The organism is Klenkia sesuvii, from assembly GCF_037083825.1.
In the GTDB taxonomy this organism is placed as follows: Bacteria; Actinomycetota; Actinomycetes; order Mycobacteriales; family Geodermatophilaceae; genus Klenkia; species Klenkia sesuvii.
In genome coordinates this window covers 1-52161 of the sequence record NZ_JBAPLU010000026.1, presented here as the reverse complement: position 1 = coordinate 52161, position 52161 = coordinate 1, and the positions used below count along the sequence as shown (strand labels likewise).

38 protein-coding genes are annotated in these 52161 nt (G+C 74.2%); 12 read left to right on the top strand and 26 right to left on the bottom strand.

All coding sequences use genetic code 11. The annotated features are described in order from the left end of the window. Positions 1–41 precede the first annotated feature (41 nt). Entirely contained in the window at positions 42–1643 is a 1602-nt protein-coding gene (serA, locus tag TEK04_RS18925; RefSeq protein ID WP_336405914.1) for a phosphoglycerate dehydrogenase, read from the bottom strand. A gap of 119 nt (positions 1644–1762) precedes the next feature. Between serA and TEK04_RS18920 the strand changes: the two genes are divergently transcribed. Both TEK04_RS18920 and TEK04_RS18915 read left to right on the top strand, forming a co-directional pair. After that, complete coding sequence (locus tag TEK04_RS18920) at positions 1763–2626, top strand: hypothetical protein (RefSeq protein ID WP_336405913.1); 864 nt, start codon at positions 1763–1765, stop codon at positions 2624–2626. A gap of 47 nt (positions 2627–2673) precedes the next feature. Next, positions 2674–3027: a hypothetical protein gene (locus TEK04_RS18915; RefSeq protein ID WP_336405912.1), complete on the top strand. Its 354-nt coding sequence runs from the start codon at positions 2674–2676 to the stop codon at positions 3025–3027. Positions 3028–3111: 84 nt separating this feature from the next. Here the strand turns inward: TEK04_RS18915 and ilvC are convergent, their stop codons facing one another. The 5 genes from ilvC to ilvD all read right to left on the bottom strand — a co-directional run bounded on the left by ilvC (position 3112) and on the right by ilvD (position 11408). Then, positions 3112–4137, bottom strand: a complete 1026-nt coding sequence (gene ilvC / locus TEK04_RS18910; RefSeq protein ID WP_336405911.1) for a ketol-acid reductoisomerase — start codon at positions 4135–4137, stop codon at positions 3112–3114. 41 nt (positions 4138–4178) lie between these two features. Next, entirely contained in the window at positions 4179–4703 is a 525-nt protein-coding gene (gene ilvN / locus TEK04_RS18905) for an acetolactate synthase small subunit (protein WP_336405910.1), read from the bottom strand. Next, the gene (locus TEK04_RS18900) at positions 4703–6589 is read right to left on the bottom strand and encodes an acetolactate synthase large subunit (RefSeq protein WP_349257755.1); all 1887 of its coding nucleotides are present in this window, start codon (positions 6587–6589) and stop codon (positions 4703–4705) included. The genes ilvN and TEK04_RS18900 overlap by 1 nt, the downstream gene beginning before the upstream one ends. 241 nt (positions 6590–6830) lie before the next feature. Then, positions 6831–9590, bottom strand: coding sequence for a putative bifunctional diguanylate cyclase/phosphodiesterase (locus tag TEK04_RS18895; protein ID WP_336405909.1), 2760 nt, complete (start codon positions 9588–9590; stop codon positions 6831–6833). 75 nt (positions 9591–9665) lie between these two features. Beyond that, positions 9666–11408, bottom strand: coding sequence for a dihydroxy-acid dehydratase (gene ilvD / locus TEK04_RS18890; protein ID WP_336405908.1), 1743 nt, complete (start codon positions 11406–11408; stop codon positions 9666–9668). A 56-nt stretch (positions 11409–11464) separates the two neighbouring features. Between ilvD and TEK04_RS18885 the strand changes: the two genes are divergently transcribed. Further along, positions 11465–11842, top strand: coding sequence for a PH domain-containing protein (locus TEK04_RS18885; protein ID WP_336405907.1), 378 nt, complete (start codon positions 11465–11467; stop codon positions 11840–11842). A gap of 31 nt (positions 11843–11873) precedes the next feature. On the opposite strand, the gene TEK04_RS18880 is transcribed toward TEK04_RS18885, so the two are convergent. Next, on the bottom strand, positions 11874–12842 hold the full coding sequence (locus TEK04_RS18880) for an NAD(P)-dependent oxidoreductase (protein WP_336405906.1): 969 nt from the start codon (positions 12840–12842) through the stop codon (positions 11874–11876). A 93-nt stretch (positions 12843–12935) separates the two neighbouring features. Here TEK04_RS18880 and TEK04_RS18875 point away from each other — a divergent pair, with 93 nt between their 5' ends. After that, complete coding sequence (locus tag TEK04_RS18875) at positions 12936–14084, top strand: PQQ-dependent sugar dehydrogenase (protein WP_336405905.1); 1149 nt, start codon at positions 12936–12938, stop codon at positions 14082–14084. Between the two features lie 144 nt (positions 14085–14228). Here TEK04_RS18875 and gatB read toward each other — a convergent pair whose 3' ends face one another. The 4 genes from gatB to gatC are packed head-to-tail and all read right to left on the bottom strand — an operon-like array spanning position 14229 to position 17735. Then, complete coding sequence (gene gatB / locus TEK04_RS18870; protein WP_336405904.1) at positions 14229–15728, bottom strand: Asp-tRNA(Asn)/Glu-tRNA(Gln) amidotransferase subunit GatB; 1500 nt, start codon at positions 15726–15728, stop codon at positions 14229–14231. Then, positions 15725–15916, bottom strand: a complete 192-nt coding sequence (locus TEK04_RS18865; protein WP_336405903.1) for a hypothetical protein — start codon at positions 15914–15916, stop codon at positions 15725–15727. Before TEK04_RS18865 ends, gatB begins: the two co-directional genes overlap by 4 nt. Further along, positions 15913–17427: an Asp-tRNA(Asn)/Glu-tRNA(Gln) amidotransferase subunit GatA gene (gene gatA, locus TEK04_RS18860; RefSeq protein WP_336405902.1), complete on the bottom strand. Its 1515-nt coding sequence runs from the start codon at positions 17425–17427 to the stop codon at positions 15913–15915. Before gatA ends, TEK04_RS18865 begins: the two co-directional genes overlap by 4 nt. Next, on the bottom strand, positions 17424–17735 hold the full coding sequence (gene gatC / locus TEK04_RS18855) for an Asp-tRNA(Asn)/Glu-tRNA(Gln) amidotransferase subunit GatC (RefSeq protein WP_336405901.1): 312 nt from the start codon (positions 17733–17735) through the stop codon (positions 17424–17426). Before gatC ends, gatA begins: the two co-directional genes overlap by 4 nt. Before the next feature lie 217 nt (positions 17736–17952). Here gatC and TEK04_RS18850 point away from each other — a divergent pair, with 217 nt between their 5' ends. Further along, a complete protein-coding gene (locus TEK04_RS18850) occupies positions 17953–18603 on the top strand; it encodes an ACT domain-containing protein (protein WP_336405900.1) in 651 nt (216 codons plus the stop codon). Between the two features lie 22 nt (positions 18604–18625). On the opposite strand, the gene ligA is transcribed toward TEK04_RS18850, so the two are convergent. The 12 genes from ligA to TEK04_RS18790 all read right to left on the bottom strand — a co-directional run bounded on the left by ligA (position 18626) and on the right by TEK04_RS18790 (position 34420). Beyond that, positions 18626–20800, bottom strand: coding sequence for an NAD-dependent DNA ligase LigA (gene ligA / locus TEK04_RS18845; RefSeq protein WP_336405899.1), 2175 nt, complete (start codon positions 20798–20800; stop codon positions 18626–18628). Positions 20801–20837: 37 nt separating this feature from the next. After that, positions 20838–21881 (bottom strand): methionine synthase, encoded by a 1044-nt coding sequence (locus TEK04_RS18840; RefSeq protein ID WP_336405898.1) that lies wholly within the window; start codon positions 21879–21881, stop codon positions 20838–20840. After that, positions 21865–24123 (bottom strand): bifunctional metallophosphatase/5'-nucleotidase, encoded by a 2259-nt coding sequence (locus tag TEK04_RS18835; protein ID WP_336405897.1) that lies wholly within the window; start codon positions 24121–24123, stop codon positions 21865–21867. The genes TEK04_RS18840 and TEK04_RS18835 overlap by 17 nt, the downstream gene beginning before the upstream one ends. Positions 24124–24355: 232 nt before the next feature. Then, the gene (gene mnmA, locus TEK04_RS18830; protein WP_336405915.1) at positions 24356–25435 is read right to left on the bottom strand and encodes a tRNA 2-thiouridine(34) synthase MnmA; all 1080 of its coding nucleotides are present in this window, start codon (positions 25433–25435) and stop codon (positions 24356–24358) included. Positions 25436–25437: 2 nt separating this feature from the next. Then, the gene (locus TEK04_RS18825; RefSeq protein WP_336405896.1) at positions 25438–26634 is read right to left on the bottom strand and encodes a cysteine desulfurase family protein; all 1197 of its coding nucleotides are present in this window, start codon (positions 26632–26634) and stop codon (positions 25438–25440) included. Continuing rightward, positions 26631–28079, bottom strand: coding sequence for an MFS transporter (locus TEK04_RS18820; RefSeq protein ID WP_336405895.1), 1449 nt, complete (start codon positions 28077–28079; stop codon positions 26631–26633). Before TEK04_RS18820 ends, TEK04_RS18825 begins: the two co-directional genes overlap by 4 nt. Then, positions 28076–29638: an ATP-dependent DNA ligase gene (locus TEK04_RS18815; protein ID WP_336405894.1), complete on the bottom strand. Its 1563-nt coding sequence runs from the start codon at positions 29636–29638 to the stop codon at positions 28076–28078. Before TEK04_RS18815 ends, TEK04_RS18820 begins: the two co-directional genes overlap by 4 nt. Positions 29639–29727: 89 nt before the next feature. Beyond that, entirely contained in the window at positions 29728–30690 is a 963-nt protein-coding gene (locus tag TEK04_RS18810; protein WP_336405893.1) for an electron transfer flavoprotein subunit alpha/FixB family protein, read from the bottom strand. Between the two features lie 33 nt (positions 30691–30723). Continuing rightward, complete coding sequence (locus tag TEK04_RS18805; protein ID WP_432277357.1) at positions 30724–31485, bottom strand: electron transfer flavoprotein subunit beta/FixA family protein; 762 nt, start codon at positions 31483–31485, stop codon at positions 30724–30726. Positions 31486–31590: 105 nt separating this feature from the next. Then, positions 31591–32703 (bottom strand): L-cysteine desulfhydrase Cds1, encoded by a 1113-nt coding sequence (gene cds1, locus TEK04_RS18800; RefSeq protein ID WP_336405891.1) that lies wholly within the window; start codon positions 32701–32703, stop codon positions 31591–31593. Positions 32704–32713: 10 nt separating this feature from the next. Beyond that, positions 32714–33499: an enoyl-CoA hydratase/isomerase family protein gene (locus TEK04_RS18795; protein ID WP_336405890.1), complete on the bottom strand. Its 786-nt coding sequence runs from the start codon at positions 33497–33499 to the stop codon at positions 32714–32716. Between the two features lie 120 nt (positions 33500–33619). After that, positions 33620–34420 carry an ABC transporter ATP-binding protein gene (locus TEK04_RS18790; RefSeq protein ID WP_336405889.1) on the bottom strand — a complete coding sequence of 267 codons (801 nt, stop codon included), beginning with the start codon at positions 34418–34420 and terminating at the stop codon, positions 33620–33622. Between the two features lie 68 nt (positions 34421–34488). Between TEK04_RS18790 and glgX the strand changes: the two genes are divergently transcribed. Then, a complete protein-coding gene (glgX, locus tag TEK04_RS18785) occupies positions 34489–36630 on the top strand; it encodes a glycogen debranching protein GlgX (protein ID WP_336405888.1) in 2142 nt (713 codons plus the stop codon). A 199-nt stretch (positions 36631–36829) separates the two neighbouring features. Here glgX and TEK04_RS18780 read toward each other — a convergent pair whose 3' ends face one another. After that, positions 36830–37807, bottom strand: a complete 978-nt coding sequence (locus TEK04_RS18780; RefSeq protein WP_336405887.1) for an FHA domain-containing protein — start codon at positions 37805–37807, stop codon at positions 36830–36832. A 205-nt stretch (positions 37808–38012) separates the two neighbouring features. After that, positions 38013–40562: an alpha-glucan family phosphorylase gene (glgP, locus tag TEK04_RS18775; RefSeq protein WP_336405886.1), complete on the bottom strand. Its 2550-nt coding sequence runs from the start codon at positions 40560–40562 to the stop codon at positions 38013–38015. Positions 40563–40694: 132 nt separating this feature from the next. Here glgP and TEK04_RS18770 point away from each other — a divergent pair, with 132 nt between their 5' ends. From TEK04_RS18770 to TEK04_RS18750, 5 genes are all read left to right on the top strand, one after another. Beyond that, complete coding sequence (locus TEK04_RS18770; RefSeq protein WP_336405885.1) at positions 40695–42698, top strand: alpha-1,4-glucan--maltose-1-phosphate maltosyltransferase; 2004 nt, start codon at positions 40695–40697, stop codon at positions 42696–42698. Positions 42699–42736: 38 nt separating this feature from the next. After that, a complete protein-coding gene (treS, locus tag TEK04_RS18765) occupies positions 42737–44575 on the top strand; it encodes a maltose alpha-D-glucosyltransferase (protein ID WP_336405884.1) in 1839 nt (612 codons plus the stop codon). Then, positions 44572–45918 (top strand): maltokinase N-terminal cap-like domain-containing protein, encoded by a 1347-nt coding sequence (locus TEK04_RS18760; RefSeq protein ID WP_336405883.1) that lies wholly within the window; start codon positions 44572–44574, stop codon positions 45916–45918. The genes treS and TEK04_RS18760 overlap by 4 nt, the downstream gene beginning before the upstream one ends. Positions 45919–45971: 53 nt before the next feature. Then, the gene (glgB, locus tag TEK04_RS18755; protein ID WP_336405882.1) at positions 45972–48656 is read left to right on the top strand and encodes a 1,4-alpha-glucan branching protein GlgB; all 2685 of its coding nucleotides are present in this window, start codon (positions 45972–45974) and stop codon (positions 48654–48656) included. A 127-nt stretch (positions 48657–48783) separates the two neighbouring features. Next, positions 48784–50199, top strand: a complete 1416-nt coding sequence (locus TEK04_RS18750) for a neutral zinc metallopeptidase (RefSeq protein ID WP_432277356.1) — start codon at positions 48784–48786, stop codon at positions 50197–50199. A 22-nt stretch (positions 50200–50221) separates the two neighbouring features. Here the strand turns inward: TEK04_RS18750 and TEK04_RS18745 are convergent, their stop codons facing one another. After that, positions 50222–51202 (bottom strand): tetratricopeptide repeat protein, encoded by a 981-nt coding sequence (locus tag TEK04_RS18745; RefSeq protein ID WP_336405880.1) that lies wholly within the window; start codon positions 51200–51202, stop codon positions 50222–50224. 352 nt (positions 51203–51554) lie between these two features. Here TEK04_RS18745 and TEK04_RS18740 point away from each other — a divergent pair, with 352 nt between their 5' ends. Further along, positions 51555–52142, top strand: coding sequence for a C40 family peptidase (locus TEK04_RS18740; RefSeq protein ID WP_336405879.1), 588 nt, complete (start codon positions 51555–51557; stop codon positions 52140–52142). The last annotated feature ends 19 nt before the right edge of the window (positions 52143–52161 follow it).

Here is a 52161-nt window from a genome sequence, read left to right as displayed (position 1 = left end):
CCCGGGGGTCGGCGCCGCGTCGGTGGTGCCCGGTGCTGGGCTCAGAGGGGGTTGAGGTCGGCTGCCCGGGCCTCGCGCGCACCGATCTGCGTCGCGATGTCGGCCAGCAGCTCGCTGCTCACCTCGCTGTCGACGGTGACCGCCATGAGGGCGTCACCGCCGCGGGTGGTGCGGCTGACCTGGGCGCCGGCGATGTTGATGCCCGCGGCACCCAGGGCGGCGCCGACGGTGCCCACCACGCCGGGGCGGTCGGCGTAGACGAAGAAGAGCAGGTAGCCCTTGACCTCGAGGTCGACCTCGAAGCCACCCACCTCGGTCAGCTTGGGCACCTGGTTCTTGCCGTAGAGCGTGCCCGAGACGGTGACCTCGGTGCCGTCGGCCATCGCGCCCTGCACGGTGATGAGGTTGCGGTAGTGCGGGCTCTCGACGTCGGAGGCCAGCGAGACCTCCAGGCCCCGGGCCTCGGCCAGCAGCGGGGCGTTGACGTAGGTGACCTGCTCCTCGACGACGTCGGAGAACACGCCGCGCAGCACGGCCAGCTGCACCACCGACACGTCGAACTCGGCGATCTTGCCCAGCACGCGGACGGCGACCGACTGCGCCAGCCCGCCGGCCACCGCGGTGAACACCCGGCCCAGCTTCTCGGCCAGCGGCAGCCCCGGGCGGACGTCCTCGGCCACGACCCCGCCGGCCTGGACGTTCACCGCGTCGGGCACGAAGTCGCCCTGCAGCGCCAGCCGGACGCTGCGGGCCACGGCGGTGCCGGCCTTGTCCTGCGCCTCGGTGGTGGAGGCGCCCAGGTGCGGGGTCACCGCCACGTTCGGCAGCGCGAACAGCGGGCTGTCGGTGCAGGGCTCCTTGGCGTACACGTCGATGCCGGCGGCGCCCACCTGACCCGAGCGCAGGGCATCGGCCAGCGCGGCCTCGTCGACCAGCCCGCCACGGGCGGCGTTGACGATGATCACGCCCTGCTTGGTCGTGGCCAGCTCCTGCGCACCGATCATCCCGAGCGTCTCGGGGGTCTTGGGCAGGTGGATCGTGATGAAGTCCGACTCGCGGAGCAGCTCCTCGAGCGACACCAGCCGGACGCCGAGCTGCGCGGCCCGCCCCGGCTGGATGTAGGGGTCGTAGGCGATCAGGGTCACGCCGAAGGCGGCCAGGCGCTGGGCCACGAGGACGCCGATGCGCCCCAGACCCACCACGCCCACGGTCTTCTCGAAGACCTCGACCCCGCTGAACTTCGAGCGCTTCCAGGTGCCCTCGCGCAACGACGCGTCGGCCGCCGGGATGTGCCGGGCGGCGGCGAGCAGCAACGCGACGGCGTGCTCGGCGGCGCTGACGATGTTGGAGGTGGGTGCGTTGACCACCATGACCCCGCGGGCCGTGGCCGCCGGGACGTCGACGTTGTCCAGCCCGATGCCGGCGCGCGCGACCACCTTGAGGTTCGGCGCGGCCGCCAGGGCCTCGGCGTCGATGGTCGTCGCGCTGCGCACCATCACCGCCGCCGCGTCGGCGAGCGCGGGCAGCAGGGCGGCGCGGTCGGCACCGTCGACGTGCCGGATCTCGAACTCCGACCCGAGCACCTCGAGGGCGCTGGGGGCGAGTTCCTCCGCGATGAGGACGACGGGCGCAGGCGTGGTCACGGCTGCACAGCCTAGGACCCGCAGGTGGGGGCCTCCTTGCCCCTCCCCCCGACCGCCCGCCATCCTGGCTGTCCACGCCGGTGCGCACGAGCGCCGCCGGCCATGCGCCGAGGAGACCAGTGAGCGAGCACCAGGACGACCAGGGCCGGTCGGGGACGAGCCCCTACGGGCAGGCCTCGTCCGAGCCGACCTCCGCACCGACCTCCGAGCCGACCTCCGAGCCGACCTCGTGGGGCGGGCAGGACGCCCAGCAGTCCTCCTACGGCAGCCAGGGCGGATACCAGCAGGACGGCTACCAGCCGACGGCGTACCAGCAGAGCGGGTACGACCAGGCCGGGTACCCGACGGCGGCCTACCCGCAGGGCGGGTACCAGCCGACGGCCTACCAGCAGGGCGGCTACCAGCCGACGGCCTACCAGCAGGGCGGGTACCAGCAGGGCAGCTACCAGCAGGGCGGGTACGCCCAGCCCTACGGCTACGGCCCGGCCGCACCGGCCAAGCCCGGCGCCGTGATCACCTCCGCGGTGCTCGGCTTCGTCTTCGGCGCCTTCGGCGTGCTGGTGTCGGGCGCGCTGCTCATCTTCGTGGCGTTCGCCGTGGGTGCGGGGGCCCGCGCGTTCGACGACCTGGAGGACGTCGCGCCGGGGCTGGGCAGCGTCGTGGGCGCCGCGGCCGGCATCGGTCTGGTGGTGGCACTGCTGGCCCTGGCCTGGACCGTCATCACCATCTGGGGCTCGGTGCGGGCGCTGACCGGCCGCAGCCGGGTGATGCTCATCGTGGCCGGCTCGATCTCCATCGCCGTCACGGGCATCGGCCTGGTCGGCAACCTGTCCAACGTGGGCGACGAGTTCGGCTCCACCAGCGGGGGGGACGTCGTCCTCAGCCTGCTCTTCTTCGCCGCGGCCGTCGCGATCGTGGTGCTGCTGTGCCTGAAGCAGTCCGTGCAGTTCTTCGCCGCGCACCGCGCCCTCCGCGGCCGGTGACGACGCCGGCGCCCGCACCGCGCGGGCCCGGGCGGGTCCCGCCCCTGGTGGTCGCCGCGGTCGCCCTCGCCGGGCTGCAGGCGCTGTTCTGCCTGCTGCCCGGTCTCAACGGCCTCGGCCTCGGGCTGGCCGGCGGCAGCGTCGTGGCCTTCGTCGTCGGTGGGCTGTACCTGGTGCTGTCCGCGGCCGCCGTCCTGGGCTCGGTGCGCCTCTACCGCGGCCTCGACGGCCGGCTGCTCACCCTGGCCGCCGTGGCCCTCGTGGTCGTCTGGTCGGTCAACCTGGTGCTGGCCGTGGTGCTCGCCGGCACCGTCGACGTGCTGTCGGTCCTGCTGCTGGGACTGGCGGTCGGCGTCGTGGTGCTCACCCGCAAGCCCGAGGTGCGCACCTGGGCCGCCTGACCCGGACGCCGGACGGCCCCGCACCCGGTGGGTGCGGGGCCGTCCGGCATCAGGGGGTCAGGACCGCTGCACCTGACCCAGCGCTCAGCGCTGGGCGGTGCCGGTGTAGTCGTCCGAGGCCGAGACCCAGCTCATCAGCCCGCGCAGCTGGCGCCCGGTCTCCTCGATGGGGTGCGCCTCGGCGGCGGCCCGCTTGGCCTTGAAGTCCGGGGCGCCGGCGTCCTGGTCGGCGATGAACGCCGCGGCCCACGTGCCGTCCTGGATGTCCTTGAGGACCTGGCCCATCGTCTCCTTGACCCGGGCGTCGACCACGCGCGGACCGGAGGTGTAGTCGCCGTACTCGGCGGTGTCGGACACCGACCAGCGCTGCTTGGCGATGCCGCCCTCGTACATGAGGTCGACGATCAGCTTGAGCTCGTGCAGGCACTCGAAGTAGGCGATCTCGGGCTGGTAGCCGGCCTCGGTGAGGGTCTCGAACCCGGCCTGCACCAGCGCGGACATGCCGCCGCAGAGCACGGCCTGCTCGCCGAACAGGTCGGTCTCGGTCTCCTCGGCGAAGGTCGTCTTGATGACGCCGGCGCGGGCGCCGCCGATGGCCTTGGCGTAGGAGAGCGCGAGGGCCTGGGCCGAGCCGGAGGCGTCCTGCTCGACGGCGATCAGGCAGGGCACGCCCTTGCCGTCGCTGAACTCGCGGCGCACGAGGTGGCCGGGGCCCTTGGGGGCGACCATGGCGACGTCGACGCCGGCCGGGGGCTTGATGTAGCCGAACCGGATGTTGAAGCCGTGGCCGAAGAACAGGGCGTCGCCCTCCTGCAGGTTGGGCTCGATCGACTCGGTGTAGAGGGTGCGCTGCACGTGGTCGGGCGCCAGGATCATGATCAGGTCGGCCTCGGCTGCGGCCTCGGCGGGGGTGACGACCCGCAGGCCCTCGGCCTCGGCCTTGGCCCGGGACTTCGAGCCCTCGGGCAGGCCGACGCGCACGTCGACGCCGGAGTCGCGCAGCGACAGCGAGTGCGCGTGGCCCTGGCTGCCGTAGCCGATGACGGCGACGGTGCGCCCCTGGATGATCGAGAGGTCGGCGTCGTCGTCGTAGAAGATCTCGGCGGCCATGCGGTGGAGCTCCTTCGGTTGGTGTTGGGGTGGAACAGCTCTCAGGCGGAGCGCTCGACGGGGCGCAACGTACCGGCGCCGCTCATCGACCGTGGTCCCCGGGCCAGGGCGACGGTGCCCGACTGGGCCATCTCCTTGATCCCGTGGGGGGCGAGGACGGCCAGCAGCGCCTGCAGCTTGTCCGGGGTGCCGGTGGCCTCGACGGTCACCGTGTCGGTGTTGACGTCGATGACCTTGGCCCGGAACAGCTCGACGGTCTGCAGCACCTGGGCGCGGTCGGCCAGCGGTGCGCGCACCTTGACCAGGAGCAGCTCGCGCTGCACCGCGACGTCGTCCAGCTCCACGATCTTGATGACCTCGACCAGCTTGTTGAGCTGCTTGGTGATCTGCTCGAGCGGCGCGCTCTCGACGTCGACGACGATCGTCATGCGCGAGAGGTCGGGGTTCTCGGTGGGCCCGACGGCGAGGGACTCGATGTTGTAGCCGCGGCGGCTGAACAGCGCCGAGACCCGGACGAGGACACCGGACTTGTTCTCGACCAGCACCGACAGGGTGTGCCTGGGCATTACACAGGGCCTTCCGTGAACACCGGGCGGACGTCCCGCGCGGCGAGGATGTCGTCGTTGCTGGCGCCGGCGGCGACCATCGGCCAGACCTGGGCGTCGGAGCCGACCACGAAGTCGATGACGACGGGCCGGTCGGTGATCTCCATGGCCGCGGCGATGGTGGCGTCGACGTCCTCGGCGCGCTCGCAGCGCAGGCCGACGCACCCCAGCGCCTCCCCCAGCTTCACGAAGTCGGGGATGCGGATGGGCTCGATGTCGCCGCCACCGGACCCGCGGTTGTGCAGCCGGGTGTTGGAGTAGCGGCCCTCGTAGAAGAGGGTCTGCCACTGCCGCACCATGCCCAGGTTGCCGTTGTTGATGACGGCGACCTTGACCGGGATGCCCTCGATGGCGCAGGTGGCCAGCTCCTGGTTGGTCATCTGGAAGCACCCGTCGCCGTCGATGGCCCAGACGGTGGCCTCGGGCCGGCCCGCCTTGGCACCCATGGCGGCGGGGACCGCGTAGCCCATCGTGCCCAGGCCACCGCTGTTGAGCCAGGTGCCCGGCTTCTCGTACTTGACGAACTGCGCGGCCCACATCTGGTGCTGGCCGACGCCGGCGCAGTAGACCGCGTCGGGCCCGGCGATGGCCCCCAGCCGCTCGATCACGTACTGCGGCGACAGCGCGCCGTCCTCGGGCAGGTCGTAGCCCAGCGGGTAGGTCTGCCGCCAGCGGTCGAGCTGGGTCCACCAGCCGGCGAGGTCGGGCCGCCCCTGCTCCTCCTGCAGCGCGGTCAGCGCGGCGACCAGCTCGGTGATGGTCTCCTTCGCGTCACCCACGATCGGGACGTCGGCCTTGCGGTTCTTGCCGATCTCGGCCGGGTCGATGTCGGCGTGGACGACGGTGGCGCCGGGGGCGAAGCTGTCGAGCTTGCCGGTGACCCGGTCGTCGAAGCGGGCACCGAGGGCGACCAGCACGTCGGCCTTCTGCAGCGCCGCGACGGCGGTGACGGTGCCGTGCATGCCGGGCATGCCCAGGTGCTGGGGGTGGCTGTCGGGGAAGGCGCCGCGGGCCATGAGCGTGGTGACGACGGGCGCGCCGGTCAGCTCGGCCAGCTGGTGCAGCACCTCGCTGGCGCCGGCCTTGAGCACACCACCGCCGACGTAGAGCACCGGCTGCTGCGCGGCCTGGATGACCGCGGCGGCCTCGCGGACCTGCTTGCCGTGCGGGCGCGTGGTCGGCTTGTAGCCGGGCAGGTCGGTGCGCGGCGGCCAGACGAAGTCGGTGGTGGCCTGCAGGACGTCCTTGGGGACGTCGACCAGCACCGGGCCCGGCCGCCCCGTGGAGGCCAGGTGGAAGGCCTCGGCGATGCGCTGCGGGATCTCGGCGGGGTCGGTGACCAGGAAGTTGTGCTTGGTGATCGGCATCGTGATGCCGCGGATGTCGGCCTCCTGGAAGGCGTCGGTCCCGATGAACCCGCTGGCGACCTGGCCGGTGATGGCGACCAGCGGCACCGAGTCCATGTAGGCGTCGGCCAGCGGCGTGACCAGGTTGGTCGCACCCGGGCCCGACGTGGCCATGCAGACCCCGACCCGGCCGGTGGCCTGGGCGTACCCGGTGGCGGCGTGCCCGGCGCCCTGCTCGTGGCGGACCAGGACGTGCCGGACCGAGGAGTCGAACAGCGGGTCGTACAGCGGGAGGATCGCCCCGCCGGGGAGCCCGAAGACCAGGTCGACGCCCACGGCCTCGAGCGAGCGCACGAGGCTCTGCGCCCCGGTGATGCCGTGGCTGGCGCGGGTGGGGTCCAGCACCGAGCCCTCGGTCGTCTCGACGCCGACGGTGGCCTCGGCGGCCACCTGGCTGGGGGTCTCGGGAGCGCTGACGGGGGCGCTGGCGGTGGTGCTCATCTGGTGCGGGTCTCCCTGGACGAGGGGGTGGGTGTGCGGCGGTGGGCGCCGGCGCGGGCCGGTGCCGGCCCTGCCCGGCCAACAAAAAACCCCTCGTGCCAGCAGGCACGGAGGGGTGAGCGCGACGGTCGGTGGACCGGCGCGCTAGTCGATGACTACGAGGAGGGCAGGACGCTGCACGCCGACACTGTGCGCCGCGGCGGTGTTCGGCGTCAACCACGCCGTCCCATTGGGTGGGACGTCAGGTGGGAAGCCCCCGGGAGGCCGAGCCCGCGACGGCCTCGACGCGGCCGATGCGGCCCGGCCACAGGTGGCCGGCGCCGGCGTCCAGCAGCGCGACCAGCGCCGGCAGGGTGAGCGGGCGGGACAGCAGGAACCCCTGCGCGTACGCGCAGCCCATGGCCCGCAGGGCCGTCAGCTGGCTGGGGGTCTCCACGCCCTCGGCCACCACGTCGATGCCCAGGTCGCGGCCCAGGCCGATCACCGCGGCGCACAGGGCGCGGGTCTGCCGGTCCTTGTCCACCCGGGCGAGGAAGGTGCGGTCGAGCTTGAGGACGTCGACCGGCGTGCCGGTGAGCTGGGACAGCGACGAGGGGCCCGCCCCGAAGTCGTCCAGCGCCAGGTGCACGCCCATCAGGCGCAGCGCGGCGTGGTCGGCCGCCACGGCCGGCACGGGGGCGGGGCTGGTGGTCCCGGTGAGCTCCACGACCAACCGCTGGGCGGGGAAGCCGGTGGCCTGCAGGGCCTGGGCCACGTCGCCGACCAGCGTCCCGCTGGCCACGTGCACCGGCGAGACGTTCACGCCCAGCTGCAGCGGAGCGCCGTGCTCGGGCAGGGCCGCCGCGGCGGTCATGGCCTCGGCCAGCACCCACCGCTGCAGGTCGCCCACGAGGCCGGCCCGCTCGGCGATCGGGATGAACTCGTCGGGCTCCAGCTCGCCGAAGACCGGGTGCTGCCAGCGCACGAGCGCCTCGACCCCGGTCACCCGCTGCTCCTCGAGGTCCACGACCGGCTGCCACACGAGGGTGAACTCACCCCGGGCGCGGGCGCCGACGAGGTCGGCCCGCAACCGCTCGCGGCGGTCGCGGGCGGCACCGAGGCCGGGTTCGTAGCGCTGCACCAGGCCCGGGCCGGCCTGCCCCGCGGCGCGCACGGCGAGCTCGGCCCGGTCCTGCACGGTGGCGGCGGACAGCCCGGCGACCAGCGGCACGAGCCCGACGGCCGCGCTGAGGTCGACCAGCCCCAGCTCGGTCACCACCGGCTGCTCGACCACGGTGAGGCAGCGGGCGGCCACCCGGTCGGGCTCGTCGCCCTCGCCGTGGGCCAGGACGGCGAACAGCTGCGCGCCCACGCGGGCCACGAGGTCCTCGCCGCGCACCGTGGCCCGCAGCCGGCGCCCCACCTCCACCAGCGAGACGTCGACGACGTGCCGGCCCATGTTCTCCCGGGCGTCGTCGAGCCCCTCGACCTCGAACAGCAGCAGCGAGACGGTCGGCTCCGCACCGGCCACGGCCAGCTCCTCGGCGAGCGCGACGACGTGCGCTGCCTCGTTCGGCAGCCCGGTGACCGGGTCGGTGTAGGCCACCGAGCGCAGCTGGTCCTCGGCGTGCAGCCGCACGGTGACGTCGCGGCAGTGCAGCACCAGCGCCCCCACCGCGGCGTCGGAGCGCAGGTCGGTCACGCCGGCCTCCAGCGCCCGCCAGCTGCCGTCGGCAGCCGGCAACCGGAAGCTGCACAGGCCACCGGGACCTGACCGGTCGCCGTCGGCGAGCCAGGCCCGCACGGGGTCGAGGTCCTGCGGGTGGACCCGGTCGGTGACCGGGTGCCCGACCAACGGCCGGCCCGCCGCGGCGGCCGGCTCGGCCAGGGCGGGCGCGGCCCAGGTGACGACGCGGTCGGCGTCGAGCACCAGGACGGCGTCGCTGCTGGCCCGGACCAGGTTGCGGAAGAAGGCCTCGCTGCGGCCCAACCGCCCGGCGAAGCGCACCTCCTCCCCCAGCACGACCGCGCGGTGCACGGCGGTGAGCAGCAGGCCCAGCGCCACCGCGACCAGCGCGGCCGGGGTGGGGGTGGCCACGAACAGCGCCGAGGCCAGCAACGAGACCGCAGCGGTGAGCATGACCGCGTGCGGGAGCAGCTGGCCGGCGAGGGTGACGCCGACGACCAGGCGGTCACCGCGACCGCGCACCCCCTCCGCCGGGGCGCCGGTGGGGTCGCCGAGCACGCCGGTGACGGGGTCGGCGGTCGCGTCGGCCAGGTCGTCCCGGCCCGGCCGCTCACCCGGGTCCCCGACGGCGGCCAGGCAGAGCAGGACGAGGCCGAGGAGCATCAGCCCCCGGCCGGCCAGCGCCACGGGGCCGAAGGCGCCGGCCGAACCCAGCCACGAGACGCAGTCGGCGATCGCGATCCCGGCCAGCCCGGCCAGCGTGGCGCCGCCGGTGGTGCGCCGTTGGTGGTCGGCGGCGGTGGCGAAGGTGAGCCCCGACCCGAGCAGCAGGGTCGCGGCCAGGCAGCTGGCCTCCACCGCCCAGCGCGAGGCAGGGGCCAGCTCCGGGAGCAGCGGCCCGACGACCAGCACCTGGGCCAGCACGAAGGCCGCGGTGCAGAACAGGGAGCTCTCCACCAGCAGCCGCACGCCACCGGCGCGCAGCCGCGCCCGGCCCAGCAACGTCAGCACGGCACCGGTGGCCACCAGGTGCGGCAGGACCGACGCCGCCGTCCGGGCCGGGTCGGCAGCCCCGGTGTAGGGCACCACCAGCTCGACCGCCGCGGCGATGGCCACGCCGACGACCAGGGCCGCCGACAGCAGCCGCCACCCGCCGCGGCGGGGGCAGGTGCGGCGCCCGGTGCGGGCCACGACGAGCGCGGTCAGCAGTGCGGCGACCGCGACCACCGCGTCGGCGCCGACGCGGCGCTGACCGGGGGGCAGCAGCGCGGCCCCCGCGAGCGCGCCGAGGAACAGCGCGCCCAGCAGGGCTGTCCGACGACGGGTGCGGTCCACCTCGTCCAGATCGGCAGCCCACCGGCACCGCCCCAGCCCGGGGGCGTCGGCCTCACCCCTTCGGGGCGGCGGGCCTCAGCCGCAGACCGCGCCCCCCGCGGCGGAGCCGACCAGCTTGGCGTACTTCGCCAGCACGCCGCGGGTGTACCGGGGGGTCGGCGGGGCCCAGCCCTCGCGGCGGCGGGCCAGCTCGTCGGCGTCGACGTGCAGGTCGAGGGTGCGGGCGGCCAGGTCGAGCACGATGCGGTCGCCGTCGCGGACGAAGGCGATGGGTCCGCCGTCGGTGGCCTCGGGGGCGATGTGCCCGACGCACAGGCCCGTCGTCCCGCCGGAGAAGCGGCCGTCGGTGAGCAGCAGGACGTCCTTGCCCAGCCCGGCTCCCTTGATCGCACCGGTCACCGCGAGCATCTCGCGCATGCCGGGGCCCCCGCGCGGGCCCTCGTAGCGGATCACCACGACGTCACCGGGCTCCAGGGTGCCCTCGGTGACCGCGTCCATGGCGCCGGCCTCGCCGTCGAACACGCGGGCGGTGCCGTCGAAGACCTCGGCGTCGAAGCCCGCGCTCTTCACGACCGCGCCCTCGGGCGAGAGCGACCCGCGGAGGATCGTGAGGCCACCGGTGCGGTGGATGGGGTCGTCCATCGCGCGGATGATCGCGCCGTCGGGGTCCTGCGGCGCGATGTCGGCCAGGTTCTCGGCCATGGTGCGGCCGGTGACGGTGAGGCAGTCCCCGTGCAGCAGGCCGGCGTCCAGCAGGGCCTTCATGACCACCGGGATGCCGCCGATGCGGTCGATGTCGGTCATCACGAACCGGCCGAAGGGCTTGACGTCGGCCAGGTGCGGGGTGCGGTCACCGATGCGGTTGAAGTCGTCGAGGGTGAGGTCGACGTCGGCCTCGTGCGCGATGGCCATCAGGTGCAGCACCGCGTTGGTCGAGCCGCCCAGGGCCATGACCACGGTGATGGCGTTCTCGAACGCCTCCTTGGTCATGATCTGGCGGGCGGTGATGCCGCGGCGCAGCAGCTCGACGACGGCCTTGCCCGACTCGACCGCGTAGCCGTCGCGGCGACGGTCCGGGGCCGGCGGGGCAGCGCTGCCCGGCAGGCTCATGCCCAGCGCCTCGGCGACGCTGGCCATCGTGTTGGCGGTGTACATGCCCCCGCACGCGCCCTCGCCCGGGCAGGTGGCCTTCTCGATCTCGGTCAGCTCGTCGCGGGTGATCGTGCCGGCCGCGCAGGCGCCGACGCCCTCGAAGACGTCGATGATCGTCAGGTCACGGTCACCGAGCTTGCCGGGCACGGTCGCCCCGGCGTAGAGGAAGACGGCGGCCAGGTCGAGCCGGGCGGCGGCCATGAGCATGCCGGGCAACGACTTGTCGCAGCCGGCCAGCAGCACCGAGCCGTCCAGACGCTCGGCGAACACCACCGTCTCGACCGAGTCGGCGATGACCTCCCGGGACACCAGCGAGGCCCGCATGCCCTCGTGCCCCATCGAGATGCCGTCGGACACCGAGATGGTGCCGAACTCCAGCGGGAAGCCACCGGCCTCGTGCACCCCGGTCTTCACGGCCTTGGCCAACCGGTCCAGGCTCAGGTTGCACGGGGTGATCTCGTTCCACGACGAGGCGACGCCGACCTGCGGCTTGGCGAAGTCCTCGTCGCCCATGCCGACCGCGCGCAGCATCGCCCGGGCCGGGGCCCGGTGGTCGCCGTCGGTCACCTCGTAGGAGCGCGGCTTGATCGAGGGGGTGGGGGCGGCACCCTCGGTGGCGACGGGCTCGGTGGGGACGGGCTCGGTGGGCACGGACTCGGTGGTCACGGGCGCCGATGGTAGGCCGGTCCGGGGTCGTCGTCGGTCTGGGATCATCGTCGGCCGTGGACGACGACCGCACCGCCCGCATGCGGATGAGCCGGGTGGCACTGCTCCCCGTGCTGGTGTTCGCCGCCTGCACGCTGCCCGTCGCCGCCGCGGCCTGGTGGGCGCTCCCGGTGCTGCTGCTGCCGGCGCTCGCGGCGGCGTGGGTGCTGCGCGTGGGGGTCGACCTCGGTCCCGGCGGCATCGTGCCGCGCACGCTGCTGGCCGGCCGCACGGTGCCGTGGGAGGAGGTGGCCGGGCTGCGCGTGGGCGCCCGGCAGGAGCTGTACCTGGTGTCCACCGCGGGCACCGAGACGCGGCTGCCCGTCGTCCGGGCGCGCGACCTGCCCCGGCTGGCCGCCCTCTCCGGTGGTCGCATCCCCGACCCGACCGCCTGACCCACCGCCGGCCCCCCGCGGCGGGGTGCGCCTAGTAGCGGTCGACGACGTTCACCGGTGGCCGACCGGCCAGCACCCGCTGCACCTGGTCGGCGACCGCGGCGAAGGCCCGGGCACCGGTGCCGGGCACGGCGCCGGCCACGTGCGGGGTGAGCAGCAGGCCCGGCGCCGACCACAGCGGGTGCCCGGTCGGCAGCGGCTCGGGGTCGGTGACGTCGAGGGCGGCCCGCAGCCGGCCCGCGGTCAGCTCGGCCAGCAAGGCGTCGGTGTCGACCACGACCCCGCGGGCGACGTTCACCAGCAGTGCGCCGTCCTTCATCGCGGCCAGGAAGCCGGCGTCGACCAACCCCACCGTCTCGTCGGTGACCGGCACGACGACCACGACGACGTCGGCCGCCGGCAGCAGGTCGGGGAGGTCGGCGGTGGCCCGCACCCCGTCGCGCGCGCTGCGGGCCACGAAGGTGAGGTCGACGTCGAAGCCGGCGAGCATGCGGCCCACCGTGCGGCCGATGTCGCCGGCGCCGACCACGAGCACGCGCGCCCCGACCAGCGAGCGCTCGGTGCCGGGGGCCCAGCGCCCGGCGTCCTGCTCCCGGGTGAAGTGCGGGAGACCCCGCTGGGCGGCGAGCGCAGCGGCGACCACCCACTCGGCGGTCGCCGGCGTGTGCGCACCCCGCGCGTTGCACAGGACGACGCCCGCCGGCAGCCGGCCCACGAACTTCTCGGCCCCGGCGCTCATCAGCTGCACCAGGCGCAGGTCGGGCAGACCCTCGAGGAAGCCCTCGGGGATGTCCGACCCGCCGGCCGGCACCCACACCTGGGCCCGGGCGGCGTCGCCGGTGGGCGCGCCGGCGGCGGGGTCGACCCGGTGGGCGCGCACGCGCGGGGACACCTGCTCGAGGTGCTCCCCGAGGGCGCGGGAGGGCACCAGCACGTGGAGCTCGGCGTCGTCGGGCAGGTCGAGGGCAGCTGTGTCGGTGGGGGTGTCGGTGTCGGGCACGGTCACCGACGGTAGGTGCGCCGCCGCCCGGCGGCGATCGGGGCACCCGCGCGGCGCAGGTCCGGCGGGGCCGGAGTCGGTACCCTCGGACCGGTGACCCCGCGCGCGCGTGCCCTCGTGGCCGCCGGCGCCTGCCTGCTGCTCGCCGGCTGCGGTGGCGGCTACACCCCCAGCGGACCGTTCCGCGCCCAGCAGGAGGACCCCGGCCCGCAGGTGGGGCCGCCGGCGCAGACCTCACCGGCGCCGCGGCCGGGCGACCCGTCCACCCCGGGCTCGGACCAGGAGACCGAGGGCGACCCGAACGTGCTGGCCACCGACCTCGCCGTCCCCACCGGGCTGGCCCTGCTGCCCGACGGCACCGCAGTCGTCGCCGAGCGCGAGACCGGTCGCCTGCTGCAGGTCTTCCCCGACCGGTCCCCCGCCCGTGAGCTGATGGTCGTCCCCGGGATCGACACCAGCGGTGACGGGGGGCTGCTGGGGCTGGCCCTCTCGCCCACCTACGCCCAGGACGGGCTGCTCTACGCCTACCTGACCACCGCGACCGACGCCCGGGTGGTGCGCTTCCCGCTGGGTGGCACGCCCAACCCGGTGGTCACCGGCATCCCGCGGGGGCAGACCCGCAACGGCGGTGGCCTGGTGTTCGGGCTGGACGGCACGATGTACGTCGGCACCGGTGACACCGGCGACGCACCCACGGCGCAGGACCGGTCCTCGCTGGCGGGCAAGGTGCTCGCCTACGACGTCTTCGGCCAGCCCGTGGGTGACTCGCCGGTCTACGCCTCGGGGCTGTCCGACGTCCGGTCGCTGTGCCTGGGCGCCGACGGCGCCGTCTTCGCCACCGACGACGCGGCCACCGGTCCCGACGAGCTCAACCGGCTGGTCGAGGGCACCGACTACGGCTCCCCCGCCGCGCTCCCGGGCGCCGGCGCGCCGGTGCTCAGCGTCCCGGGCGACAGCGGGGGCCTGGCCGGCTGCGCCATCTCCGGCAGCTTCGTGTTCCTCGGTGCGCTCGACGGCCGCCAGGTGGTGCTCACCCAGCTGGGGCCCGACGGGGCGCCGACCACCGACCCCGAGCCGTTCCTGGTCGACGAGTACGGCCGGCTGCGCACCGTGGTGATCGACGGCGAGGGCGCGCTGTGGATCACCACGTCGAACACCGACGGGCTGGGCAGCCCGGCCGAGGACGACGACAAGGTGCTGCGCATCCAGCCACCGGCCTCGGACGAGACCAGCCCCCTGTAGCACGGTCGCCCTCCGGGCTCCGACCGCGTCCAGGTGCCGTCCCGGCCTGCTCGGAGCCGGTCCCCGCCATCCTCGGCGACCCTCCGGGCCACCTCGTCAGCCGGACAACTGCAACGGTTCGGTGCAGTGGCTGCACCGAACCGGTCAGCGGAGGACGCGTTCCTCGAGCATGCGCCGCACGGTGGCGGCGTCGGCCTTGCCGCGGGTCTCCTTCATGACCGCGCCCACCAGCGCACCGAGCGCCGCGACCTTGCCGCCGCGCACCTTCTCCACGACGTCGGGGGCACCGGCGATGGCGGCGTCGACGGCGGCACCGAGCTCGTCGGACTCCCCCATCACGGCCAGCCCGCGGGACTGGACCACCTGGGCCGGAGATCCCTCACCGGCCAGCACGCCGTCGAGCACCTGGCGGGCCAGCTGGTCGTTGACCGTGCCCGCCGCGACCAGCCCGCACAGCTCGGCGACCTGGGCCGGGGTGATCGCCAGGTCGGCGAGCTCCACGCCGGCGTCCTTGGCCCGGCGCGACAGCTCGCCCAGCCACCACTTGCGGGCGTCGGCGGGGTCGGCCCCGGCGGCGACGGTGTCGGTGACCAGCCCCAGCGCGCCGGCGTTGACCAGCCAGGCCATCTCGGTGTCCGACAGCCCCCACTCCTCGCGCAGCCGCGCGCGCCGCGCCGCCGGCAGCTCGGCCAGGTCGGCGGCCAGCTGCTCGACCCAGGCGGCGTCGGGCGCCACGGGCACCAGGTCGGGCTCGGGGAAGTACCGGTAGTCGGTGGCCTCCTCCTTGCTCCGCCCGGCCGAGGTGGACCCGGTGTCCTCGTGGAAGTGCCGGGTCTCCTGCAGGATCCGCTCGCCGTCGTCGAGCAGGGCGGCCTGCCGGCGCATCTCGTAGCGCACCGACCGCTCGACCGAGCGCAGGGAGTTCACGTTCTTGGTCTCGGTGCGGGTGCCCCACTCCAGCGACCCGACCGGGGCCATCGAGGTGTTGACGTCGCAGCGCAGGTTGCCCTGCTCCATGCGCACCTCGGACACGCCCAGGGCGAGCAGGATCTCGCGCAGCTCGGCCACGTAGGCGCGGGCCACCTCGGGGGCCTTGGCGCCGACCCCGGGGACCGGACGGGTCACGATCTCCACCAGCGGGATGCCGGCCCGGTTGAAGTCGACCAGCGAGTGGTCGGCGCCGTGGATGCGTCCGGTCGCGCCACCGACGTGCAGGTTCTTGCCGGTGTCCTCCTCCAGGTGCACGCGCTCGATCTCGACGCGGTAGGTCTCGCCGTCGACCTCGACGTCGAGGTGCCCGGCCGTGCACAGCGGCTCGTCGTACTGCGAGGTCTGGAAGCCCTTGGGGATGTCGGGGTAGAAGTAGTTCTTGCGGGCGAACCGCGACCAGCTGGCGATGCGGCAGCCCAGGGCCAGCCCGATGCGGATGGTGGCCTCGATGGCGGCTGCGTTGGCCACCGGCAGCGCGCCGGGCAGCGCCAGGCAGACCGGGCAGGTCTGGGTGTTGGGCTCGGCACCGAAGGTGGTGGCGCAGCCGCAGAACATCTTGGAGGCGGTGCCCAGCTCGACGTGGGTCTCCAGGCCGAAGACCGGCTCGTACCGGGCCACGACGTCGTCGAACTCGAGCAGGCGATCGGTGGTCACGGCAGGTCCTTCCCCCGCTGGGTGCCCCGGGCCTCGGCCCGGCCGGTGACGACGGCGCCGACCGCGGTGAGCACCCCCAGGACGATGAAGACGGCGAACACGGCGCGGCCGGTGGTGGCCCACAGCACGACGCCGGCGAGGACGACGAACGCGGTCAGCCCCCACGCGGCCTTGAGCGCGCCGCTCATGCCCGTGCCGCCAGCTGGTCGAGGAACCGGCCCCCGCGGGCCGCGTCCTGGGCGGCCTCCAGCCCGGCGGCGACCCGGTAGCACCGGTCGTCGGCCATGGCCGGGGCCATGACCTGCAGCCCGACCGGCAGGCCCTCGCTGAGCCCGCACGGCACCGAGATGGCCGGCAGCCCGGCCAGGCTGGCCGGCAGCGTGCAGAGGTCGGCGGCGTACATGGCCAGCGGGTCGTCGACCCGCTGGCCGAGCGGGAAGGCCACGATCGGGGAGGTCGGGCTCACCAGGACGTCGACGTCGCCGAAGGAGCGGGCGAAGTCGCCGGCGATGAGCGTGCGCACCTTCTGCGCCTGGCCGTAGTAGGCGTCGTAGTACCCGGCCGAGAGCGCGTAGGTGCCCAGCATGATGCGGCGCTTGACCTCGGGCCCGAAGCCCTGCGCGCGGGTCATGGCCATGACCTCGTCGAGGTCGCGGCTGCCGTCGTCGCCGACCCGCAGGCCGTAGCGCACGCCGTCGAACCGCGACAGGTTCGACGACGCCTCGCTGGGCGCGATGAGGTAGTAGGCGGCCAGGGCGAGGTCGAAGCTGGGGCAGGAGACCTCGCGCACCTCGGCGCCCAGCGCGCGCAGCTGGTCGACCCCGGCGCGGAAGGCGTCGAGCACACCGGCTTCGTAGCCGTCGGTGTGGCCCTCGCCGCCGAGCTCGCGGACGACGCCGACGGTCATGCCGGACAGGTCACCGGTGGCGCCCTGGCGGGCAGCCTCGACGTAGGGCGCGGCGGGCGCCTCGATCGAGGTGGAGTCGCGGGGGTCGTGGCCGCCGATGACCTCGTGCATGAGGGCGGCGTCGGCGACCGTGCGGGCCATCGGGCCCGCCTGGTCGAGGCTGGAGGAGAACGCGATGAGCCCGTAGCGGGAGACCGAGCCGTAGGTGGGCTTGTGCCCGACCAGCCCGGTGACCGCGGCCGGCTGCCGGATGGAGCCGCCGGTGTCGGTGCCGATCGACCAGGGCGCGAGGAACCCGGCCACCGCGGCCGAGGAACCACCCGAGGAACCGCCCGGGATGCGGTCGTGGTCCCACGGGTTGCGGGTCGGGCCGTAGGCGGAGTTCTCGGTGGAGGAGCCCATGGCGAACTCGTCCATGTTGGTCTTGCCCAGCAGCACGGTGCCGGCGGCCTTCAGGCGCGCGGCGACCGTGGCGTCGTAGGGCGGCCGCCACCCCTCGAGGATCCGCGAGCCGCTGGTGGTGGGCACGCCGTCGGTGACGACGACGTCCTTGAGCGCGACCGGGACGCCGGCCAGCGGGGCGAGCTCCTCGCCCGCGGCGCGGCGGCGGTCGACCTCGGCGGCGGTGGCCAGCGCGGCCTCGCCGTCGACGTGCAGGTAGGAGTTCAGCGCGCCGTCGGCGGCGGCGATGGCGTCGAGGTGGGCCTGGGCGACCTCGACGGCGCTGGCGCTGCCGCCGGCCAGCGCGGCGCGCAACCCGGCGACGTCCAGACGGGTCAGCTCGGTGCTCATGCTTCTCCCTGCAGGATGCGCGGCACGCGGAAGCGGTCGTCCTCGGCGGCGGGGGCACCGGCGAGCACCTGCTCGCGGGGCAGGCTGGGGGTGACGGCGTCGGGGCGGTGCACGTTGGTCAGCGGGACGGCGTGCGTGGTGGGCGCGACGTCTGCGGTGGGGGCGTCCTGCACCCGGGCCACGGCGCCGAGGACGACGCCGAGCTGGCCGGCGAAGAGGTCCAGCTCCTCGTCGCTGACGGCGAGCCGGGACAGCCGCGCGAGGTGCGCGACGTCGTCCCGGGAGAGGCTGCTGCTGTCCGTGCTCATGCGGCTGTGGCGCTCCGTCGGTCATCGGGGGTGGTGCGGGTGGGCGGGCCGGGAGGCCCCATCCCGGCCGTCCATCCTACGGGGGCCCCGGGCGACGACCCGCCGACCACGGGGTGGCCTCGCGCGGAGGCGATGGGGCAGGCTGTGCCCGTCCCCCGATCGACGGCGATCGGCACCCGGCGGGCCCGAGCCCCGACCACGTCTCCCGGAGGATGCCGTGTCCTACCTGTTGCGGTTGGTCGTGCCCGACCGGCCGGGCATCCTGGGCGCCGTCGCCACGGCGCTGGGACGGGCAGGCATCGACATCGTCTCGGTCGACGTGCTCGAGCGCGGCGGCGGCGTGGCCGTCGACGACATCGTGGTCGAGCTGGCCGAGGACCGGGTGGTCGACGGCCTGATCACGGCCGTGACGACCGTGCCCGGCGTGGCCGTGGAGTCGCTGCGCCCCTTCGCCGGCCAGCTGGACACCCACCGCGAACTGGCACTGCTGGAGGCCCTGGCCGGCGGCGGCGCGGGCACCCCGGCGTTGCTGACCGCCGAGCTTCCGCGGGTGTTCCACTGCGGCTGGGCGGTCGTGCTGGACGCGCACGGGGAGGTGGTGGCCGGGTCGGACGCCGCACCCGCGTTCGCGGGGGTCGCGCTGCCGTGGCTCCCGCTCGAGGGGCCGGCGCTGCTGCCCAGCGAGGACGACTGGGTACCCGGGCGCTGGCGCGACCTGGCGGTGGAGATGATGGCCACCCCGTTCGGCTCTGCGGCGACGGTCGTGGTGGGCCGCTCGGGCGGGCCGGCGTTCCGGCGCTCGGAGCTGCTGCGGCTGACCCACCTTGTCGGCATCGCCTCCACCGTCTCCCAGCTGCCCCCGACCTGACCTGACCTGACCTGACCTGGCCCTACTCGGTCTCGCTGCCGTCGCCGACGGTGGCGACCTCGCGGGCGGCGTCGGGGCCCTGCTCGAGCAGGACGGCGAAGCCGTCGTCGTCGAGGATCGGGGCCTTGACCTGCACCGCCTTGTCGTACTTGCTGCCGGGGTCGGCGCCCACGACGACGAAGCCGGTCTTCTTCGACACCGAGCCGGTCACCTTGCCGCCGCGCTCCTGGATCGCGGCGATGGCCTGGTCCCGGCTGTGGTCGCGCAACGACCCGGTGACCACGACGGTGACCCCGGTGAGCGGACCGGGGCCGGCGTCGGACGCCTCGTCCTCCATCCGCACGCCGTCGCGGCGCCACTTCTCCACCACGCCGAGGTGCCAGTCGACGGCGAACCAGTCACGCACGGCGGCGGCGATGGTGGGGCCCACGCCGTCGGCGGCGGCCAGCTCCTCCTCGGTGGCGGCCATCAGCCGGTCCATCGAACCGAACTCCCGGGCCAACGCCTGCGCCGCCGTGGGGCCGACGTGCCGGATGGACAGCGCGACCAGCACCCGCCACAGCGGGACGTCCTTGCGGGTCTGCAGGTTGGTCAGCAACCGCTGGCCGTTGGCCGAGAGGGTGCCGTCCTTCTTGGTGAAGAAGTCGGCGGTGGCCAGCTGCTCGGCGGTGAGGGAGAAGACGTCGCCCTCGTCGGAGAGCAGGCCGCTGGCCAGCAGCGAGGTGGCGGCCTCGTAGCCCAGCACCTCGATGTCGAAGGCACCACGGCCGGCGACGTGGAACACCCGCTCCCGCAGCTGCGCGGGGCACGAGCGGGCGTTGGGGCAGCGGATGTCGGCGTCGCCCTCCTTCTCGTGCCGCAGCTGCGTGCCGCACTCGGGGCAGTGCGTGGGCATGACGAAGGCGACCTCGTCACCGGTGCGCACGTCGACCACCGGGCCGAGGATCTCGGGGATGACGTCGCCGGCCTTGCGGATGACGACGGTGTCGCCGATCAGCACGCCCTTGCGGACGACCTCGCTGGCGTTGTGCAGCGTGGCCAGCTGGACGGTGGAGCCGGCGACCTTGACCGGCTCCATGTAGCCGAAGGGGGTGACCCGGCCGGTGCGGCCGACGTTGACCCGGATGTCCAGGAGCTTGGTGGTGGCCTCCTCGGGCGGGTACTTGAACGCGATCGCCCAGCGCGGGGCCCGGCTGGTGGAGCCGAGCCGCCGCTGCAGGGCGACCTGGTCGATCTTGACCACGACGCCGTCGATCTCGTGCTCGACGGAGTGCCGCTGCTCGCGGTAGCGCTCGATGTAGGCCCACACGGCCTCCAGGTCGGGCACGACCTCGTACCGCTCGCTGGTGGGCAGGCCCAGCGCCTTCAGCTGCTCGTAGGCCTGCGACTGCCGCTCGACCTCGAAGCCCCGGCGGGCGCCGACGCCGTGCACGAGCAGCCGCAGCGGGCGGCTGGCGGTGACCTTCGGGTCCTTCTGCCGCAGCGACCCGGCGGCGGCGTTGCGGGGGTTGGCGAAGGGGGCCTTGCCGGCCTCGACCTGGGCGGCGTTGACCTCGGCGAAGGCGGCGACCGGGAAGTAGACCTCGCCGCGGACCTCGACCAGCTCGGGGACCGCGCCCGTGTCGGGGTCCCCGGCCAGCTGCTGGGGGACGTCGGCCATCGTCGCCACGTTCGCCGTGACGTCCTCGCCGGTGGTGCCGTCGCCGCGGGTCGCCGCGCGCACCAGGCGGCCGTGCTCGTAGACCAGGTCGATGGCCAGGCCGTCGATCTTCAGCTCGCACAGGTAGCCGGCCCCCGCGGCGCCGTCGCGGTCGGCGCGGGCGGCCCAGGCCGAGAGCTCGTCGGAGGTGAACGCGTTGTCCAGGCTCTGCATGCGCTCGAGGTGGGTGACCGGGGAGAACGTCGCGCCGAAGCCGCCGTTGACCTTCTGGCTGGGCGACTCGGGGGTGACCAGCGCCGGGTGGTAGGCCTCCAGGGCCGTGAGCTCGCCCATGAGCTCGTCGTACTGGCCGTCGCTGACCAGCGGGGCGTCCTTGACGTAGTAGGCGAACGCCAGCCGGTCGAGCTCCTCGGACAGCTCGCGGTGGCGCGCGCGGGCCGGGTCGGGGACCTCGGTGACGTCGGCCCGGTCGGCTGCCGCCGCGACGGGTGGCGCGTCGGGGGTGTCGGTGGGGTCGACCTCGGCCTGGGTGCTCACGGTCGGAGACGGTAGCCGCGGGGTCCGACAGGAAAACTCACTCGGGCAGGAGGTACTTCGCCGCCTCCCGCACGTGGGCCATGGCGGCCCGGGCGTGGGCCGGGGAAGCGCCGGCCAGCCCGCAGGTCGGCGTGAGCGTGACCGCCGTGTGCAGCTGCTCGGCCGGGAAGCCGAGCTGACCCCACCAGGACCGCAGCCGGGCGGCCGTGGCCTTGGGCGCCGGGAGCGGGCGGTCGGTGCCGGGCACGACGCCGAGCAGGAGGTGGGTGCCCGCGTCGACCGCCGTGCCGACGGCGTCGAGGTCGCCCACCAGCGCGTGGTCCAGGCCGACCGCGTCGGCCCCGGCCGCGCGCAGCAGGGCCAGCGGGACCCCCGCGGCGCAGCAGTGGACCACGGTGGGCCGGTCGATGTCGGCGAGGAAGCGCGTGGTCTCCTCCTGCACGACCTGCTCCTCGACGGCCGGGAGCTTGCCGAAGCCGCTGGCGGTGGGCAGGGCGCCCCGCAGCACCGCCGGCAACGACGGCTCGTCGACCTGGACGACGACGGTGGCCCCGGGCAATCGGGCCGCCACCTCGGCGGCGTGCGCCCGCAGCCCCTCGGCCAGGGACTGCGCGAGGTCGCGACGCGCCCCGGGGTCGACCACCGCCCGCTCGCCCCGGGTGCGCTCCAGGGCGGCCGCCAGCGTCCAGGGGCCGGCGGCCTGCACCTTGAACGGGCCGGTCCAGTCGCCGGCGACGTCGTGGAGGGCGTCGAGGTCGCGGGCGAGGAACTCCCGGGCCCGCTGCAGGTCCTTGCCGGGGCGGGGCACGAGACGCCAGCCGGCCGGGGTCAGGTCCACCGCGACGTCGACGAGCAGGGCGGCGGTGCGGCCGACGATGTCGGACCCCGCACCGCGTTCGGGCAGCTCGGGCAGGTGGGCGAAGCCGGGCAGCTCCCCCACGACCAGGCGCACGGCCTCGGCCGGGTCGGTGCCGGGCAGCGACCCGACGCCCGAGGCCGGCCCCCACGGTGACGTGGGGACCGGCCTCGGGTCGGTGGTGCTGGGGGTGCTGTCGTGCTGGGGACTACCGGGTGACGCCACGCCCGCGACGGTAGCCCGCCGCGGTGGCGACCCCGCCGGCCAGCAGCAGGCCGACGCCGAGGGCGGTCAGCTGACCGGTGGCCGCACCGGTGTTGGCGAGCTGCCCGGCCGCGATCCCGTTGCCGGGGTGGGCGACCGGCTGGGTGCCGGGAGAGGTCCCCGGCCCGTGGCCGGTGCCGTCCCCGTTCCCGGTGCCGTCGCCGTTCCCGGTGCCGTCGCCGTTCCCGGTACCCGACCCGTCGCCCCCGGGCGTTGCCGGGCAGGTGAACCCGGCAGCAGCCACACCGAGCACACCGCTGGTGCCCGCGGCGCTGGCGGTGCCGTCGGCCCCGCCGCCTGCGCCCCCGCCACCACCGGCGGGCGGGGTCACCGGTGACGAGGGCCAGGCGCCCCCCGTCACCGCGGTGCCGTGGTCGGCGGCCGGCGGCACGAACGGGTCGGCCGCGGTGGTGCCGGCCAGCAGGGCGATGAGGGTGTCGACGTCCACCGGGCCGGCCACCTCGTCGGTGCCGTTCGTGAAGGCGCTGAAGCTGTCCCCACCTGGGGTGAGGAACGAGTTGGCCACCACGCGGTAGGTCTCGCTGGGGTCGACGACGGACTCCTGGCCGGTCAACGGGTCGGTGATGCGGATCGACGCCGGGTCGACCCGGTCGTAGGCCGGACGGCCCGGGTCGTAGGTGTAGGAGAAGCCCTCGGAGGTGCCCAGGTACAGCTGGCGAGCGCGGGCATCGGTCGGGAACTGCTGCTCGAGCAGCAGCCGGATGTCGGCGCCGGTGAGGCTGACGGCGTTGGCGTAGTTGCCGAAAGGCTGCACGTTGAACACCTCCCGGAAGGTCACCGGGCCGGCGTCGATGTCGGCCCGCAGACCGCCGGGGTTCATGAAGGCGACGGCGGGGACGCCCCCGGCGAACTCCGTCGCGGCACCGTCGTAGGTGCCTGCCGGGTCGTCCCGCAGCGCCTCCAACTGGGCCTGGGCGACGGTGTTGCCCAGCTGCGACTCCGAACCGCGGTCCTCCGTCACGCCGTCGGCGGCCTTGGCCCGGCTCAGGGGGTCGCGGGTGACGCCGACCTCGACGGCGCCCTGCACCTGGGCCCGGTCGGTCCAGTACGACACGATGCCGGCGATACCCGCGTCGGCGGGCCGGGCAGCTCGGTCGGTGGGCTCGTTGGCGGAGGAGTAGGTCCCGCACAGGCGGTCGACGTCACCGGTCTCGCCGTCGATCACCAGGCGGGTGTCACCGACCACACGGCCGTAGAACCCCTGCTGGGTCACCAGGCGTGGCTGACCTGCGGGGTCGGTCAGGTAGCAGCTGTAGTTCTGGTGGGTGTGCCCGCCCATCACGACGTCCACGGCCGGGTCGGTGTCGGCGTTGATGTCGACGAGCGGGCCGGTCACCTCGGCGCAGCCGTTGACCTCAGCGGTGTCCGACCCGGTGTTGGTGGCCCCCTCGTGCACCAGGGCCACGATTGCCTCGACCCCCTGCGCACGGAGCGCCGGTACGAAGCGGTTGATGGACTCGGCCTCGTCCAGGAACTCGACGTCGGCGATGCCGTCCGCGGCGACCGTGCCCTGCGTGGTGCGGGTGACCACCCCGATGAAGCCGATCTGCTGGTCACCCACCTGTTGGACCAGGTAGGGCGGAAGCATGGGCGTGGTCGTGCCGGGCCGCACCACATTCGCGGCCAGGTACGGGAAGTCCGTCCCGCCGAAGGGCTGGTTCGTGCTGTCGAGGAAGCAGGACTGGGAGGGCAGACCGACATCGTCGCAGGCACCCACGCCGTCGGTGTAGGTGCCGTCGGTGGCGCCGGACAACCGCCGGAGCTCATCGGTGCCCCGGTCGAACTCGTGGTTGCCCACCACGGAGACGTCCATGCCCATCGCGTTGAGCACCTCGATGGTCGACTCATCCCGGAACGCTGCCGACTCGAAGGGCGAGGCGCCGACCAGGTCGCCGATGCCCAGCAACAGGGAGTTCTGCGCGGCGCCGCCCTCGGCGGCGAATGCTCCGCGCAGCGCGGTGACGGTGCTCGCGACGTTCGCGGCACCGCCGACCGTGGCCGCCCCGAGCACGGAGTCCCCCCCGGTGGTCGGGGCGATGCGCCCGTGCAGGTCGGTGATGGACAGCAGCTGCACCGGTACGTCGGGAGCGGGTGCCGGGGCGGCGGACGCCGCGGTGGGCACCACGACCAGGCCGGCCGAGGCCACCAGGGTCGCGGCGAGGGTGAGGCGCGTTCGGCGCAAGGGTCCTCCAGGAACTGGCCCCGGCCCAACCGTGCGTGACGGCTCGGTCACAGAGCATGACTAAGTAGCGCGGCGAACCATCTCGCCCCGCGAAACGTAGCCCGCTCCCCTGACGAAACCAAGGGTCCGCTGTGAACCGACCCGCAGCGTTCACGCGCCCGCAACCCGGGTGGACATGTCGACATGTCGACGGCCGTCCCGACGGGGACCCGGGACGGGTTGCCCCCCCGGGTCAGACGGTCGCGCGGCGCGCGGCGAGCGCGACGGCGGCCTGGCCGAGCACCCGGTCGCCGCATTCGGCGTCCGGCTCGTACAGCACGGCCGACTGGCCCGGCGCCACGCCCCGCTGCGTCTCGTGCAGCGAGACCACGAGGCCCTCGCCGTCGGGCACCACCGTGCAGGGCACGGCGGCAGCGTGCGCCCGCAGCTGCACCTGCGCCTCGAGCGGCCAGGCCGGCACCGGTCCGGCCCAGGTCGGGGCACCGGTGCGCACCTCGTCGACCCCGGTGAGGTCGGCCGTGCCCACCGTGACCGTGCGGGTGACCGGCTCGATGCCCAGCACGTAGCGCGGTCGCTGGTCCCCCGCGCTGATGCCCAGCCCCTTGCGCTGGCCGACCGTGAAGCCGTGCGTGCCCCCGTGCTCCCCCACCACCGCGCCGGTCGCGGCGTCGACCACCGGGCCGGGCGCGGAGCCCAGCCGCCGGTCGAGGAAGCCGCGGGTGTCCCCGTCGGGGATGAAGCAGATGTCGTGGCTGTCGGGCTTGGTGGCCACCGCGTAGCCGCGCTCGGCGGCGAGGCCGCGCACCCGCTCCTTGGTCATCGAGCCCAGCGGGAACACCGCCCCGGCCAGCTGGTGCTCGGTGAGCACGCCCAGCACGTAGCTCTGGTCCTTGGCCGCGTCGACCGAGCGGCGCAGCTCGCCGTCCACCAGGCGGGCGTGGTGGCCGGTGACGACCGCGTCGAACCCCAGCGCCTGTGCCCGGTCCAGCACCGCGGCGAACTTGATCTTCTCGTTGCACCGCAGGCAAGGGTTCGGCGTCCGGCCGGCGGCGTACTCGGCGACGAAGTCGTCGACGACGTCGGAGGCGAACCGGTCGGCCATGTCCCACACGTAGAAGGGGATGCCGAGCTCGGCGGCGACCCGACGGGCGTCGTCGGCGTCCTCGACGCTGCAGCACCCGCGGGACCCGCTGCGCAGCTGCTGGCGGTGCTGGGAGAGCGCCAGGTGCACCCCGGTGACGTCGTGGCCGGCCTCCACGGCCAGCGCCGCCGCCACGGCCGAGTCCACACCGCCGCTCATCGCGGCGATCACCTTCACGCCGACCGCCGCCCCAGCCCGGCGCGGCGGGCCCGCTCGACGACCGGGCCGACCACCGAGAGGACGGCGTCGACGTCGGCACCGGTCGAGGTGTGGCCCAGGCTGAAGCGCAGCGAGCTGCGTGCCCGCTCAGGGTCGGCACCGGCGGCCAGCAGCACGTGGCTGGGCCGGGCGACACCGGCGCTGCAGGCCGAGCCGGTGGAGCACTCGATGCCGTTGGCGTCCAGGAGCATGAGCAGTGCGTCGCCCTCGGCCCCGGGGAAGGACAGGTGCGCGTTGCCGGGCAGCCGCCCGGGTCCGCCGGCCACGACGGAGTCCAGCGCCGGGCCGTTGAGCTGCACGTCGGGGACCCGCTCGACCACCCCGGCGACGAGGCGGTCGCGCAGGGCGGCGACCCGTGCGGTCCGGGCCGCACGGCCGGCGACGCTGGTGGTGGTGGCCACGGCCAGCGCGGTGATGGCGGCGACGTCGAGGGTGCCCGAGCGGACGTCGCGCTCCTGGCCCCCGCCGTGCAGCAACGGGGTGCACTCGGCGTCGCGGCGCAGCACGAGCACCCCGGCGCCCATGGGTCCACCCAGCTTGTGGCCGGTCATGGTCAGCGCATCGACCCCGCTGGCGGCGACGTCCACGGGCACCTGCCCGACCGCCTGCACCGCGTCGGTGTGCAACGGGACGCCGACGGCGTGCGCGGCGGCGGCCAGGGCGGTGAGGTCGCTGACCGCGCCGATCTCGTTGTTGGCCCACATCACGCTGGCCAGGGCCACGTCGGTGCCGTCGCCCAGCGCCTCGGTGAGGGCCTCGGCGGTGACCTCGCCGGTGGGCGTCACGTCGAGCCAGGTCACCTCGGCGCCGTCGTGCTCGACCAGCCACTCGACGCTGTCGAGGACGGCGTGGTGCTCGGCCGGGCTGGTCAGGATGCGGGTGCGTCGGGGGTCGGCCGCGCGGCGGGCCCAGAACATGCCCTTGACCGCGAGGTTGTCGCTCTCGGTCCCCCCGCCGGTGAACAGCACCTCCGACGGGCGGGCCCCGAGCGCCTCGGCCAGCTGCTCGCGGGCCTGCTCGGCCGTGCGGCGGGCGAGCCGGCCGCTGGCGTGCAGCGACGACGCGTTGCCGACCCGCGCGAGCTGCTCGGCCATCGCGGCGATGGCCTCGGGCAGCATCGGCGTTGTGGCCGCGTGGTCGAGGTAGGTCATGACGTCGCCAGGGTAGTCGCGCCCGGATGCGGCCCGGCCCCGTCGTCCGCCCGACCGCCCACCTCGCCGTCGGCCTCGCCACCCACCCCGCCGTCCACCCCGCCGTCGACCGGGTGGCAGCGGCCGGCGACCAGCACGCCGACCGCGGCGACCAAGGACAGCCCGGCGACGGCGGCGAGCACCGATCCGGTGAGCGGGAGCGAACCGGCCGACGCAGCGGCCAGCAGCACGCCGACCGCCCCGATGCAGACCGCGCTCCCGGTCACGTCGGCGATCTGCAGCGAGGCCGAGTCCGCCCCGCGGCGGTGCGCGGGCGACTGGTCCAGCAGCAGCACGCCGACGCTGCTCATGCCCAACCCCATGCCGACCCCCGCGACGGCCCACGTGCCGTAGGTGGCCCACCCGTGCAGCCCCGGGACGGCGACGAGCGCGGTGCCGGCGACCCCGACCACCACGAGCACGAACCCCGCCTGCAGCAGGCGCACGCGCGACAGGTCGGGACGGCGACCCTGCAGCGCCGAGGCGGTCGACCACCCCAGCGCGGCCGCGGTCAGCGGCACCCCCGCCGCGGTGGCCGGGTAGCCGTGGAGGGTGGTGAGCGAGAACGGGATGAGCGACTCCACCCCGAAGAACGCCCCCGCCAGCAGGCCCCGCGAGGCGACCACGGAGGGCAGCCCGCGCGCGGCCCGGCCGGTGCCCCGCGGCAGCAACCCCCGCAGGCCCACCACCAATGCGGCGAGCCCGACGACGGCCAGGGGGACCGCGAGGAGGTCCAGCCGCTGGCCGGCGTACTGCAGTGTGCCCACCCCCACCCCGCTCAGCACCGCCCACCACGGTCGGCTGCGGTCCGGGGTCGAGGCCCCCGTCGGGATCCCGAGGGCCCGCAGCGCCGGCAGCACGAGGCCCAGACCGACGGCCACCAGCGGGAGGATGCCCAGGAAGACCAGCCGCCAGGTGGCCGTCGCGGTGACCAGCCCGGCCACCAGCGGACCGACGAGGGCCGGCACCACCCACGCGGCCGAGAGTGCACCGAACAGCGCCGGCCGCATGCGCGGGTCGTAGGCCGCCCCCGCGACGACGTACAGCGACACCGCGATGAGCCCGCCGCCCAGGCCCTGGACGGCACGGCCGGCCACGAACAGCGCCATGTCCGCGGCCAGCCCGGCCGCGAGCAGTCCCAGCGCGAAGACGGCCACGCCCCCCAGGAGCGCCGTCCGCGGTCCGCGCCGGTCACCGACCTCACCGCCGACCACCATCCCGACCACCTGGGCGACCAGGAAGGCGGTGAACGGCCAGCCGTACCAGGCCAGGCCGTCGAGCTCGGCGACCGCGGTCGGCATGGCGGTGGCCACCGCCATCGCCTCGAAGGCGACGAAGGTGACCAGCACCAGCAGCCCGGTCGTGGTCGACCGGTGCCGCCGGTCGAAGACGCCCGGTCCGCTCACCCCGGGGGCAACCCCGCGTCGGGCGGGGAGCTTCCCGGCAGCAGTGCCCGGACGGCGTCCAGCGTGTCGGCGTCCGCGGGGCCCTTGTCGGGGCGGTAGCGCAGCACCCGCGCGAAGCGCAGCGCTACGCCGCCGGGATACCGGGGACTGCGCTGCACCCCGTCCAGCTCGATCTCCACGACCAGCTCCGGGCGCATCGTCACCGTGCCGCCGTCGGTCTCGGTGACCAGCTCGGGGAACGTGCGCGTCTGCCAGGCCAGCAGCTCGTCGGTCATGCCCTTGAAGGTCTTGCCCACCATGACCGGGGCCCCGCCGCCGGGGTCGCGGGCACCCAGGTGGATGTTGGACAGCGACCCGGTGCGCCGGCCGTAGCCCCACTCGGCACCGATGACCACGAGGTCGAGGGTGTGCACCGGTTTGACCTTCCGCCAGGCACTCCCCCGCCGGCCCGCGGCGTAGGGGCTGGTCAGCGTCTTGACGACGACGCCCTCGTGACCGGCACCCAACGCCTCGGCCTGGAAGGCCGCCGCCTGCTCGGGCGTGGGGCGGGTGACCCCGGGCATGCGGTGCGTCGGGGCGACCCGGGCCAGCGCCTCGTGCCGGGCCGCCAGCGGCTGGTCGACCAGGTCGGTGCCGTCGACGTGCAGGCAGTCGAAGAAGAACGGCCGCAGCAGCAGCTCGCCGGCGTCGGCGCCGAAGCGGGCGGCCGTCTCCTGGAACGGGCGCGGCCGGCCGTCGTCGGTGAGCGCGAGGGTCTCGCCGTCGAGCACCAGCTGCCGGGCGGGGAGGCCGCGCACGACGGCGACGAGCTCGGGCACCCGCGTGGTGATCTCCTTGAGGCTGCGGGTCCAGACGCGCACGTCCTCGCCGTCCTTGTGCACCTGGATGCGGGCGCCGTCCATCTTCTGCTCGACCACCACGTCGCCGTCGCCCAGCGCGTCGGGCAGGTCATCGGCCGGCGAGGCGAGCATCGGCCGCAGCGGGCGGCCGACCTGCAGCCGGACGGCCTCCAGCGCAGGCACTCCCCCGGTCAGCGCGAGCGCGGCGACCGCGGGCAGCTCACCGGAGAGGAAGAACGCCCGCCGGACGACGGCCGCGGGTGCGTCGGCGGCGGCGGCCACGGCGTCGAGCACGACGCCCTCGAGCGCACCGTGCCGCAGTTCCCCGCCGAGCAGGCGGAGCAGGAAGGACTGCTCGTCGGCGGTGGCGGCGCCGAACAGGTCGCCGAGCAGTCGCGCCCGGCGGGCGGTCGAGCCGGCGCCGGTGACGGCGGCGAGCTCGTCGAGGGCGGCCTCGACGGCGGCCACCGACAGGCTGGGCTCTGCGGCGGGGGCGGCGTCGACCCCGGACAGGGTGCGCCAGCCGGCGCCGAGCTTGCCCTGGCGCGGGGCGCCGGACAGCCATGCGGTGATCGGCGCGACCTCGTCGGGGGCTGCGGCCCGCAGCAGCTGCGCCACCGCGGCGCTCTTCGCCGTCCGGGCGCGGGTGGCGCCGACCGCGGCGGAGGTGGTCACGACGTCGGCGAGCAGCACCGGTCCATCGTCGTCGAGGACGTCCACCTGCGCGAAAGTCCGTCCCCCTGCACCACATCTGGTGCAGGGGGACGGACTTCGGTCAGGGCCCCTGATCAACGCTGGGCAGGCGGACGTTACTTGCGGGCGGTGATCTGCTCCGTCGCGGCGGGGACGACGGTGTTCAGGTCGCCCACGACGCCGAAGTCGGCCAGCTCGAAGATCGGCGCCTCGGGGTCCTTGTTGACCGCGACGATGTTCTTCGAGGTCTGCATGCCGGCCCGGTGCTGGATGGCCCCGGAGATGCCCACCGCGATGTAGAGCTGCGGCGACACCGTCTTGCCGGTCTGCCCGACCTGGAACGAGTGCGGGTAGAAGCCCGAGTCGACCGCGGCGCGGGAGGCACCGACGGCCGCGCCCAGGGAGTCGGCCAGGCCCTCGATGACGGAGAAGTTCTCCGCCGAGGCCACGCCACGACCACCGGAGACCACGATGGCGGCCTCCGTGAGCTCGGGGCGGTCGGACTTCTGCTCGACCACCCGGTCGACCACGCGGGTCTGCTTGGCGGCGTCGGAGATCGAGACGGCGATCGTCTCCTCCTCGGCCGCACCGGCGGCGGCCTCGGGGGCGACCGAGTTGCCGCGCAGGGTGTAGATGGGGGTACCGGCGGTGACCTTGGAGTGCACGATGGTCGCGCCGGCGAAGGCCACCTGGGTGGCGGTGCCGTCGGCGGCGATCTCGGTGACGTCGGTGAGGAACCCCGAGCCGGTCTTGATCGCCAGCCGGCCGGCGACCTCCTTGCCCTCGGGCGTGGAGGGGATGACGACGGCGGCCGGCGAGCGGTCGGTGACCAGCTGGGCCAGCACCTCGGCCTTGGGGGCCACCAGGTAGGCGTCGATGTCGTCGGACTCGCCGACCAGCACCTTGGCGGCGCCGTACTCGGCGAGGGCGTCCTTCACCGACGCGGCGGTGCCGGGCGCGCCGAGGACAACGGCCGAGGGCTCGCCGAGCGCGCGGGCGGCGGTCAACGCCTCCAGGGTGGTCTTGCGGACGCCGGAGCCGTCGGGGGCGACCTCGACGAGGACCAGGACTTCAGCCATGACTGTTCTCTTCTCCTTCGAGGGCTCTGCGCGTCAGACGATCTTCTGGCTGGCCAGGTAGCCCACGAGCTTCTCGGCGCCGTCGCCCTCGTCGGTCACCTTGACGCCCTCGCCCTTGGGCGGACGGCCGGCGAAGTCCAGCACCTGGCTGGTCGCGGTGGCCAGGCCGACCGAGCCCGCGTCGACGCCCAGGTCGGCCAGCGACTTGGTCTCCACCGGCTTCTTCTTGGCGGCCATGATCCCCTTGAAGGAGGGGTAGCGCGGCTCGTTGATGGTGTCCCAGGTGCTCACGATGGCCGGGGTCTGCGCCTCCAGGGCCCAGAACCCGCCGTCGGTCTGCCGCTCGACCTTGAGCGTGGAGCCCTCGACGGTGAGCTTGCGGGCGCCGGACAGGTGCGGCACACCCAGTCGCTCGGACAGCAGGGCCGGCATGACCGACACCTGGCCGTCGGTGGACTCGGCCCCGCAGATGACCAGGTCGTACTCCAGCTGCGACAGCGCCGCGGCGATGACCGCCGAGGTCTGCACCGCGCACGAGCCGTGGATGGCGTCGTCGGTGACGTGCACCGCCTTGTCCGCACCCATCGACAGGGCCTTGCGGATGGCGTCGGTGGCCCCGGCCGGGCCGACGGTCAGCACGGTGACCTCACCGCCCTGGGACTCCTTGACCGTCAGCGCCTCCTCGATGGCGTACTCGTCCATCTCGTTGATGACGTTGTCCGCGCTCGCGCGGGCGACGGTGTTGTCCGCGCTGTCCAGCGCACGCTCGCTGCCGGAGTCGGGGACCTGCTTCACAAGAACGACGATGTTCATCGCACCTCCGCGGGTGGTCTCGGGTTGCGGGCACGGAGCCCGCGCACGCATCGATGATTCACGTTACTAGCCGGTAACGTGCGGTCGTCAGGCCGCCTGCGGGTGAGACCAGTCACCACTGACCGCGAACCGTTCGAGGGTCCGCCGGTAGGGCGCCGGGTCCATGCCCTGCTCGGCCAGCCAGGCGTCGGAGTAGTAGGTGTGCGCGTAGCGCTCGCCGCCGTCGCACAGCAGGGTGACCACGCTCCCCCGCCGTCCGGCGGCCACCAGCTCGGCGACGAGCTGGAAGGCACCCCACAGGTTCGTGCCGGTCGAACCACCGGCCCGGCGGCCGGTCACCGTCTCCAGGTGCCGCACCGCCGCGACCGACGCCGCGTCGGGCACGCAGAACATGCGGTCGACGATGGTCGGCACGAACGAGGGCTCCACCCGTGGCCGGCCGATGCCCTCGATGCGCGAGGACGTGCCGGTGGCACCCGGGTCACCGTCCCGCCAGCCGGGGAAGAACGCCGAACCCTCCGGGTCCACCACGGCCAGCCGGGTGGGCAACCGCCGGTAGCGCAGGTACCGCCCGATGGTCGCGCTCGTGCCCCCGGTGCCGGCCCCGACCACGACCCACTCGGGCACCGGGTTCTCCTCGGCCGCCAGCTGCTCGAACACCGACTCGGCGATGTTGTTGTTGCCGCGCCAGTCGGTGGCCCGCTCGGCGTGGGTGAACTGGTCGAGGTAGTGCCCGCCGGTCTCGGCGGCGATGCGCCGGGCCTCGTCGTACACGGTCCCGGCGTCGGCGACCAGGTGGCAGCGACCGCCGTGGAACTCGATGAGGGCGATCTTCTCGGGGCTGGTGGAGGCCGGCATGACGGCGACGAAGGGCAGGCCGAGCATGCGGGCGAAGTAGGCCTCGCTCACCGCCGTCGACCCGCTGGAGGCCTCCACCACGGTCGAGCCCGACCCGATCCAGCCCGAGCACAGGGCGTGCAGGAACAGCGAGCGGGCCAGCCGGTGCTTGAGGCTGCCCGTGGGGTGGGTCGACTCGTCCTTGAGGTAGAGCTGCACGCCCCACTCCGGGGGCAGCGGGTAGACCAGCAGGTGGGTGTCGGCGCTGCGCCGGGCGTCGGCCTCGACCAGCGCGACGGCGCGCTCGACCCAGGCCCGCCCGACCTCGTCGCACCGGTCCAGGTGGGCGGGCCGCTCGCTCATCGGCGGGCGCTCATCGGCCGGTGAAGGTGGCCTTGCCCGGCCCCTCGGACAGGAAGGAGGCCATGCCGGTCTTCTGGTCCTCGGTGTCGAACAGACCGGCGAACAGCTCGCTCTCCAGGGCCAGGCCGTGGTCCAGCGTGCCGTCCAGACCCTCGTCGATCGCCCGCTTGGCCGCGGCCAGCGCCAGCGGCGGACCGGCGGCGAACTTGGCGGCCATGGCCCTGCTCGCGGCGTACACCTGGTCGTCGGGGACGACGGCGTCCACCAGGCCCAGCTCCAGCGCCTCCTGGGCACCGACGTGCCGGCCGGTGAACACCAGGTCCTTGGCCTTGGCCGGGCCGACCAGGCGGGCCAACCGCTGGGTGCCGCCGGCGCCCGGGATGACCCCGAGCAGGATCTCGGGCTGGCCCATCTTGGCCGACTCCCCCATCACCCGGAAGTCCGCGCACAGCGCCAGCTCGTAGCCCCCGCCCAGCGCGTAGCCGGTGATCGCGGCGATGACCGGCTTGGGCACCCGGGCGACCTCGCGGAAGGAACTGGTCAGCTCCCGCCCCCACGCCACCATCGAGGAGCCGTCGAGCTGGGACATGGCCTTGATGTCCGCGCCCGCGGCGAAGACCCGCTCGCCGCCGTAGATGACCACCGCCCGGACGTCGGCACGGCTGCCGGCCTCCTGCGCGGCCGCGCGCACCTCCCGGTGCAGCTGCTCGTCGATGGCGTTCATCTTCGGGCGGTCCAGGCGGATGGTGCCCACGCCGTCCTCGACCTGCAGCGTCACGAACTCCGGCTCGGCCATGCGTCGTCCTCCAGCGTCGTCGATGGGTCTCGTCGCTGACCCTAGGCATGGGAGCCCATGCACCCGGTCCCGGGCCCCGTCACCGGGTGCATGGGCTCCCATGCCGCGGGTGGGGCCCCGTCACGTCGCGCGGCGGGCGGTGAAGCGGCCGCGCACCCGGCCCAGGGCCAGCGGCAGGCCGAACGTCTCGCCGAGGAGGTCGGCGGTGAGGACGTCGTCGACCGGCCCGGCGGCCACCACACCGCCCCCGCGCAGGAGCATCGCGTGGGTGTAGCCGGGCGGGATCTCCTCGACGTGGTGGGTGACCAGCACCTGCGCCGGGGCGTACCGGTCGCGGGCCAGGTCGGTCAACCGCCTCACGAGGTCCTCGCGGCCACCGAGGTCCAGGCCGGCACCGGGCTCGTCGAGCAGCAGCAGCTCGGGGTCGGTCATGAGCGCGCGGGCGATCTGCGTGCGCTTGCGCTCGCCCTCGCTGAGGGTGCCGAAGGGCCGGTTGGCGTAGGGCGCCACCCCCCACTGCTCCATGAGCATGCCGGCCCGGGTCAGGTCGTGGACGTCGTACCGCTCGCGCCACCGCCCGACGACCGCGTAGCCGGCGGAGACCACCACGTCGCCCACCCGCTCGGCCGGGGCGATGCGCTGGGCCAGCGAGGCGCTGGTGAGCCCGATGCGGGGGCGCAGCTCGAACACGTCGACCGCCCCCAGGGTCTCCCCCAGCAGCGTCACGGTGCCGCGGGTGGGGTGCATCTGGGCCGAGGCCAGCTGCATGAGGGTGGTCTTGCCCGCCCCGTTGGGGCCCAGCAGCACCCAGCGCTCGTCCTCCCGCACCGTCCAGTCCACCCCGCGCAGCAGGTGCGTGGCCCCCCGCACGACGTCGACACCGGACATCTGCACCACTGCGGTCGGCTGCGCGGTCGTCACGCCCCCATCCAACCAACCGCGCCGCGCAGGTCCGCCGTCCCCACCCGGGTGTCGGGCACGATGGCCGGGTGGATCGTGCAGCTGGTCGTCCGTCCGAGGTGTGGCCCGGCAGTCCCGCCCCGCTGGGGGCGCACTGGGACGGCACCGGGACCAACGTCGCGCTCTGGTCGGCCGGCGCGACCGCGGTCGACCTGTGCCTGTTCGACCCCGACGGCACCGAGCACCGGCAGCGGCTGCAGGAGACGACCCACCAGGTGTGGCACGGCCGGCTGCCCGGGGTGGGCCCGGGCCAGCGCTACGGCTACCGGGTGCACGGCGGCTACGACCCGGCCTCGGGCGCGCGGTACAACCCGGCCAAGCTGCTGCTGGACCCCTACGCCCGGGCCGTCGACGGCGACCTGACCCTGGACCCCGCGCTCTTCGGCTACGCCACCGGCCACCCCGACTCGGCCACGGCCGACCCGGCGGACTCCGCACCGTTCGTGCCGCGCGGGGTGGTCATCCACGACTCCTTCCCGTGGGCCGGCGACGCGCCGCCGCGCACCGCCTGGTCGGACACGGTGATCTACGAGGTGCACGTCAAGGGCGCGACGATGCGCCACCCCGACGTGCCCCCCGCCCTGCGCGGCACCTACGCCGGGCTCGCGCACCCGGCCTTCGTCGAGCACCTGGTCTCCCTCGGGGTGACGGCGGTCGAGCTGCTGCCGGTGCACCACTTCGTCTCCGAGCCGCACCTGCTGCGCCGCGGGCTGACCAACTACTGGGGCTACAACACCCTCGGCTACTTCGCCCCGCACGCGGCCTACTCCTCCGCCGGCGCCGGCGGCGCGCAGGTCACCGAGTTCAAGGCGATGGTCAAGGCCATGCACGCCGCGGGCATCGAGGTCATCCTCGACGTCGTCTACAACCACACCGCCGAGGGCGACCACACCGGCCCGACGCTGTCGTTCAAGGGCATCGACAACGGCGGCTACTACCGCCTGGGCGCCGGTCAGCCCGACCGCTACACCGACTACACCGGGTGCGGGAACACCCTCGACGTCCGCCGTCCGCAGGTGCTGGCGCTGCTGATGGACTCGCTGCGCTACTGGGTCACCGAGATGCACGTCGACGGCTTCCGGTTCGACCTCGCCTCGGCGCTGGCCCGCTCCTTCCACGACGTCGACCGGTTGTCGGCGTTCTTCGACGTCGTCCACCAGGACCCGGTCGTGTCGCAGGTGAAGCTGATCGCCGAGCCGTGGGACATCGGGGAGGGCGGCTACCAGGTGGGCAACTTCCCGCCGCTGTGGACCGAGTGGAACGGCAAGTACCGCGACACCGTGCGCGACGTGTGGTCCGGCCAGCACGTCGGCGTCCGGGACCTCGCCTACCGGCTCACCGGGTCCAGCGACCTCTACCGGTCCGACGGACGACGTCCGTTCGCGTCGGTGAACTTCGTGACCGCGCACGACGGCTTCACCCTGCGCGACCTCTACACCTACGAGACCAAGCGCAACGAGGCCAACGGCGAGGACAACCGCGACGGCGAGGGCCACAACCGCGGGTGGAACTGCGGTGTCGAGGGCCCCTCGGACGACCCCGCGGTGATGGAGCTGCGGGCCAAGCAGGTGCGCAACGTGCTGGCCACGCTGCTGCTGTCCACCGGCGTGCCCATGCTGACCGCCGGCGACGAGCTCGGCCGCACGCAGGAGGGCAACAACAACGCCTACTGCCAGGACTCCGAGCTGTCGTGGCTGGACTGGGGCGCGATCGACGCCGACCTGTGGACCTTCACCTCGCGCCTGGTGGCCCTGCGCCGGTCCTCCCCGGCCCTGCGCCAGGAGGCGTTCTTCGACGGCCACGAGGTGCCCGGCTCCGGGGGCACCCGCGACCTGGCCTGGTTCGCCCCCAGCGGCGGCCAGCTCACGACCGAGGACTGGTACGACACCGGGCTGCAGACCATCGGGATGTACCTCGACGGCCGCGGCATCCGGCACCGCGACGAGCGCGGCCGCCCCGTGGTCGACGACTCGTGGCTGGTCTGGGTGCACGCCGGGCCCGAGGACGTCGAGGTGCACCTGCCCGGGGCCCCGTGGGCCGACGGCTACGAGTTCGCGGTGTCCACCGAGTGGCCCACCGGCGCCCCGGCCCGCCCCGCCGTGGTCGCCCCCGGGCCGATCACGATGCCCGCCCGCACCGTCTGGGCCCTGCGCGTCCTGCGCAGGCCGTGACACGGCGATCCTCCGGATCGCACCGCGGCCAAGAGCCGTCCCCGACCTCGGTGGAGCCGCTGAGCTCCTCGGTCGGGGACCCTCCGGGCCCCCTCCTCGGAGTCACCCGGGGCACGGGCCGACGTCGCCCCGCGCGTTCGTCCCCGGCCTGCGCGGTCGGGTCCCGTCGCTCGATCGGGGACCCTCCTCGCGACCCTTCCTATTCCGGCTGCTCGAAGGTGATGACCGTCCAGCCCAGCAGCAACCGGTCGCCGTCGGCGAGGGCGTGGGCGACACCCGGCTCGAGCTGGGTCCACTCGGTGGCGTCGGGGCCGGCCACGTGGGTGCCGTTGAGGGAGCCCAGGTCGACCAGGGACACCTCGCGGCCGGCGCGCTGGATCGCGGCGTGGGCCGAGGACAGCACGTTCTGGGTGTCGGCGATCGGCACCGGCCGGGCGGTGCCGGAGGTCACCAGCTCGTGGCCGTCGGGACGGCGGCCCAGCACGAGGTCGTTGTCGACGTCGACGACCATGCCGTCGTCGAACCGCAGCACGGGCGCGGCCGGCGGGTCGGGCTGCCAGAAGGCGGTGGCCGCGCCGGGCTGAGCAGCGGGCTGCGGCTCGGAGACCGGCGCGGCCGACGGGGAGCTGAAGCCGGAGTCCGAGCCTGCGGTGAACCGCTCGGCGGCCGGCGCGCCCTGCGGGGCCGGGACGGCGACCGAGACGGGCGTGGCCGCGGCCAGCTGGAGGGTGGCACCCCCACCGGGCACGGTGCCCTCGACGAGGTCGTAGGCCACCCCCGGCGGCACGGGCGAGGGGGCCGAACCGGGCCCGACGTAGAGGCTGGCGCCCAGGTCGAAGCCGCTGGCCAGCGTGCACCCGCCGTCGGTGGCCCGGCCCGACACCGGCACGCCGTCGACCGCGGGCTGCCCCTTGCCCGACCACAGCGCCACGCCGGCCCCGGAGCCGTCGGCGGAGTCGGTGAGCACGAGGGCGAAGGAGGCGCCGCCGGCGGCGAGGGAGGAGACCTGGCCGGCGACCGCGGTCAGCACCCGGTCGGCGCCGGGGCCGGCGACCCCGAGGCAGGCGTGCAGCGTCGCGACGAGGGCGGGCGAGCCGGGGGCATCCACCCACAGCAGACCACCCGCACGGCGGGCGACGACGTTCTCTCCGGGCAGGACCTCACAACGGTCGGGCATGCCGGCCACCCTAGTGATCGCCGGCGACCCGGGCCCGCCACCGAGGTCAGCCACGCCGGGGCGTGACGACGAACATGCTCCCTCCGTCACCACCAGTCACGACGACCCCACCGGGTGGTCACCAGACCCCCGGGACGACCACCGCGGCGGTCGGCGCCGGGGGCGCGACTGGACGATCGGGGCGCCGACCGTCCAGCCGCCCCGCTCAGGCGGTCGTGACGACGCCGAGCTCGGCCGGGGTGGCCAGCCCCGGGGAGGAGGGCAGCACCCGCACCGTGTAGCCGAACGCGCCGGTGCGCTCCAACGGGATGGTGGCGGCGAACCAGTGCCGGCTGCCCTCGGTCGCCTCGTGCGCCATCGGCACCGCGGTGACCTCGTGCAGCCCGTCGGTGTCGTCGACCCGCCCGTAGGCGGCCTGGACCTCGACGTCGCCGGGCACGAGCCCGGGCAGCTCCACCTCGGCCCGCAGGTCGAGGGTGGACCCGATCTCGGGGGTGTCGCCCACCCCGGTCGCCTCGACGTGGGCCACCCGGACGCTGCCCCAGTTGGCCAGCAGGTGCGACCGCCAGGCCGCCTGCTCGCGGGCCACCCGGTAGCCGCCCTCGGCCAGGGCGCGGGCCGACCCCGCCGCCGGCACGTACAGCTGCTGCACGTAGTCGGCCACCATGCGGCTGGCCAGCACCTTGGGCCCGAGGGCGGCGAGGGTGTGCTTGACCATCTCGACCCAACGGGTGGGCACTCCGTCGCGGTCGGTCTCGTAGAACCGCGGCAGCACCTGGCGGTCCAGCAGCTCGTAGATGGCCGCCGCCTCGACGTCGTCGCGCCGGTCGGGGTCCTCGACGCCGTCGGCGGTGGGGATCGCCCAGCCGTTCTGGCCGTCGAACCACTCGTCCCACCACCCGTCCTTGATGGACAGGTTCAGCCCGCCGTTCAGCGCGGACTTCATGCCCGACGTGCCGCAGGCCTCCAGCGGCCGCAGCGGGTTGTTCAGCCACACGTCGCAGCCCCAGTAGAGGTAGCGGGCCATGCCGATGTCGTAGCCGGGCAGGAACGCGATGCGGTGCCGGATCTCGGGGTCGTCGGCGAACTTCACCATCTGCTGGATCAGCTGCTTGCCGCCGTCGTCGGCCGGGTGGCTCTTGCCGGCGATGACCAGCTGGATCGGCCGCTCGGGGTCCAGCAGCAGGGCCTTGAGCCGGGCCGGGTCCTTGAGCATGAGGGTCAACCGCTTGTAGGAGGGCACGCGGCGGGCGAACCCGACGGTGAGCACGTCGGGGTCGAACACCGAGTCGGTCCAGCCGACCTCGACCTCCGACGCCCCGCGCGACAGCGCCGTCTCGCGCACCCGGCGACGGACCTCGTCGACCAGCCGCGCGCGCAGCACCCGCCGGGTGGCCCACAGCTCACCGGCCCCGATGCGGTCGACCTGGTCGAACCGCACGGGGCCCGCGACGTCGACCGGGTCGCCCTGGCTGGAGGTCTGGGTACCCAGCTCGACCAGTTCGCGCGCGGTCCAGGTGGCCGCGTGCACCCCGTTGGTGATCGAGGAGATCGGGACGTCGTCGGAGTCGAAGCCCGGCCACAGGTGACCGAACATGTCGCGGCTGACGTGCCCGTGCAGCTCGCTGACGCCGTTGGCCCGCTGGCCCAGCCGCAGGCCGAGGTGGGCCATGTTGAACTTCGTCGGGTCCTCCTCCGCGCCCAGCGGCAGCAGGTCGTGCACGCCCACCCCGAACCCCGCGAAGTAGCGCTCCACGAGTGCCCGGGGGAACCGGTCGATGCCGGCGGGCACCGGGGTGTGGGTGGTGAAGACCGTGCCGCCGCGCACCGCCTGCAGGGCCTCGGCGAAGGACAGGCCGTGGGACTCGGTGAGCTCGCGGATGCGCTCGATGCCCTGGAACCCGGCGTGCCCCTCGTTGGCGTGGAACACCTCGGGCTGCGGGGTGCCGGTCAGCGCGCAGTGGGCCCGCACGGCGCGCACCCCGCCGATGCCCAGCAGCATCTCCTGCCGCAGGCGGTGGTCCTCGCCGCCGCCGTAGAGCCGGTCGGTGACGCCGCGCTCTGCCGGGGTGTTCTCCTCGATGTCGCTGTCGAGCAGCAGCAGGGCGACCCGGCCGACCTGCGCGCGCCACACGTGGGCGTGCAGGGTGCGCCCCTCCGGCAGCGGCACGGTGATGACCACGGCGTTGCCCTCGGCGTCGCGCATGAGCTTCACCGGCAGGCCGTGCGGGTCCAGCGCCGGGTAGTGCTCCAGCTGCCAGCCGTCGGCCGACAGCCCCTGGGAGAAGTAGCCGGCGCGGTACAGCAGACCGACCCCGATCAGCGGCACCCCCAGGTCGGAGGCGGCCTTGAGGTGGTCCCCGGCCAGGATGCCCAAGCCGCCGGAGTACTGCGGCAGCACCTCGGTGATGCCGAACTCGGCCGAGAAGTAGGCGATCGACGCCGGGGCGTCGGGCCCCAGCGACTGGTACCAGTGCGGGGCGTCGAGGTAGTCCTGCAGGTCGTCGGTGACGTCGGACAGCCGGCGGAGGAACTTGCGGTCCCCGGCGAGGGCGGCCAGCCGCTCGGCCGAGACCTCGCCGAGCACGCGCACCGGGTCGTTGCCGCAGCTGACCCACAGGTCGGGGTCGACGGACTCGAACAGGTCGCGGGTCTCGGGGTGCCACGACCAGCGGAGGTTCATGACCAGCGGGGCCAGCGGGAGCAGCGCCTCGGGGAGCGCTGCGCGGACGGTGAGTCGTCGGAGAGCTCGCACGGGAGGAGCCTAGCCAGCGACGGGGCCGTCCCGGGGCGGGTCGGGAGGCCCCCGGGCGCCTGGTCCCGCAGGTCCGGGGGGCGTCCCGCAGCCGAGGTGCTCTTCCCCGGCCGCGCCGATAGCGTGGCCGGCGTGACTGGCCGAGCTGACCTCCGTCTGGGCATCACCGACGTCGCACCCGTCGTGGCGTGCGGGGCGTTCTCCGCCCGCGCCGTCGTCGGCGAGCACGTCCCGATCACCGCCACGGTGTTCCGCGAGGGGCACGACGCCGTGGCCGCCAACGTGGTGTGGAGCCCACCGGCCACGCCCGGCAGGCGTCCCCCCAAGGCCCCGCTGCAGCGCATGCAGCGCTACTCCGACCAGCCCGACCGGTGGACCACCACGGTCGTCCCCGACCGCGAGGGCCTGTGGACCTACCAGGTCGAGGCCTGGGACGACCCCATCGGCACCTGGCACCACGCGGTCGAGGTCAAGGTCGAGGCCGGTCAGGGCGCGGCCGACCTGGCCAACGACCTCGAGGAGGGCGCCCGGCTGCTGGACGCCGTCGGCAAGACCGTGCCCAAGGAGCACCGCACCGCCGTCGCCGCGGCGGCCACCGCGCTGCGCGACGAGTCGCTGGAGCTCACCGCCCGCCTCGCCCCGGCCCTCGCGCCGGCCATGACCGAGCTGCTGCACGCCCACCCGGTCCGGCGCCTGGTCACCCGGTCGCCCCGCTACGAGGTGTGGGTCGACCGGGAGCGCGCGCTGTACGGCTCCTGGTACGAGTTCTTCCCGCGGTCGGAGGGCCCCGTCGTCGACGGCGTCCCCACCCACGGCACGTTCGCCGACGCGGCGGAGCGGCTGCCGGCCATCGCGGCGATGGAGTTCGACGTCGTCTACCTGCCGCCGATCCACCCGATCGGCACGGTCAACCGCAAGGGCAAGAACAACACGCTGACCACCGTCGAGGGCGACGTCGGCTCGCCCTGGGCGATCGGCAGCGCGGACGGCGGCCACGACGCCGTCCACCCCGAGCTGGGCACCATGGCCGACTTCGAGGCCTTCGTCGCCCGCACCCGGGAGCTGGGCATGGAGGTGGCGCTGGACTTCGCGCTGCAGGCCGCACCCGACCACCCCTGGGTGACCGAGCACCCCGAGTTCTTCACCACCAAGCCCGACGGCACCATCGCCTACGCCGAGAACCCGCCGAAGAAGTACCAGGACATCTACCCGATCAACTTCGACAACGACCCGGCCGGCATCTACGCCGAGGCCCGGCGGGTGCTGCAGGTGTGGATCGACGCCGGCGTGAAGGTCTTCCGGGTCGACAACCCGCACACCAAGGCCATCAACTTCTGGCACTGGCTGATCTGGGACGTGAAGAAGAGCCACCCCGACGTGCTCTTCCTGGCCGAGGCGTTCACCAAGCCGGCGATGATGCACCAGCTGGCCCGGGTCGGCTTCACCCAGAGCTACACCTACTTCACCTGGCGCACCGAGAAGTGGGAGATCGAGCAGTACGGCCGCGACCTGGCCGGCACGGCGCACTACATGCGGCCGAACTTCTTCGTGAACACCCCGGACATCCTGCACGCCTCGCTGCAGTACGGCGGACCGCCGATGTTCAAGATCCGCGCGGTGCTCGCCTCGATGATGAGCCCGACGTGGGGCGTCTACTCCGGGTACGAGCTGTTCGAGCACGTCGCGCTCAAGCCCGGCAGCGAGGAGTACCTGGACACGGAGAAGTTCCAGCTGCGCCCGCGGGACTGGGCGGCCGCTGCTGCCGAGGGCCGGTCGCTGGCGCCCTACCTGACCCGGTTGAACCAGGTCCGGCGCGAACACCCCGCGCTGCAGCAGCTGCGGACGCTGACCTTCCACCCGGTCGACAACGACCAGCTGCTCTGCTTCTCCAAGACCGACCCGGGGTCCGACGACGCCGTCCTCGTGGTCGTCACCCTCTCCAGCCAGCACACCCAGATCGGGACGACGGCGCTGGACATGGCGGCCCTGGGCCTGGAGTGGTCCGACCGGTTCACCGTGACCGACCAGATCACCGGCGCCCAGTACGAGTGGGGGCAGTTCAACTACGTCGAGCTCGACCCCTACCGGGAGCCCGCGCACGTCTTCACCGTCACCCGGCACGCCCCGCTGGGCTGACCCGTTCCCGCCCGAGACCCCGAGGACCTGAGCTCCCCATGACCGTCCCCGCACCGCACGCCGACCGTCCCGGTCTGCCCGCCCCCGGCGCCGACCCGGAGTGGTACAAGCGCGCCGTCTTCTACGAGGTGCTCGTCCGCGGCTTCGCCGACAGCAACGCCGACGGCATCGGCGACCTGCGCGGCATGATCGGCAAGCTGGACTACCTGCAGTGGCTGGGCGTCGACTGCCTGTGGCTGCCGCCGTTCTTCGCCTCCCCGTTGCGCGACGGCGGCTACGACGTCGCCGACTACACCGCGGTGCTGCCCGAGTTCGGCGACATCGAGGACTTCCAGGAGCTCGTGGCCAAGGCCCACGAGCGGGGCATGCGGATCATCATCGACTTCGTCATGAACCACACCTCGGACCAGCACCCCTGGTTCCAGGCCAGCCGCAACGACCCCGACGGGCCCTACGGCGACTTCTACGTGTGGAGCGACGACGACACCAAGTACTCCGACGCGCGGATCATCTTCGTCGACACCGAGGTCTCGAACTGGACCTTCGACCCGGTGCGCAAGCAGTACTTCTGGCACCGGTTCTTCAGCCACCAGCCCGACCTGAACTTCGAGAACCCCGCGGTGGTCGAGGCCATCCTCGACGCGCTGCGGTTCTGGCTGGACCTGGGCATCGACGGGTTCCGGCTGGACGCCGTCCCCTACCTGTTCGAGGAGGAGGGGACCAACTGCGAGAACCTCCCCAAGACCCACGAGCTGCTCAAGACCGTCCGCAAGGTCGTCGACGCCGAGTACCCCGACCGGGTCCTGCTGTGCGAGGCCAACCAGTGGCCGGCCGACGTCGTCGAGTACTTCGGCGAGGACGGCGACGAGTGCCAGATGGCGTTCCACTTCCCGGTCATGCCGCGGCTGTTCATGGCCGTGCGCCGCGAGCAGCGGTTCCCGATCTCGGAGATCATGGCCCAGACGCCGGACATCCCCGAGAACTGCCAGTGGGGCGTCTTCCTGCGCAACCACGACGAGCTGACCCTCGAGATGGTCACCGACGAGGAACGCGACTACATGTGGGGCGAGTACGCCAAGGACCCCCGCATGAAGGCCAACATCGGCATCCGCCGACGGCTGGCGCCGCTGCTGGACAACGACACCAACACCCTCGAGCTGTTCAACGCCCTGCTGCTGTCGCTGCCCGGCTCTCCGGTGCTCTACTACGGCGACGAGATCGGCATGGGCGACAACATCTGGCTCGGTGACCGCGACGGCGTCCGCACCCCGATGCAGTGGACCCCCGACCGCAACGGCGGGTTCTCCACCGCCGACCCCCAGCGCATGCACCTGCCGCTGGTGGCCGACCCGGTCTACGGCTACCAGGTCACCAACGTCGAGCAGCAGATGCGCAACACCACGTCGATGCTGCACTGGATCCGGCGGATGATCGCCGTCCGCAAGGAGCACCCGACGTTCGGCGTCGGCAGCTTCACCGAGATCGGGTCGCGCAACCCGACCGTGCTGTCCTTCGTCCGCGAGTTCGGCGACGACGTCGTGCTGTGCGTGAACAACCTGTCCCGGTTCCCGCAGCCGGTGGAGCTCGACCTGCGGCGGTTCGAGGGGTGCACCCCGATCGAGCTGACCGGGCGGGTGGAGTTCCCCGAGGTCGGCGTCCTGCCCTACATGCTGACCCTCGCCGGGCACGGCTTCTACTGGTTCGAGCTGTCCAAGCCGGTTGCGCCGCAGCCCGACGACGAGACCGACCTGGAGGCGTGGGACACCGCGACCAGCTCCAGCGTCGCCCAGTCGTTGCTCGAGGCCGGCATCGTCGGGTCGACCGAGGACCCACCCGGCGGGAGCGGCGGGCTGGGCGTGGAGGGGAGCACCCGATGAGCGCGCTGACCGACCTGTTGGCCGAGTGGATGCCGCACCAGCGGTGGTTCGGCGGCAAGGGCAGGGAGTGGTCCTCGGCCACCGAGGACGGCTTCTTCCTCGACGAGAGCACCCCCGCCGTCACGGTGCACCGGGTACGGGTCACCTACACCGACGACGTCACCGAGACCTACCTAGTACCGCTGTCGTGGCGGGCCACCGTCGACGACGACCTGGCCCACGCCTACGTCGGCGCGGTCGGGGACAACCACGCCTACGACGGGATGCGTGACCGCGAGGCCACCGTGCCCTGGCTGTCCCACCTGGTGGCGGCCTCCACGGTCGGCCCGCTGCACTTCCACCCGGCCGGGGTGGCCTACATCCCCGAGGGCGTCCCCGGGGACGTCATCTCCGGCGAGCAGTCCAACACCTCGCTCGTCTACGGCGAGACCGCGATCATGAAGCTGTTCCGCCGCCTGGAACCCGGCCTGAACCCCGATGTCGAGGTCCACGACGCCCTGCGGGCCACCGAGAACCCGCACATCGCGCCGCTGCTGGGCCACGTCGAGGTCGACGAGCCCGACGGCCGGTCCTCGACGGTGGCGTTCCTGCAGGCCTTCGTCCCCAACGCCAGCGACGGGTGGCGGCTGGCCACCTCCAGCGTGCGCGACCTCTACGCCGAGGCCGATCTGCACGCCGACGAGGTCGGCGGCGACTTCGCCGGCGAGGCCGAGCGGCTGGGCGAGGCGACCGCCAGCGTGCACCGCGACCTGGCCCAGGTGCTGCCCACCGCCGTGGCCGGCCCCGAGTGGTACGGCGAGCTGGCCACCCAGCTCACCGCCCGGCTCGACGCGGCCACCGCGATCGTGCCCGAGCTGGCCGAGCACGCCGAGGGGCTGCGCGCGCTCTACGCGTCGGTCGGCGAGCTGACCGAGCCGGTCACTGCGCAGCGGGTGCACGGCGACCTGCACCTGGGGCAGGTGCTGCGCACCACCACCGGGTGGATCGTGCTGGACTTCGAGGGCGAGCCCGCGCGGTCGCTGGCCGCCCGCCGCGAGCTGGACTCCCCGCTGCGCGACGTCGCCGGCATGCTGCGCTCGTTCGACTACGCCGCCCGGCACATGCTCGTCGAGCAGCCCGGGGACCCCCAGCTGGCCTACCGGGCCCAGGAGTGGGCCGAGCGCAACCGCACCGCGTTCTGCGCCGGGTACGCGGGGGCCAGCGGCACCGATCCCGCGACCTCCCCGCTGCTGCGCGCCCTGGAGGCGGACAAGGCGGTCTACGAGTGCGTCTACGAGGCGCGCAACCGGCCGCACTGGTTGATGATCCCGTTGGCCTCCCTGGCCCGCTCGGCCGCGAGCTGACCGACCCCACACACCTGCGCCCCCCGGGGCGCACCGGCAGGACGGAGCGCTCGATGACGACGCACGACACCCCCCACGACCCGCTCGACCCCGACGACCTGCAGCGCGCGGTCACCGAGAAGACCGAGGCCTTCCAGGCCGAGCGCGAGCAGGCCGAGCGCGACAGCCCCAGCAACCCGGGCCAGGGCATCACCGCGACCCCGGTGGTCGCCCCCGCACCGGTCGCCGAACCCGGCAACCCGGCGGCGCCGTCCGCGCCGCAGCCCGAGCCGCCCGACGGCGACCCGGCCGAGGTGTCGCACCCCGAGCCGCGCGAGGACGGCACCCACGCGGGCACCGGTGGCGACTCCCCCGCCGAGACCGCCGAGATCAGCACGGCCTCCACCAGCCCCGACGGCGACGGGACCCCCGGCGGCGACGGGCCCGACGACGCCACGCCCCCGCAGCACGCCGGTGACGACCACCCCCCGCCGGCCGGCGTCGCCTCGCCCGGCCGCACCCGGGCCGCCGCCCCCACCCCTGCCGAGGAGCCCGCGCAGGTCGCCGGCGCCCCGGTCGACCCCGACGCCGTGCGCGCCGTGGTCGAGGGCTGGTCGCACGACCCCCACGCCGTGCTCGGTGCCCACCCGGTCGGCGACGGCTGGGCGGTGCGCACCCTGCGCCCCGACGCCGTCGCGGTGACCGTGGTCGACCAGGACGGCACCCGGTACGAGGCCCCGCAGCTGCACGGCGCCGGGGTCTACGAGGCCCTCCTCCCCCAGCAGCCCGGCGACTACCGGGTCGAGGTCGTCTACGGCGACGGCCAGGGCGGCACGAACACCGTCCTCGCCGACGACCCCTACCGCTGGCTCCCCACGCTCGGCGAGGTCGACCAGCACCTGATCCGCGAGGGCCGGCACGAGCGGCTGTGGGAGGTGCTCGGCGCGCACGTGCGCAGCTACGACACCCCCGGCGGCACCGTCCGCGGGGTGTCCTTCGCCGTGTGGGCGCCGAACGCCCGCGGGGTCAAGGTCACCGGCGACTTCGACTGGTGGCAGGCCCGCGCGCTCCCCCTGCGCTCGCTGGGGTCCTCCGGTGTCTGGGAGATCTTCGTGCCCGGGGCCGAGGTCGGTCAGCGCTACCGGTTCCACGTGCTGGGTGGCGACGGGCAGTGGCGGGAGAAGAGCGACCCCATGGCCTTCGCCACCGAGGTCCCCCCGCTCAACGCCAGCGTCATCACCGACTCGCAGTACGAGTGGGGCGACGACGACTGGCTGGCCAGCCGCGCCGAGGGCAACTGGCACGAGCGACCGGTCAGCGCCTACGAGGTGCACGTGGGCTCGTGGAAGCAGGGCCTGTCCTACCGGCAGCTGGCCGACGAGCTGGTCGAGTACGCGGTGCACGCCGGGTTCACCCACCTGGAGTTCATGCCGGTCGCCGAGCACCCCTTCGGCGGGTCCTGGGGCTACCAGGTCACCGGGTACTACGCCCCCTCGGCCCGCTTCGGCGTGCCCGACGACTTCCGCTACCTGGTGGACAAGGCCCACCAGGCGGGCCTGGGCATCATCGTCGACTGGGTGCCCGCGCACTTCCCGAAGGACGCGTGGTCGCTGGGCCGCTTCGACGGCACCGCGCTCTACGAGCACGGCGACCCGCGCCGCGGCGAGCAGATGGACTGGGGCACCTTCGTCTTCGACTTCGGCCGGTCGGAGGTGCGCAACTTCCTGGTCGCCAACGCCCTCTACTGGTGCAAGGAGTTCCACGTCGACGGCCTGCGGGTCGACGCCGTGGCCTCGATGCTCTACCTCGACTACTCCCGCAAGGAGGGCGAGTGGACGCCCAACGTGCACGGCGGGCGGGAGAACCTCGAGGCCGTGGCCTTCCTGCAGGAGATGAACGCGACCGTGTACCGCGAGGTGCCCGGCGTGATGACCATCGCCGAGGAGTCCACCGCCTGGCCCGGGGTCACCCGGCCCACCTACCTGGGCGGTCTGGGCTTCGGGTTCAAGTGGAACATGGGCTGGATGCACGACTCGCTCGGCTACGTCGAGAAGCAGCCGGTGCACCGCGTCTACCACCACAACCAGCTCACGTTCTCGCTGGTCTACGCCTACAGCGAGAACTACGTGCTGCCCATCAGCCACGACGAGGTGGTCTACGGCAAGGGCTCGCTGCTGCGGAAGATGCCCGGTGACCGGTGGCAGCAGCTGGCCAACGTGCGCGCCTACCTGGCCTACATGTGGGCCCACCCGGGCAAGCAGCTGCTGTTCATGGGCCAGGAGTTCGCCCAGGACGGCGAGTGGGCCGACTCGCGGTCGCTGGACTGGTGGCACCTCGACGACCCGGCGCACCGCGGGGTCCTCTCCCTCGTCGCCGACCTCAACGGCCGGTACAAGGAGAACGAGGCCCTCTGGAGCCAGGACGTCGACCCGGCCGGCTTCCAGTGGATCGACGCCAACGACGCCGCGGGCAACGTGCTGAGCTTCCTGCGCTACGGCAAGGGCGGCCAGGCACTGGCCTGCGTGGCCAACTTCGCCGGCGCCCCGCACGAGGGGTACCGCATCGGGTTGCCCCGCGGCGGCCGGTGGCGCGAGGTGCTCAACACCGACGCCGAGTCCTACGGCGGCTCGGGGGTGGGCAACCTCGGCGGCGTGGACGCCGTCCCCGAGCCCTGGCACGGCCAGCCGTTCTCGGCCGTGGTCAGCGCGCCGCCGCTGGCGACCACCTGGTTCGTGCACGAGGAGCAGCCGGCGGACTGACCGCCCGGCCCGCAACGGCGAGACCGGTGACCCGTCCGGGTCACCGGTCTCGTCGCGTCCGGGGCCCGGGTCGGCCATGATGGGACGGCGGTCCGGACGCGGTCCGGACGCGGGAGAACGGGAGCCCATGCCCTCGACGTCACGCCCGGCGGCCCTGACCGCCGGCATCCTGGCCCTCGCCGTGGTCCTCACCGGCTGCGCCACCACGCAGGTGGCCGGGCAGGCCAGCCCGGCCGGCCCGCCGATCACCGACGTCGCCCCGGCGGACTTCCCGATCACCGGGGCCGCCGAGACCGAGGCCGACGTGACCTCGCGCAACGCGCTCGCGGACCTGGTCGACTACTGGACCCAGGTGTTCCCGGAGGTCTACGGCGAGGACTTCGCCCCCCTCACCGGTGGCTACTTCTCGGTCGACCCCGGCGACGTCGACCCCTCCGCCTACCCCGACGGCGAGATCGGGTGCGGGGCAGACCCCGCGGACGTGGAGCAGAACGCGTTCTACTGCCCCCCCGACACCGGGGAGGCGACCGCGGACTCCATCAGCTACGACCGGGACTTCCTGCAGGAGCTCGGCGACACCTACGGTCGGTTCCTGCCCGCGCTGATCATGGCGCACGAGTTCGGCCACGCCGTGCAGGGCCGGGTCGGCTACCCGGCCGACGACACCTCGATCAACGTCGAGACCCAGGCCGACTGCTTCGCGGGCGCCTGGACGCGGTGGGTCGCCGACGGCAACTCCTCGCACGAGACCATCCGCGCCCCCGAGCTGGACGACCTGCTGGCCGGGTACTCCATCGTGCGCGACCCGCCCGGCACCGGCGTCGACGACAGCCGGGCGCACGGTTCCTACTTCGACCGCGTCTCGGCCATCCAGGACGGCTACGACGGCGGTGCCGCGGCCTGCCGGGACAACTACGGCTCCGACCGGGTCTTCACCCAGAGCGAGTTCCTCAGCGACCAGGACCTCGCCAACGACGGCAACGCCCCGCCGGCCGAGACCGCCCGCCTGGTGCAGACCGCGCTGCCGATCTACTTCGAGGACTCCTTCCCCGAGGACCTCGGTACCGACTTCAGCGCGCCGACGATCGAGCCGTTCGACGGCGACGCCCCCGGCTGCCTGGCCCCGGACGCCGCCGTGGGGTTCTGCGCCGACGACGACACCGTCTACTACGACGCCACCGACCTGGCCGGGCCCGCCTACACCGAGATCGGCGACTACGCCGTGCTCACCGCCGTCGCCATCCCCTACGGGCTGGCGGCGCGCGCCCAGCTGGGCCTGTCGACCGACGACCAGGACGCGATCCGCTCGGCCACCTGCCAGGCCGGTGCGTTCTCGGGCGCGGCGCTGTACGGCGAGGTCGTGCGCGGGGAGGACGGCATCCAGCTCTCCCCGGGTGACTTCGACGAGGCCGTGACCTTCCTGCTCACCTACGGCACGGACCCGACCGTCTTCCCCGAGGTCGGTCTCTCCGGCTTCCAGCTGGTCGACGTCTTCCGGCAAGGCTTCCTGTACGGCCTCACCTCCTGCGGGTTGGAGGCCTGATGAACGGTCGCCGTCCCGGCGGCTAGAACAGGGCGGCCGAGAGCTGCCGGCGGGCGGCGGTGACCCGGGGGTCGTCTCCGCCGACCACGCCGAACAGCTCGACCAGGTGCACCCGGGCGGCGTCCCGGTCCTCGCCCGCCGTGCGCCGGACGACGTCGAGCAGCCGGGTGAAGGCGCCCTCGACGTCACCGGTGCCCAGCAGGAAGTCCGCGGCGCGGGTCTGGGCGGCGACGTCGTCGGGCGCGGCGTCGGCGTCGACGAGCGCATTCGGGCCGGCCTCCTCCGCGCGGCGGAAGAGCTGCACCTGCTTAATCGCCACCGACGCGACCGGGTGGGCCGGCTCGGTGTCGAGGATCTGCTGGTAGGCCGCCTCCGCACCCGCCAGGTCACCGGCGTCCAGGGCGGCCTCGGCGGCGTCGAGCCGGGGGTCCTCGGGCTCGGTGGGCTCGGCGTCGCCGCCGCCGGGCACCGCGCCCCCGGTGGTGGCACCCACCAGCTCGGTGACGAACTGACGGGCCTGCTCCTCGGGGATCGCACCGCTGAACTCCGCGACGAGCTGCCCCTGCCAGACGGCCTTGACCGCCGGGATGCCCTGGACCCGCAGGCCCTGGGCGAGGTTGGGGTTGGCGTCGACGTCGACCTTGGCCAGGACCCACGAGCCGCCGCCCTCGGCGGCCAGCTTCTCCAGCACCGGGGAGAGCTGCTTGCACGGCCCGCACCACTCGGCCCACAGGTCGAGCACGACGGGCACCTGGAAGGAGCGGTCGATGACCTCGGTCTGGAAGGTGGCCTCGTCGACGTCGACCACCGCGCCACCGGCCGCGCCGGGCTGCCCACCGGGCGCCGGGGGCGGTGCCGCGGCGGCGCGGGCGGCGGCGTCCGACCGTGCCTTGACCGCCGCCAGGTCGACCGCACCGGCCAGCGAGGCGGCCATCTGCGCCTGCTGCGCGGCGGCGCGGGGGTCGGTGGGCGGACCGGGTCGAGCGGGGCGGTTCGGCTGCATGCGGTCATGATCCCACCGGGTGGGTACCGCCGCCGTCGGCCACCGCCCTCCGTCAGCGGTCGGGGTGAGCCCCGTCACGAGCGGTTGCGGGCCGGGGTGGGCCTCGTCCTACGGTGGCCGGGTCCGGTCGCAGGGGCACCGCCCCGCACCGACCGGCCCGCCGGGACGGGCGTCGAGCACCGACGCACCAGGGTCCGGCCGGGCAGTTCGACGCCGACCGCAGCGCGCGGGGTGTCGAGCCAGGACGCGCCGGAGCGCGGCTGCCCCCGACCCACCCACCACCGACGTCCCCGGACGGTCGGTCGCGGGTCCCGCCCGGTGGACGAACCCGAGAGGACGGCTGCTGCTCGTGATGACCACCCGCTCGACCCCCACCCCCACCCTCCCGTCCACCGTCCCGGCCGCGGCCGACCAGCCGGCGGCCCAGCCGGCCCTGCGGGTGCGCCGCGGAGTGGGCCGGTTCGTCGTGACGGCCGCGGCCGCCGCCGCGCTCGCCGTCGGCGCACTCCCCGGCACGGCCGACAGCGCGCAGGCAGCACCGGCCGCGGTGACCGCCCCGGCCGCCCCGGCCTCGGGCGTCGTCGCGCCCACCCCGGCGACCCAGGTGGCCGTCGACTTCGCGATGGCCCAGGTCGGCAAGGCCTACGCCTACGGCGGCAACGGGCCCGACGCCTACGACTGCTCGGGGCTGACCACCCAGGCCTACGCCGCGGCCGGTGTCGAGCTGCCCCGCCGCAGCGCCGACCAGGCCACCGTGGGCACCCCCGTCGACCGCTCGGCCCTGCTGCCGGGCGACCTGGTCTTCTACTACTCCCCGGTCAGCCACGTGGCCATCTACATCGGCGACGGCCAGGTCGTGCACGCGCTGAACTCGAGCACGGGCGTCGTCACCGGCAGCGTCGACATGCCCGGCTACGCCGGCGCCACCCGCGTCGCCTGACCCGCCCCCACTCCACCCC

What these genes read in the sequence shown, in the direction of transcription:
- TEK04_RS18780 (WP_336405887.1), bottom strand. Translation starts at nt 37,807, where the DNA reads ATGCCCGACCGTTGTGAGGTCCTGCCCGGAGAGAACGTCGTCGCCCGC.
- TEK04_RS18900 (WP_349257755.1), bottom strand. Translation starts at nt 6,589, where the DNA reads ATGAGCACCACCGCCAGCGCCCCCGTCAGCGCTCCCGAGACCCCCAGC.
- TEK04_RS18810 (WP_336405893.1), bottom strand. Translation starts at nt 30,690, where the DNA reads ATGGCTGAAGTCCTGGTCCTCGTCGAGGTCGCCCCCGACGGCTCCGGC.
- TEK04_RS18795 (WP_336405890.1), bottom strand. Translation starts at nt 33,499, where the DNA reads ATGGCCGAGCCGGAGTTCGTGACGCTGCAGGTCGAGGACGGCGTGGGC.
- gatA (WP_336405902.1), bottom strand. Translation starts at nt 17,427, where the DNA reads ATGAGCACCGAGCTGACCCGTCTGGACGTCGCCGGGTTGCGCGCCGCG.
- TEK04_RS18750 (WP_432277356.1), top strand. Translation starts at nt 48,784, where the DNA reads ATGCCCTCGACGTCACGCCCGGCGGCCCTGACCGCCGGCATCCTGGCC.
- ilvC (WP_336405911.1), bottom strand. Translation starts at nt 4,137, where the DNA reads ATGGCCGCCGAGATCTTCTACGACGACGACGCCGACCTCTCGATCATC.
- gatC (WP_336405901.1), bottom strand. Translation starts at nt 17,735, where the DNA reads ATGAGCACGGACAGCAGCAGCCTCTCCCGGGACGACGTCGCGCACCTC.
- ilvN (WP_336405910.1), bottom strand. Translation starts at nt 4,703, where the DNA reads ATGCCCAGGCACACCCTGTCGGTGCTGGTCGAGAACAAGTCCGGTGTC.
- glgB (WP_336405882.1), top strand. Translation starts at nt 45,972, where the DNA reads ATGACGACGCACGACACCCCCCACGACCCGCTCGACCCCGACGACCTG.
- TEK04_RS18760 (WP_336405883.1), top strand. Translation starts at nt 44,572, where the DNA reads ATGAGCGCGCTGACCGACCTGTTGGCCGAGTGGATGCCGCACCAGCGG.
- treS (WP_336405884.1), top strand. Translation starts at nt 42,737, where the DNA reads ATGACCGTCCCCGCACCGCACGCCGACCGTCCCGGTCTGCCCGCCCCC.
- TEK04_RS18825 (WP_336405896.1), bottom strand. Translation starts at nt 26,634, where the DNA reads ATGACCTACCTCGACCACGCGGCCACAACGCCGATGCTGCCCGAGGCC.
- TEK04_RS18740 (WP_336405879.1), top strand. Translation starts at nt 51,555, where the DNA reads ATGACCACCCGCTCGACCCCCACCCCCACCCTCCCGTCCACCGTCCCG.
- TEK04_RS18745 (WP_336405880.1), bottom strand. Translation starts at nt 51,202, where the DNA reads ATGCAGCCGAACCGCCCCGCTCGACCCGGTCCGCCCACCGACCCCCGC.
- cds1 (WP_336405891.1), bottom strand. Translation starts at nt 32,703, where the DNA reads ATGAGCGAGCGGCCCGCCCACCTGGACCGGTGCGACGAGGTCGGGCGG.
- TEK04_RS18865 (WP_336405903.1), bottom strand. Translation starts at nt 15,916, where the DNA reads ATGAGCGGCGCGCTCAAGGCCGCGTGGGGGCTGACCGCGTTCGTCGTC.